At 60.9% G+C, this 54,260-nt stretch carries 59 protein-coding genes, 2 tRNA genes and 1 pseudogene (2 of these 62 only partly in view); 28 read left to right on the top strand and 34 right to left on the bottom strand.

All coding sequences use genetic code 11. The features are described 5' to 3' along the window. Positions 1-67: the start of an RrF2 family transcriptional regulator gene (locus BMZ91_RS06160; protein ID WP_092835804.1), read on the bottom strand. The gene continues 398 nt to the left of window position 1, outside the view; only the first 67 of its 465 coding nucleotides appear in the window; it begins with the start codon at positions 65-67; its stop codon lies off the left edge, out of view. A 69-nt stretch (positions 68-136) separates the two neighbouring features. On the opposite strand from BMZ91_RS06160, the pseudogene BMZ91_RS06155 reads away from it, so the two are divergent. The 4 genes and pseudogenes from BMZ91_RS06155 to BMZ91_RS06140 all read left to right on the top strand — a co-directional run. Continuing rightward, positions 137-1,063, top strand: a pseudogene (locus BMZ91_RS06155) (cytochrome ubiquinol oxidase subunit I); the annotation flags it as partial. A gap of 11 nt (positions 1,064-1,074) precedes the next feature. Further along, positions 1,075-2,076, top strand: coding sequence for a cytochrome d ubiquinol oxidase subunit II (cydB, locus tag BMZ91_RS06150; RefSeq protein WP_092835802.1), 1,002 nt, complete (start codon positions 1,075-1,077; stop codon positions 2,074-2,076). Continuing rightward, positions 2,024-2,185, top strand: a complete 162-nt coding sequence (locus tag BMZ91_RS21935) for a DUF2474 family protein (protein ID WP_092835800.1) — start codon at positions 2,024-2,026, stop codon at positions 2,183-2,185. The genes cydB and BMZ91_RS21935 overlap by 53 nt, the downstream gene beginning before the upstream one ends. Positions 2,186-2,303: 118 nt before the next feature. After that, positions 2,304-3,143, top strand: coding sequence for an isocitrate lyase/PEP mutase family protein (locus BMZ91_RS06140; RefSeq protein ID WP_092835933.1), 840 nt, complete (start codon positions 2,304-2,306; stop codon positions 3,141-3,143). A gap of 9 nt (positions 3,144-3,152) precedes the next feature. On the opposite strand, the gene BMZ91_RS06135 is transcribed toward BMZ91_RS06140, so the two are convergent. Together BMZ91_RS06135 and BMZ91_RS06130 are read right to left on the bottom strand one after the other, a co-directional pair. Further along, a complete protein-coding gene (locus BMZ91_RS06135; RefSeq protein ID WP_092835798.1) occupies positions 3,153-3,626 on the bottom strand; it encodes a CoA-binding protein in 474 nt (157 codons plus the stop codon). 211 nt (positions 3,627-3,837) lie between these two features. Next, complete coding sequence (locus tag BMZ91_RS06130) at positions 3,838-4,146, bottom strand: hypothetical protein (protein ID WP_092835931.1); 309 nt, start codon at positions 4,144-4,146, stop codon at positions 3,838-3,840. 114 nt (positions 4,147-4,260) lie between these two features. Here BMZ91_RS06130 and BMZ91_RS06125 point away from each other — a divergent pair, with 114 nt between their 5' ends. Continuing rightward, a complete protein-coding gene (locus tag BMZ91_RS06125) occupies positions 4,261-5,181 on the top strand; it encodes a hypothetical protein (protein WP_245736221.1) in 921 nt (306 codons plus the stop codon). Here the strand turns inward: BMZ91_RS06125 and rlmB are convergent. Continuing rightward, on the bottom strand, positions 5,163-5,939 hold the full coding sequence (gene rlmB, locus BMZ91_RS06120) for a 23S rRNA (guanosine(2251)-2'-O)-methyltransferase RlmB (RefSeq protein WP_092835796.1): 777 nt from the start codon (positions 5,937-5,939) through the stop codon (positions 5,163-5,165). The genes BMZ91_RS06125 and rlmB overlap by 19 nt on opposite strands. Positions 5,940-6,074: 135 nt before the next feature. On the opposite strand from rlmB, the gene BMZ91_RS21400 reads away from it, so the two are divergent. Both BMZ91_RS21400 and BMZ91_RS06115 read left to right on the top strand, forming a co-directional pair. Beyond that, positions 6,075-6,158, top strand: a tRNA-Tyr gene (locus tag BMZ91_RS21400). 271 nt (positions 6,159-6,429) lie between these two features. Continuing rightward, complete coding sequence (locus tag BMZ91_RS06115) at positions 6,430-7,863, top strand: site-specific integrase (protein WP_177193801.1); 1,434 nt, start codon at positions 6,430-6,432, stop codon at positions 7,861-7,863. Between the two features lie 541 nt (positions 7,864-8,404). Here the strand turns inward: BMZ91_RS06115 and BMZ91_RS06110 are convergent. The 5 genes from BMZ91_RS06110 to hisF form a co-directional block, all read right to left on the bottom strand. After that, the gene (locus BMZ91_RS06110) at positions 8,405-9,067 is read right to left on the bottom strand and encodes a recombinase family protein (RefSeq protein WP_092835792.1); all 663 of its coding nucleotides are present in this window, start codon (positions 9,065-9,067) and stop codon (positions 8,405-8,407) included. A 432-nt stretch (positions 9,068-9,499) separates the two neighbouring features. Continuing rightward, positions 9,500-10,831 carry a hypothetical protein gene (locus tag BMZ91_RS06105; RefSeq protein ID WP_092835790.1) on the bottom strand — a complete coding sequence of 444 codons (1,332 nt, stop codon included), beginning with the start codon at positions 10,829-10,831 and terminating at the stop codon, positions 9,500-9,502. A 656-nt stretch (positions 10,832-11,487) separates the two neighbouring features. After that, complete coding sequence (locus BMZ91_RS06100; RefSeq protein WP_092835788.1) at positions 11,488-11,778, bottom strand: Dabb family protein; 291 nt, start codon at positions 11,776-11,778, stop codon at positions 11,488-11,490. A 2-nt stretch (positions 11,779-11,780) separates the two neighbouring features. Continuing rightward, positions 11,781-12,095: a phosphoribosyl-ATP diphosphatase gene (locus BMZ91_RS06095; protein ID WP_092835786.1), complete on the bottom strand. Its 315-nt coding sequence runs from the start codon at positions 12,093-12,095 to the stop codon at positions 11,781-11,783. Further along, a complete protein-coding gene (hisF, locus tag BMZ91_RS06090) occupies positions 12,092-12,856 on the bottom strand; it encodes an imidazole glycerol phosphate synthase subunit HisF (RefSeq protein WP_092835784.1) in 765 nt (254 codons plus the stop codon). Before hisF ends, BMZ91_RS06095 begins: the two co-directional genes overlap by 4 nt. A gap of 100 nt (positions 12,857-12,956) precedes the next feature. Here hisF and BMZ91_RS06085 point away from each other — a divergent pair, with 100 nt between their 5' ends. Further along, complete coding sequence (locus tag BMZ91_RS06085; protein ID WP_092835782.1) at positions 12,957-13,412, top strand: DUF302 domain-containing protein; 456 nt, start codon at positions 12,957-12,959, stop codon at positions 13,410-13,412. A gap of 38 nt (positions 13,413-13,450) precedes the next feature. Here BMZ91_RS06085 and hisA read toward each other — a convergent pair whose 3' ends face one another. Continuing rightward, on the bottom strand, positions 13,451-14,170 hold the full coding sequence (hisA, locus tag BMZ91_RS06080; RefSeq protein ID WP_092835928.1) for a 1-(5-phosphoribosyl)-5-[(5-phosphoribosylamino)methylideneamino]imidazole-4-carboxamide isomerase: 720 nt from the start codon (positions 14,168-14,170) through the stop codon (positions 13,451-13,453). Positions 14,171-14,310: 140 nt separating this feature from the next. Between hisA and BMZ91_RS06075 the strand changes: the two genes are divergently transcribed. Next, positions 14,311-14,703 carry a DUF2147 domain-containing protein gene (locus BMZ91_RS06075; protein WP_092835780.1) on the top strand — a complete coding sequence of 131 codons (393 nt, stop codon included), beginning with the start codon at positions 14,311-14,313 and terminating at the stop codon, positions 14,701-14,703. A gap of 33 nt (positions 14,704-14,736) precedes the next feature. On the opposite strand, the gene BMZ91_RS06070 is transcribed toward BMZ91_RS06075, so the two are convergent. From BMZ91_RS06070 to BMZ91_RS06055, 4 genes are all read right to left on the bottom strand, one after another. Further along, on the bottom strand, positions 14,737-15,681 hold the full coding sequence (locus BMZ91_RS06070; RefSeq protein WP_092835778.1) for a glutaminase: 945 nt from the start codon (positions 15,679-15,681) through the stop codon (positions 14,737-14,739). Next, entirely contained in the window at positions 15,682-16,320 is a 639-nt protein-coding gene (gene hisH, locus BMZ91_RS06065) for an imidazole glycerol phosphate synthase subunit HisH (protein ID WP_092835776.1), read from the bottom strand. Between the two features lie 3 nt (positions 16,321-16,323). Then, complete coding sequence (gene hisB / locus BMZ91_RS06060) at positions 16,324-16,911, bottom strand: imidazoleglycerol-phosphate dehydratase HisB (RefSeq protein ID WP_092835774.1); 588 nt, start codon at positions 16,909-16,911, stop codon at positions 16,324-16,326. 184 nt (positions 16,912-17,095) lie between these two features. After that, a tRNA-Gly gene (locus BMZ91_RS06055) sits at positions 17,096-17,170 on the bottom strand. A gap of 234 nt (positions 17,171-17,404) precedes the next feature. On the opposite strand from BMZ91_RS06055, the gene BMZ91_RS06050 reads away from it, so the two are divergent. Continuing rightward, a complete protein-coding gene (locus tag BMZ91_RS06050) occupies positions 17,405-17,731 on the top strand; it encodes a DUF1330 domain-containing protein (protein WP_092835772.1) in 327 nt (108 codons plus the stop codon). A gap of 294 nt (positions 17,732-18,025) precedes the next feature. Here the strand turns inward: BMZ91_RS06050 and BMZ91_RS06045 are convergent, their stop codons facing one another. The 7 genes from BMZ91_RS06045 to BMZ91_RS06015 all read right to left on the bottom strand — a co-directional run bounded on the left by BMZ91_RS06045 (position 18,026) and on the right by BMZ91_RS06015 (position 26,758). Beyond that, positions 18,026-19,597 (bottom strand): GMC family oxidoreductase, encoded by a 1,572-nt coding sequence (locus tag BMZ91_RS06045; RefSeq protein WP_092835770.1) that lies wholly within the window; start codon positions 19,595-19,597, stop codon positions 18,026-18,028. A 27-nt stretch (positions 19,598-19,624) separates the two neighbouring features. Continuing rightward, complete coding sequence (locus BMZ91_RS06040; RefSeq protein WP_092835768.1) at positions 19,625-20,149, bottom strand: Twin-arginine translocation pathway signal; 525 nt, start codon at positions 20,147-20,149, stop codon at positions 19,625-19,627. Between the two features lie 50 nt (positions 20,150-20,199). Continuing rightward, positions 20,200-20,595, bottom strand: a complete 396-nt coding sequence (locus tag BMZ91_RS06035) for a VOC family protein (RefSeq protein ID WP_092835766.1) — start codon at positions 20,593-20,595, stop codon at positions 20,200-20,202. Between the two features lie 91 nt (positions 20,596-20,686). Further along, positions 20,687-20,980, bottom strand: a complete 294-nt coding sequence (locus BMZ91_RS06030) for a ribbon-helix-helix domain-containing protein (RefSeq protein WP_092835764.1) — start codon at positions 20,978-20,980, stop codon at positions 20,687-20,689. A 105-nt stretch (positions 20,981-21,085) separates the two neighbouring features. Then, positions 21,086-21,886, bottom strand: a complete 801-nt coding sequence (locus BMZ91_RS06025; RefSeq protein WP_092835762.1) for a phosphodiesterase — start codon at positions 21,884-21,886, stop codon at positions 21,086-21,088. A gap of 126 nt (positions 21,887-22,012) precedes the next feature. After that, positions 22,013-25,453, bottom strand: coding sequence for a pyruvate carboxylase (gene pyc, locus BMZ91_RS06020; protein WP_092835760.1), 3,441 nt, complete (start codon positions 25,451-25,453; stop codon positions 22,013-22,015). A gap of 156 nt (positions 25,454-25,609) precedes the next feature. Next, positions 25,610-26,758, bottom strand: coding sequence for an alpha-hydroxy acid oxidase (locus BMZ91_RS06015; RefSeq protein ID WP_092835758.1), 1,149 nt, complete (start codon positions 26,756-26,758; stop codon positions 25,610-25,612). A gap of 112 nt (positions 26,759-26,870) precedes the next feature. Here BMZ91_RS06015 and BMZ91_RS06010 point away from each other — a divergent pair, with 112 nt between their 5' ends. Then, positions 26,871-29,213, top strand: coding sequence for an ATP-dependent helicase (locus BMZ91_RS06010; protein WP_092835757.1), 2,343 nt, complete (start codon positions 26,871-26,873; stop codon positions 29,211-29,213). A gap of 158 nt (positions 29,214-29,371) precedes the next feature. Here the strand turns inward: BMZ91_RS06010 and BMZ91_RS06005 are convergent, their stop codons facing one another. After that, on the bottom strand, positions 29,372-32,299 hold the full coding sequence (locus BMZ91_RS06005) for a valine--tRNA ligase (RefSeq protein WP_092835755.1): 2,928 nt from the start codon (positions 32,297-32,299) through the stop codon (positions 29,372-29,374). 152 nt (positions 32,300-32,451) lie between these two features. Between BMZ91_RS06005 and BMZ91_RS06000 the strand changes: the two genes are divergently transcribed. Next, positions 32,452-33,423, top strand: coding sequence for a zinc transporter ZntB (locus tag BMZ91_RS06000; protein ID WP_092835926.1), 972 nt, complete (start codon positions 32,452-32,454; stop codon positions 33,421-33,423). 67 nt (positions 33,424-33,490) lie between these two features. Here the strand turns inward: BMZ91_RS06000 and BMZ91_RS05995 are convergent, their stop codons facing one another. After that, complete coding sequence (locus BMZ91_RS05995) at positions 33,491-33,925, bottom strand: Lrp/AsnC family transcriptional regulator (RefSeq protein ID WP_092835753.1); 435 nt, start codon at positions 33,923-33,925, stop codon at positions 33,491-33,493. A 111-nt stretch (positions 33,926-34,036) separates the two neighbouring features. On the opposite strand from BMZ91_RS05995, the gene BMZ91_RS05990 reads away from it, so the two are divergent. Both BMZ91_RS05990 and BMZ91_RS05985 read left to right on the top strand, forming a co-directional pair. Further along, the gene (locus tag BMZ91_RS05990; RefSeq protein ID WP_092835752.1) at positions 34,037-35,167 is read left to right on the top strand and encodes a type III PLP-dependent enzyme; all 1,131 of its coding nucleotides are present in this window, start codon (positions 34,037-34,039) and stop codon (positions 35,165-35,167) included. A gap of 264 nt (positions 35,168-35,431) precedes the next feature. Then, positions 35,432-36,520: a DUF2235 domain-containing protein gene (locus BMZ91_RS05985; RefSeq protein ID WP_092835750.1), complete on the top strand. Its 1,089-nt coding sequence runs from the start codon at positions 35,432-35,434 to the stop codon at positions 36,518-36,520. A gap of 62 nt (positions 36,521-36,582) precedes the next feature. Here the strand turns inward: BMZ91_RS05985 and BMZ91_RS05980 are convergent, their stop codons facing one another. Continuing rightward, positions 36,583-37,074, bottom strand: coding sequence for a PaaI family thioesterase (locus tag BMZ91_RS05980; protein WP_425441550.1), 492 nt, complete (start codon positions 37,072-37,074; stop codon positions 36,583-36,585). A 62-nt stretch (positions 37,075-37,136) separates the two neighbouring features. After that, the gene (gene metF, locus BMZ91_RS05975) at positions 37,137-38,003 is read right to left on the bottom strand and encodes a methylenetetrahydrofolate reductase [NAD(P)H] (RefSeq protein WP_092835747.1); all 867 of its coding nucleotides are present in this window, start codon (positions 38,001-38,003) and stop codon (positions 37,137-37,139) included. Positions 38,004-38,104: 101 nt separating this feature from the next. On the opposite strand from metF, the gene BMZ91_RS05970 reads away from it, so the two are divergent. Continuing rightward, positions 38,105-39,010, top strand: a complete 906-nt coding sequence (locus BMZ91_RS05970; RefSeq protein ID WP_092835745.1) for a LysR family transcriptional regulator — start codon at positions 38,105-38,107, stop codon at positions 39,008-39,010. On the opposite strand, the gene BMZ91_RS05965 is transcribed toward BMZ91_RS05970, so the two are convergent. Then, on the bottom strand, positions 39,007-39,867 hold the full coding sequence (locus tag BMZ91_RS05965; RefSeq protein WP_092835743.1) for a helix-turn-helix domain-containing protein: 861 nt from the start codon (positions 39,865-39,867) through the stop codon (positions 39,007-39,009). The two genes, BMZ91_RS05970 and BMZ91_RS05965, sit on opposite strands and share 4 nt — an antisense overlap. A gap of 111 nt (positions 39,868-39,978) precedes the next feature. On the opposite strand from BMZ91_RS05965, the gene BMZ91_RS05960 reads away from it, so the two are divergent. The 3 genes from BMZ91_RS05960 to BMZ91_RS05950 all read left to right on the top strand — a co-directional run bounded on the left by BMZ91_RS05960 (position 39,979) and on the right by BMZ91_RS05950 (position 42,086). Further along, the gene (locus BMZ91_RS05960; protein WP_092835741.1) at positions 39,979-40,185 is read left to right on the top strand and encodes a DUF2061 domain-containing protein; all 207 of its coding nucleotides are present in this window, start codon (positions 39,979-39,981) and stop codon (positions 40,183-40,185) included. Further along, positions 40,178-41,083, top strand: coding sequence for a fatty acid desaturase (locus BMZ91_RS05955; RefSeq protein ID WP_092835739.1), 906 nt, complete (start codon positions 40,178-40,180; stop codon positions 41,081-41,083). Before BMZ91_RS05960 ends, BMZ91_RS05955 begins: the two co-directional genes overlap by 8 nt. Positions 41,084-41,183: 100 nt before the next feature. Then, positions 41,184-42,086 carry a DMT family transporter gene (locus BMZ91_RS05950; protein WP_092835737.1) on the top strand — a complete coding sequence of 301 codons (903 nt, stop codon included), beginning with the start codon at positions 41,184-41,186 and terminating at the stop codon, positions 42,084-42,086. Here the strand turns inward: BMZ91_RS05950 and BMZ91_RS05945 are convergent. Further along, entirely contained in the window at positions 42,061-42,765 is a 705-nt protein-coding gene (locus tag BMZ91_RS05945; RefSeq protein WP_092835735.1) for an NUDIX hydrolase, read from the bottom strand. The genes BMZ91_RS05950 and BMZ91_RS05945 overlap by 26 nt on opposite strands. Positions 42,766-42,789: 24 nt before the next feature. Further along, complete coding sequence (locus BMZ91_RS05940; protein WP_092835734.1) at positions 42,790-43,179, bottom strand: DUF983 domain-containing protein; 390 nt, start codon at positions 43,177-43,179, stop codon at positions 42,790-42,792. Positions 43,180-43,425: 246 nt separating this feature from the next. Between BMZ91_RS05940 and BMZ91_RS05935 the strand changes: the two genes are divergently transcribed. The 4 genes from BMZ91_RS05935 (at position 43,426) to BMZ91_RS05920 (ending at position 45,462) form a co-directional block, all read left to right on the top strand. After that, positions 43,426-43,911 carry an EF-hand domain-containing protein gene (locus BMZ91_RS05935; protein WP_092835732.1) on the top strand — a complete coding sequence of 162 codons (486 nt, stop codon included), beginning with the start codon at positions 43,426-43,428 and terminating at the stop codon, positions 43,909-43,911. A gap of 96 nt (positions 43,912-44,007) precedes the next feature. Continuing rightward, the gene (locus BMZ91_RS05930) at positions 44,008-44,595 is read left to right on the top strand and encodes an RNA polymerase sigma factor (protein ID WP_092835730.1); all 588 of its coding nucleotides are present in this window, start codon (positions 44,008-44,010) and stop codon (positions 44,593-44,595) included. After that, complete coding sequence (locus BMZ91_RS05925) at positions 44,585-44,932, top strand: hypothetical protein (protein ID WP_092835924.1); 348 nt, start codon at positions 44,585-44,587, stop codon at positions 44,930-44,932. The genes BMZ91_RS05930 and BMZ91_RS05925 overlap by 11 nt, the downstream gene beginning before the upstream one ends. Then, on the top strand, positions 44,932-45,462 hold the full coding sequence (locus tag BMZ91_RS05920) for a periplasmic heavy metal sensor (protein ID WP_092835728.1): 531 nt from the start codon (positions 44,932-44,934) through the stop codon (positions 45,460-45,462). Before BMZ91_RS05925 ends, BMZ91_RS05920 begins: the two co-directional genes overlap by 1 nt. Before the next feature lie 18 nt (positions 45,463-45,480). On the opposite strand, the gene BMZ91_RS05915 is transcribed toward BMZ91_RS05920, so the two are convergent. The 4 genes from BMZ91_RS05915 to BMZ91_RS05900 are packed head-to-tail and all read right to left on the bottom strand — an operon-like array spanning position 45,481 to position 47,920. Continuing rightward, positions 45,481-45,960: a DUF6505 family protein gene (locus tag BMZ91_RS05915; RefSeq protein ID WP_092835726.1), complete on the bottom strand. Its 480-nt coding sequence runs from the start codon at positions 45,958-45,960 to the stop codon at positions 45,481-45,483. Beyond that, complete coding sequence (locus BMZ91_RS05910; RefSeq protein WP_092835724.1) at positions 45,957-46,664, bottom strand: biotin/lipoate--protein ligase family protein; 708 nt, start codon at positions 46,662-46,664, stop codon at positions 45,957-45,959. The genes BMZ91_RS05915 and BMZ91_RS05910 overlap by 4 nt, the downstream gene beginning before the upstream one ends. Continuing rightward, complete coding sequence (gene apbC / locus BMZ91_RS05905) at positions 46,661-47,725, bottom strand: iron-sulfur cluster carrier protein ApbC (RefSeq protein WP_092835722.1); 1,065 nt, start codon at positions 47,723-47,725, stop codon at positions 46,661-46,663. The genes BMZ91_RS05910 and apbC overlap by 4 nt, the downstream gene beginning before the upstream one ends. Beyond that, positions 47,726-47,920: a DUF6494 family protein gene (locus tag BMZ91_RS05900; protein ID WP_092835720.1), complete on the bottom strand. Its 195-nt coding sequence runs from the start codon at positions 47,918-47,920 to the stop codon at positions 47,726-47,728. 39 nt (positions 47,921-47,959) lie between these two features. Here BMZ91_RS05900 and BMZ91_RS05895 point away from each other — a divergent pair, with 39 nt between their 5' ends. After that, complete coding sequence (locus BMZ91_RS05895; protein ID WP_245736220.1) at positions 47,960-48,754, top strand: hypothetical protein; 795 nt, start codon at positions 47,960-47,962, stop codon at positions 48,752-48,754. Here BMZ91_RS05895 and BMZ91_RS05890 read toward each other — a convergent pair. Further along, on the bottom strand, positions 48,748-50,706 hold the full coding sequence (locus tag BMZ91_RS05890) for a 4Fe-4S binding protein (protein ID WP_092835718.1): 1,959 nt from the start codon (positions 50,704-50,706) through the stop codon (positions 48,748-48,750). The genes BMZ91_RS05895 and BMZ91_RS05890 overlap by 7 nt on opposite strands. After that, on the bottom strand, positions 50,691-50,987 hold the full coding sequence (locus BMZ91_RS21395; protein ID WP_177193800.1) for a hypothetical protein: 297 nt from the start codon (positions 50,985-50,987) through the stop codon (positions 50,691-50,693). The genes BMZ91_RS05890 and BMZ91_RS21395 overlap by 16 nt, the downstream gene beginning before the upstream one ends. A gap of 62 nt (positions 50,988-51,049) precedes the next feature. On the opposite strand from BMZ91_RS21395, the gene BMZ91_RS05885 reads away from it, so the two are divergent. The 5 genes from BMZ91_RS05885 to BMZ91_RS05865 form a co-directional block, all read left to right on the top strand. Beyond that, on the top strand, positions 51,050-51,637 hold the full coding sequence (locus BMZ91_RS05885) for a DUF3305 domain-containing protein (protein WP_425441549.1): 588 nt from the start codon (positions 51,050-51,052) through the stop codon (positions 51,635-51,637). Beyond that, on the top strand, positions 51,634-52,260 hold the full coding sequence (locus tag BMZ91_RS05880) for a DUF3306 domain-containing protein (protein WP_092835717.1): 627 nt from the start codon (positions 51,634-51,636) through the stop codon (positions 52,258-52,260). Before BMZ91_RS05885 ends, BMZ91_RS05880 begins: the two co-directional genes overlap by 4 nt. Further along, positions 52,257-52,886, top strand: coding sequence for a TorD/DmsD family molecular chaperone (locus tag BMZ91_RS05875; protein WP_092835715.1), 630 nt, complete (start codon positions 52,257-52,259; stop codon positions 52,884-52,886). The genes BMZ91_RS05880 and BMZ91_RS05875 overlap by 4 nt, the downstream gene beginning before the upstream one ends. A 51-nt stretch (positions 52,887-52,937) precedes the next feature. Further along, positions 52,938-53,129, top strand: coding sequence for a twin-arginine translocation signal domain-containing protein (locus BMZ91_RS05870; protein ID WP_092835713.1), 192 nt, complete (start codon positions 52,938-52,940; stop codon positions 53,127-53,129). A 112-nt stretch (positions 53,130-53,241) separates the two neighbouring features. Continuing rightward, positions 53,242-54,260, top strand: the start of a protein-coding gene (locus tag BMZ91_RS05865; RefSeq protein WP_092835711.1) for a formate dehydrogenase subunit alpha. Its footprint extends 1,876 nt past the window's final position; only the first 1,019 of its 2,895 coding nucleotides appear in the window; the start codon lies at positions 53,242-53,244; its stop codon lies beyond the right edge, outside the window.

Here is a 54,260-nt window from a genome sequence, read left to right as displayed (position 1 = left end):
CGGGCGCCTTGAGCGCCGCAAGCTGCAAGGAGCGCAGGGCATAATTGGTATAGCTGGTCAGTTTCATGCTGCGTCCCGATGTTTCAAATAAAGTTATATTGAAAATATTGCTTTTGTAAATGGGCGGGAACGGGTGGGCTATGGCATCAATGAGACTGGCCAATTCGTCCCCGAGGATTGGTGGCAAATCGTCTTTAATCCGTCCTTTCCCTATCGCCTTGTGCATATGGTGCTTGCCGCCTATCTGGCCACGGCGCTTGTGGTGGGCGGTGTCGGCGCATTGCATTTGCTGCGCGACAGGGCCGATGCGGTCGCGGGGCGGATGTTTTCCATGGCGATGTGGATGCTGATCGTGGTTGCGCCGCTGCAAATCGTTGCGGGCGATTTTCACGGGCTGAACACGCTGGAGCATCAACCGGCCAAGGTGATGGCGATGGAAGGCCATTACGACAGCCACCCCGACGGCGCGCCGCTTATTCTGTTTGGCATTCCCAATGCGCACGAAAAGCGGATCGACTATGCGGTGCAGATCCCCAAACTCTCCAGCCTGATCCTCAAGCATGACCTCAATGCGCCGCTGGCCGGGCTTGATACGATCCCGGACGCGGACGAGCCGCCGGTGACAATCGTGTTCTATAGCTTTCGCGTCATGATCGCCCTTGGTTTTGCCATGCTGGGCCTTGGGGGCTGGGCGCTCTGGTGTCGCTGGCGCGGGCGCATGTTGGCGGGCCGATGGCTTCACCGCGCGACGATTGTCATGGGGCCGATGGGCTTTGTCGCGGTGCTGGCCGGCTGGATCACAACCGAGGTCGGGCGCCAGCCCTTTACCGTCTATGGCCTGTTGCGCACCTCCGACAGCCTTGCGCCAGTGGCGGCCCCGGCGATGGCGGCCTCGCTGACGGCCTTTGTGCTGGTTTATTTCTTCATCTTCGGGGCAGGCACGTTTTACCTGTTGCGGATGATGAACATGCCCCCGGCGACCAGGCATCTTGGCCTCAAGGATGCGCCGAACCGCACCGCGCGCGCCGGCAAACCACCCGCCAAAGCCATCCCCGGTGAATAAGGAGCACTTCAATGTTTGATCTTTCTTTCATCTGGGCCGGGATCATCGCCTTTGCGGTGCTGACCTACGTGATCCTTGACGGGTTCGACCTTGGGGTTGGTATTCTGTTTCCCTTCGCGTCGGGCGAGCGCGACAAGGCGGTGATGATGAATTCCATCGCGCCGATCTGGGGCGGCAACGAAACCTGGCTGGTGCTGGGCGGCGGTGGCCTTTTCGCGGTGTTTCCGCTGGCCTATGCGGTGGTGATGCCGGCACTTTACATGCCGATCACGCTGATGCTTCTGGCGCTGATCTTTCGCGGCGTTGCCTTTGAGTACCGCTGGCGCACCAAGCGCTGGAAGCCGGTCTGGGATGCGGCGTTTTTCGGCGGCTCGCTTGTCGCGGCCTTCATGCAGGGCATCGCGCTTGGCGCGCTTGTGCAGGGCATCGAGGTGGCGGATCGCGCCTATGCGGGCGGCTGGTGGGATTGGCTCAGCCTGTTTTCCATTCTCACCGGGGTTGCGGTGGTGATCGGCTATGCCCTGCTTGGCGCGACCTGGCTTATCCTCAAGACCGAAGGCGCGCTTCAGCGCCAGATGCAGCGCTATGCCTGGTGGTGCGCCGCTGGCACGCTTGGATTTATCGGCGTGGTCAGCGTTTTGACCCCGTTTCAGGATCCGGTCTATTTCAACCGCTGGTTCAACCTTCCGGGCAGCATCCTCAGCCTTTTGATGCCCGGCGCGCTTGCCGCCGCCACTTGGGCATTGTTTGCGGGATTGAACGCGGGCAAGGACGGCCAGCCGTTCTTTGCCGCGCTGACGCTTTTCGTGCTTTGCTTTATCGGCATCGGAAGCAGCTTTTATCCCCATATCGTGCCGCCCGGCCTGACCATTGCAGAGGCGGCCGCGCCCGATGCAAGCCTCAAGTTCGCGCTTGTCGGCACGGTGGTTCTGGTGCCGCTGATCCTTGGCTATACCGCCTATGCCTATTGGGTGTTTCGCGGCAAGGTCGACCCCGAGGAGGGCTATCATTGAGGGGGGCAAGCAAACGAAACGGCTGCTTTGGTTCGCCGCCCTCTGGCTTGCCAGCGTGGTGGCGCTTGGTGTGATTGCCGCGCTGATCAAAATGGCGATCCCCTATTGAGTGAGCGTTGTCACAGCAGCGACGCGGGGCGGGGTTGCCTTGTGATGGCCTGAATGTGTTTCCATTTTGTTCCGTTTTCGTGGTAGGGTCGGCGAACCATATCCGAAAGGGGGACATGATGGACCGAAAGGACAAGTTCGAGCGCTTCAAGGCGCTGCATTTGCGCGACAAGGCCTTTGTCATGCCAAACCCCTGGGATGCAGGCTCGGCGCGGCTCTTGAGCAGCCTTGGATTCGAGGCCCTCGCGACGACAAGTGCGGGCTATGCCTTTTCGGTTGGCAAGCGGGATTCCTTTGCCGGGCTTGATCGCGACGAGATCCTTGAAAATGCCGCCCGGATCGTGGGCGCGACGGCGCTGCCGGTGTCTGGCGATCTTGAGGACGGCTTTGGACCCGACCCCGCAACCTGCGCCGAGACGGTCATCATGGCCTGTGACGCGGGCCTTGTCGGGGGCTCGATCGAGGATGCGACCGGCAATCCAGATGCCCCGATTTACGAGATGTCGCAGGCGATGGAGCGTATCCGCGCCACAGCAGAGGCGGCGCGGGGCCGTTCGTTTCTCCTGACGGCGCGGGCCGAAAACTTTCTCTGGGGGCGGCCCGATCTGGCCGATACGATCAAGCGGCTTCAGGCGTTTTCCGAGGCCGGTGCAGATGTGCTTTATGCGCCCGGACTGCCCGATATCGAGGCAATCAGAACCCTGTGTCGCGAGGTCGACAAGCCGGTGAATGTGGTCATGGGGCTATCGGGCAAGGCCTATAGCGTAGACGAACTGTCTAAGGTCGGGGTGCGGCGCGTCAGTGTCGGCGGCTCTTTCGCGCGCGCCGCCCTTGGCGCCCTGATGCGCGCCGCCGAAGAGGTCAGCAGATCGGGCACGTTTCGCTATGCCGACGAGGCCATGCCCGGCGCCGAAATCAGCCGGTTGATGTCGCAAGATCACCGCGACACCAGAGTGTAACCGCCCCTCTCAGAGCTTTGACGAAATCACGCCGGTATTGAAGCCACCCATGCGCAATTCACCGAAAAGCCGCTGGTACTCGATCTTGGGACAGCGGTCCATGATCACATCCACCCCGCGCGCCCGCGCCACTTTGGCCGCCTCGCCATGCTCGACACCAATCTGCATCCAGATCGTTTTAAGCCCCTTAAAAGCCACAAGCGCCTCATCCACGATCGGCGGCACATGTTCAGACCGGCGAAAGATATCGACCATGTCCACATCGCCCTCAATATCGGACAGCCGCGCCACAACGGTCTGACCGAACAGAACCTTGCCCGCATGGCCCGGATTAACCGGAACCACCTGGTACTTCTTGAGGGTCAGATAGCGCGCCACGTAATAGCTTGGGCGCACCGGGTTCATCGACACACCGACCACCGCCACGCGCCGCGTGCGGGTCAGGATCTCGCGCAGGTGGGAATCACTATAGGTCTCGCTCATGGGCATAGTGAACCATGAAACCGCGCCAGAAAAAAGCGCCCAAGCCAATGCCTGGGCGCCAGTCGCGGAACGAGGGACAGTGAAGAGAGGCGTCAAGGTTCCAGATCAACGCCTCTGTTATGATATTTAGGAACGAGTCCGAGAATAAAAAGGGTTTGTAATAAACCTGTGACTGTGAGTTTACCGGGCCTGCGCGCGAATAACTTGCGGATCAGTCAAAGATATCCTCGACCACATCCCAGATGTCTTCGAACATCCGCCGCCCGAAGGTCTTGCGCGGCTTGCGGGCTTTTCGCGCAGGTCTCTCATATCCGGGCCGCGGGCCATAGTCCTGGCGTGGCAGGGGCATCGGTCGTGTGCGCCCCGCAGCCGACCCGGATCGCGTGACCGGCTTGTGCAGGGCCTTCATATCGTGCAACGGCGCACCGCAACTGGAACAGATCAGCTCATGCCTGCCCCGATCAAGGACAAGCGCCGCGCGGGTGCCGCAATAGCTGCATGTGGCAATTTTTGGTGTCATGGCTTTGATATCGGGCAGGCGCGGATGATTTCCAACCCCAGGCGGGCAAAACTTTCGCGCCCGCGCGCGAGGCGTGCTATGACTGTGCCATTCAAAGCACAAGGATTTCAGCCAATGACCGACATGCCGGACAGCCCGCCACCGCCAAGCCTGCAACCCGGCCTTCGCGATCTGCCGTTTGACGTGGATTTGCGCAGGTTGAACCTCGGCGTGGGCTATGTCGCGCTGCTGCTTCCGGTGTCTCTGGTGCTCGTGACGGTCCTGACCAACACCTGTTTCAACGCCTCGATCAGCCACTATTATTATAGTCGGCTTGGGGGTGATATCCTTGTCGGCGCGCTTAGTTTCATCGGCTTGCTCTTGATGTTCTTTTACGGCTTTCGCACCACCAACCGGGTGGGCTGTCTTGGCTATGGCAAGCTTGATATCGTGCTGCTGAAACTTGCCGGCCTGGCCGGGGTTCTGGTGGCGTTTTCGCCCACCACCGGCTCGGGCTGTGCCTATGACGGCGCCGAGGTGGCGCGGCTGTTCCTGACCGGGGCACAGGGGTCTGAGGGGTTTCACCCGCCCGGCGGCACCGTGACCGGCACGATTTCCTATGATTTCTGGGCCAGCTTTCCGGCCTTCGCAAGCCCCGGGAACGTGCCGATGCTGCTCAAGGCGCTGCATTTTGGCGCCGCAGGGGTGATGTTCGCCATCCTTGGTTATTTCTCATATTTCGTTTTCACCCGCGTGAATTCGCCTGCTGCGCGCGCGCCCGGCAATCGCAAGGACCGCCGGAACCTGTGGTATCGCGCGCTTGGCCGGGTGATCTTTGCGGTTGTCGGCGTGCTGGCGATCAAAGGCGCGCTTTTGGGGCTTGTCCTGCCCACTGCGATGGCAGAAACCATCGCCGCCCTCTGGGACAGTCTACGCCTGACATTCATCTGCGAAAGCCTCGGGCTGATCAGCTTTGGCATCAGCTGGATGATCAAAGGCCGATTTATCTATGCCTTTGAGGATGCCGCCGCCATGCCTCAGGCACGCGCGGCATAAAGCGCCACCGCCGCCGCGTTTGACACATTGAGCGAGCCGAAATCGCTGGCAAAATCAATCCGCACAAGCGCGTCAACGCTTTCACGGGTCTTTTGGCGAAGCCCGGGCCCCTCGGCGCCAAGCACAAGCGCGACGGGGCGGTCGCGCCGCCCCTCCACGGCGGCCTCGATGGTGGTCTCGGCCTCGCCCGCCAGCCCGAGTACGATATAGCCCATACCCTGAAGCTCGGTGATCGCATCGGCAAGATTGCGCACCCGCAGATAGGGCTGGCGCTCAAGCGCGCCGCTGGCGGTCTTGGCCAGGGCACCGGTCTCGGGCGCGGCGTGATGGCGCGGCGCAATCACCGCGCGCGCGCCGAACACCTCGGCAGAGCGCAGGATCGCGCCGACGTTATGCGGATCGGTCACCCGGTCCAGAAGCACCACGCGCGGTGCGCTTACCCCGTCGCCAAGACAGACCTCTTGCAGACTGCCCCAGGCCAGCGGCTTGACCTCAAGTGCCGCGCCCTGATGCACCGATTGCGGGTCAAGCGGCGCGGTGAACTTGCGCGGATCGACGATTTCGGGCTCAACCCCCGAGGCGGCAATCGCCTCGGCCAACTTGTCGGCGGCGTTGCGCGTCACGATCAGCCGGAGCTTTTCGCGTGCCGGATTCTCAAGCGCGTCGCGCACCGCATGCAGCCCGAAAAGCCACACCGTCTCTGCGGCGGCGGCGCGTTTGGCCTGTTCCTTGTCGATCACCCAGCGGGGTTTTTTCATGGGTCTGCTGCCTCTTTTCTCAGGGCGGCGACAATGCGATGCCCCGCAGCCGCTTGCAAGGCATTTTCCGGTTGACGGGCCATTGCGGCGCTTGTAATCAGCCCCCCACGTCAGGCAGTTTTCTGCCGGACAAGTGGGCGACAGGCCGCAAGGTGTGGCAGGGGACTGTAACTCCCTCGCGGAGACGCACGCCTGGTTCGATTCCAGGGTCGCCCACCATTTTCTTTCATATCAACTACTTAGATCACGTTGTGCTTTGGTGTGCCATTATGGTGCGACATCAGACATGCGCAATGCATCCTATCTAAGCCTAAGCAGACACGGCATTTTTTACTTCCGATGGCCGATACCGAAGGGCTTCCACCCCAACGGGCGAGCATCCCATGTCCGGTTGTCACTGGAAACACGGTCGCCCAGCGCCGCTAAGCGAATGTCACATCTCCTGATAGCCACTGGACAAGCTGCGTTCACAGGGCCAAGGGTGCAGGCCATGAGATATGATGAAATGCGCCAGCACGTCGAAACTCACTTTCGCACTGCCCTGCAAAAACACAAAGAACGACTGCTTTCGGAAGGGGATGGTTCCGGTCAACGGGCAAATACCCTCAGAAGCTCAATTAGCCTCGTAGAGGACGACATCTGGCTGGAGTTGGCTGCACAGCCCGATGAGCAAGGCAGCGACCTCCTGAGCCAATTTAAGACGCGTGCAGGGGTCGGCAAGCTGACTGCTGAGCAGGATGAATTGCTATTGCAGGAATACCGGAAGGGCTACCGCAGTTTCTTGGCATTGGCGTTAGAGTACAATGCCAATTTGGACCAGTACGACCTCACCCAACCTTCCCATAGTACACGGCAATCAACTGATGCCGCACACCTTCAAGGCGCTGACAGACAGCCCGACGTAGTTGCTTACGCCACAACTGTGCATGAATATCTGACAGAGGGGCAAAGGGGTGCGCTATGGGCTGCAAAGACTATAAGCGAAAAACGTGATGCGCTAAAGCTACTTGGCGTGATCACTAATAGCAAACCTACCGCAAACTTAACCAAGGCCGATGCACGTAAGGTCAAGGATGTTGTCACTAGGCTGCCAAAGAATAGAAACAAGGATAGCCGCACACGTGACCTGTCACTCGCTGACATGTTGGATGTCAAGGGCGTAGACAAACTCTCAACAAGAACAGTCAACGTATACCTCAGTGCCTACCAATCGTTTGCAACTTGGGCCGTGAACAACGGACATGCAACTACGAATGTGTTCACAGGCACGAGGCTAGCAAACAAGACTAGGGACAAAACTGACCAACGGGATGCATTCACCCCCGCACAGTTGCGGTTGTTGTTTAGGCACCTCACCGTGAACCCGGACAATCTAGTAAGGAAAGATGACCATAAGTGGCCTACGCTTATTGCTATGTTTACAGGGGCTAGACTTAACGAGGTGGCGCAACTGCACATCCGCAACATTCAGCAATTGGATGGCATATGGTGCATCGACATTAACGATGATGCAGGAAAGTCACTCAAGAACGCATCAAGCCGAAGGCAAATACCCGTACACCAAGCGTTGCTTAAAGCTGGCTTCATAGAGTTCGTTGAAAAACGCAAGACTGGAGTGGCAGTCCGGCTATTCCCGGACTTATCCTACAGCACCCAAAATGGTTATGGCAGGAATGTCGGAACATGGTTCAATCAAACGCTCTTGCCTACGCTTGCACTGAAACAAAAAACGCTGGTCTTTCACAGCCTACGGCACTCAATGACAACATTGCTTAGCAGAGCCGATGTACCGGACATTATGGTTAAGGCTATACTGGGGCATACGCAGGTAGGTGTTACCCACACAAGCTATTTCAAGTCTGGGTTCACCGCTGAACAGTTGAAGCGTGAAATAGACAAGTTCGATTTTCGTGATACTGAATAAGGTCAAGCGTGGTCTTACCCGGCTACAAGGTCACTCCGCTAGTCTTGTGCATCTAACTGTATGTATGAACATGCTTAAACAGGTGTCGCCTATGGCTGTAAGCCTGTGTGGACCCGTATCCTAAAGCCGATTGTAGCTAAGGCTTGCCTGTCTTGTCGTTAGTGTTCTTGCATGGCTCTTTCCATGCTTCCACTAAGCCTTAACTGCATTTGTATGTATCAGTATGTTGTTTGTATCAGTATGTGAGGCTGTATTAATAACTGTATGTATGACTGACTATATGACTGTATGCCCGGATCATGTCATATGGATTAAATCGTTTGGGGAAGCATGTTTTAACATGCGGCAACAGATACAGCAAATTGCTCTGTCTTAGAACGCAGGGATTAGCTCGGATTTATATTCAAAGAATGAAATATCTTACCAGTCGGATTGATCCCGGCTCAAGCATTTTCAAAGGCAATAGATAGGGCCACGACCAAGCCCGGCCACCAGCATCCGAAACAGGGTCGGACAGCCCCGCATGGACCCGCCAGACACCTCACCTCGCGTTCAGCCGGTCCAGTACCCTTTTCACCTGCGATGCCTGCCAGCGCGCGCCCCTAGCGGTCTCAACCCCCGCCCGGTTCAAGTGCTCAGCGATCTCTCTCAGCGGCTTTCCCGTTTCCCGCATTGGTAAGATAATCCCAGATACCTTCTCTGCTCTTGCCGCTGCGTTAGCCTGCACGGCAGCATTGCGCTTCATGGTCTTGTCACGCAGCCCACCTAGCTTCGTGCCCCTGCGTCTGGCCTCCGCTAGCGCCGCCTTGGTCCGAGCGGATATGAACTCTCGCTCCTGCTCGGCTAAAGCCGCATATATGTGCAACTGGAAGTTATCGGCGTTCGGCATCTGTGCGACCCGGAATGTTACTTTCTTATCCTCCATGAGGGCCGCTACGGCAGAAACCTTGCGAGATAGCCTGTCCAACTTGCTGACTAGCAAAATCGCACCTGTCCTCCTAGCCAAAGCCAATGCAGCCGCTAGCTCAGGGCGCTCGTTGTCAGTGCCGCTCAGGATGTCCGTGAAGGTGGCTATCACCTCATAAGGCACCGGGCTGAACCGCTCCAAGTACAGGGCGACATCTCGCTCCTGCGCCTCAAGCCCTAACCCACTACGACCCTGCTCTTTCGTGCTGACGCGCTTGTAGACGATGTACTGCTGCATGTTCCCGGCCCTTATTCAAAGGTAGTTGAACCTGCTTAACGCCGCATGTTGCAAACGTCAACGTTGGTTGTGGTTGTTACAGTATGGTTTAGAACCCATCAATTTGCTTGATAGGGCCAAGCGGGAACTCTGCATCGGCATGTGTCTTAATAGACCTTGAGGCCATAGGGGGGGTGCTGCCTCAAACATCAACAGCAATGTGTGTGAGACAAAAGGGTGCATGATGTGAGACGCCTCACCACCCTTGCCCATGTGAGACAGCGTGCATGTCAACGACTTGTCCGGCATAACGTGCAACCTGCTCCGTTGCGGCTACATGCGACATCGGCACTCGGTCCTCGGTGTGTTGAGGGGTCATGGGGGAAACTGGTGTGCAGGGATGTATAGATACCCCCTCGAAAAAATGTGTCGGAAATTCCACGGCACAAATTGCTATAGGGGCACACATTCAGCTAGCGTTAGTGCCGAGAGGACACTTTGTATTGCTGACGGCAACAAGCAGTTTGAGCCGAAGTAGAAGAGCAGAAAGCAAAAGCCTACTACGACAGTAGATATACTTAATACATTTTTTGCCGCGTTGAGTTTGTACAGACACCAAAGCGTTCGTTGGCTAGGAAAGCGTCGCACTAGTCTGGCGCGGGATGAAATTTGCATTGCCCAAACGAATACCGCTAGCGATAGCAATGCACCGATCCCAGGTAGGAGATACCATATGTCTACCCTTGATGGATTGATACCTGCAGCAAGCAGGGGCCAGTATGCTGGAAAGTCATTGTCTTTCGCCCATGTAGCGGCAGTTTGGTAGGCGTTATAGTCCCACACTCGGAAGAAGAAGAAGAATGCTCCGACCAGAGCGACCAGTGCAGCAGCAATGTCTATAGGTGTTCGGGCTAGCGTTGGGTCCCATCGCAGCTTGCCATGTATATCGCGCTCAAGACCTCGTGGAGGCGCAGCCGCCCACATCAATGGAGCATAAAACCAGAAGCTCGACTTGAGCATAAGTCTGTAGAACATCGAGGGGATAAATACCGCTAAAGCAAGCAAACTTCCGTACCTGTCAGCTAAGTTTTTCTCGGCACGCCTATAGTCACGCAGCATCGTCGCAAAGCTGAACATATGATCGTCAGGAAGACCCGGTAGTAGTTCAGGCTCAGTTGCTATGTCAGTCTTCAACATAAGAGTGGCCCAATTTTGCAAGAAGCAACTTATTCCGTCTCTAAGGTGCATAAGTGTAGCAGTTGCTCTAATGATAACGAAACATCCGGTTACACCTGCTACCGCTCCCGGAAGCAATACTGTTGCAGCCATCATGATAATGACCATGGTACGTGTTCGCAGTGTATCGGGCGGTTTATCGTTGGGGGGGGGCACCGGTCGCATCTCAGTCAAAAAAACGAGGACCAATGACATCACGAGTACAACGGATGCAACGGTGATGTTCAGCGAAACAAAGCCAAGGAGTACGAACCTCAGATAGCTACCGATCCAACCAAAACCATCAAGGATCACAGGCACCAATAGAAATATCCACAACACTGCGATTGCAATAGCACTTGCAAGGGATACCAAAGCAAAACGTCGTGAAATGTCACTGTTACTTACTCTTGCCCACGATCGGTCAATGATAGCAACACCATCTTCGATGGATTTTTCACTACGCAGATGGACCAAAAAAGTTAAAAAAAGTGATGTCCAGAGGACCCAGTACACACCAGACCAAACCAGCATCAATCCGACAACGCTCCCAACGATGGCCTCAAGCATCGCAAGCACTGACAATGGTGATTTGTGACACACTTTGCCTGCGGAATAGAGAACCACCTGTCTTACTGTCCTCCGGACGTTTTGTTCTTATCAAAGTATAATAGAAGGCACGTATGGGAGTGACAACGTGCTAATACCAATCGCAGGCATTTCCGCCCCGTGCTTGCTACTGTTACAGTGAAGTGTATCATGAGGGCTGCGAAAAAGAGCGTAAGCCGCTGAAAAGCAAAGAAAATTTCTGCCGCTTCGCGCACGTCCTAGGCCCCACCTCTGGCTACACTGGTAACCTCCAGCGCAATCGAACTTTCCAGCATTATCGGTTCCAGCCTCGCCTAGTGCACATTGATTTTGTTGTGCCGAGAAACATGCCGCCTCTTGAATTGAATACCTAGGTGCGCCATCAAGGTGTGCCAATACAAGGAAACCGCGCCCCAAAGTCTAGCGTTTACAGTTGATTTTAGAAATGGTGGCCGTTCCAGGGTCGCCCACCATCTTCCGGTCATATATTGAAGTATCCGCTAACACCTTGAATGGACATAGGATTTAGGAGCTTTGGCAGCCCGTGATCCGGCAATGCCGCTTGGGCTCAGAAAGGGCCTATCGCCCAAGGAAGCGACTCGGGCTGAGTATTTTTGCCAAGAAGAATGCGGGTTTGATCAGCTTGCCTTGAAATCGGCCGCAATGCGCAACTCGCGCATGGGGCGGACGCGGGCGATGCAGGCGCTATAGATTGGATGCGCCTTGTAGGCAGCCAGTGCGGCGTCGTCGTCAAATTCGGCATAGACCACCAGATCGACGCGATCGCCCGCGATCGGATCGCTTTGCAGGTTGCGGCCCACTTCGAAGTGGCGGGAATGCGGGATTTCGGCCAGCATCATCAGGCCGTTCCTGATGTCGTCCACCTGATCAGGGTTGGCGGCGCTGAAGAAAACGATATGGCGGATCATGGTTATTCCTTGGGTCGGGAGGCTTTTTCGGCGAGGCCCGAGGTGCCCTGGCGGCGAGCAAGTTCGGCCATGACATCATCGAGGGCAACATCGCGCGATTGCAGCATCACCAGCAGGTGAAACAGAACATCGGCGGCCTCGGATGTGAGGGCGGCCCTGTCGCCCTTGACGGCCTCGATGATCGCCTCGACCGCCTCTTCGCCGAATTTCTCGGCGCATTTTTCCGGACCCTTGGCCAGAAGGCGCGCGGTCCAGCTTGTGTCTGGATCGGCGGCGGCACGCGCGGCGATGGTTTTGGCAAGCTCGTCGAGGGTCATGCGCCGATCCTGATCGGGATACCTGCGGCGGCCATATGCGCCTTGGCCTGCGCAACGGTGAAGGTGCCGAAGTGAAAGATCGAGGCCGCCAGCACAGCACTTGCGCCGCCGATTGTCACGCCTTCGACAAGGTGATCCAGCGTACCGACGCCGCCCGAGGCGATCACCGGGATATCGACCGCATCCGAAATCGCGCGGGTCAGGGCGAGGTTGAAGCCTTGCTTGGTGCCGTCGCGATCCATCGAGGTGAGCAGGATTTCTCCGGCGCCCCTGGCGGCCACAAGCCGGGCGAACTCGACCGCGTCAATGCCGGTGGGTTTGCGCCCGCCATGGGTGAAAATCTCCCATTTTCCGGGGGCGACGGTCTTGGCGTCAATGGCCACGACGATGCATTGGCTGCCGAATTGATCGGCGGCGCGCGCGACCACGTCCGGGTCGGCCACGGCGGCGGAATTGAAGCTTACCTTATCGGCCCCGGCGAGCAGAAGCGCGCGCACATCCTTTGCGCTGCGCACGCCGCCGCCGACGGTCAGCGGGATATAGCATTGCTCGGCGGTGCGGCGCACAACGTCAAACATCGTGCCTCGGTTTTCATGGGTCGCGTGAATATCGAGAAAGCAAAGCTCATCGGCGCCCGCCGCATCATAGGCGCGCGCGGCATCGACCGGATCGCCGGCATCGACCAGATCGACAAAGTTCACGCCTTTGACCACACGGCCATCGGCCACGTCGAGGCAGGGTATGATACGGGTTTTGAGCATATTGTCGCTGTTACAGTGTTTTCACGCCGATGTTTATGGGCAAATGTGGTTATATGCCAGAGGGTAAGACCGATAAGTTTTGGAATCAAAGGAGAATACCATGAAGCGCTTTATTGCCGCTGTTGCGGTCTGTGTTGCGGGTTTGCCGGCACTGGCCAGCAATGACGATATCGTCAAGGTCCGCTCGTCGGGCGATGTGGCGACGACCATGGACCGCCTTGAGGCCGCCGTGAACGGGGCCGGGGCGACGGTTTTTGCCCGCGTAGACCATGCGGCCGGCGCTGCCAAGGTCGATATGGAACTGGCCCCGGCGCAGGTGCTTCTTTTTGGCAACCCCAAGCTTGGCACGCCCGCGATGCAGGATGATCCGCTTGCGGGGCTGTTCCTGCCGCTCAAGGTTCTGGTTTATCAGGATGGCGCGGGGCAGACCTGGCTTGCCTATGAAGACCCCAAAGAGATGCTTGGCGATCTGGGCGGCATTTCCGAGGATGCGGGTTATGTCAAAACGATGACCGGCGCCTTGGGCAAGCTGACCGGCAAGGCGGCGGGCGAATAAACCCCATAGCCCCCGGCATTGCCGGGGGCGCAGTAACGCTAGCGCAGGGCGGCGAGCGCCTCTTTGAGGTCAAGCGCGCCGTCGTAAAGCGCGCGCCCTGAAATGGCCCCGTTGAGCGGCGCGCCACAGGTTTTGAGCGCCTTGAGATCGGCAAGCGAACTGACGCCGCCGCTTGCAATGACCGGGATCGAGACCGCATTGGCAAGCGCGGCGGTGGCCTCGATATTGGGGCCTTGCATCGCGCCGTCGCGATTGATGTCGGTATAGATGATCGCGGCCACACCGGCGTCCTCGAACGATTTCGCCAGATCGGTCACCATCACATCGGTCTCGGTGGCCCAGCCCTTGGTGGCGACGCGCCCGTTGCGCGCATCAATGCCGACGGCGACTTGGCCGGGAAAAGCGCGCGCGGCCTCGCGCACTAGGCTTGGGTTTTCCACCGCCACCGTGCCAAGGATCACCCGCGCCAGCCCCTTGGACAGCCAGCGTTCAATCGTGGCCATGTCGCGGATGCCACCGCCAAGTTGGGCGGGCGCGCGACAGCGCGCGAGGATCGCCTCGACCGGGGCGGCATTGACCGGCTCGCCGGCGAAGGCGCCGTTCAGATCGACGAGGTGAAGCCATTCGCAGCCCGCGGTCACAAATTCCATCGCCTGCGCGGCGGGATCATCATTGAACACGGTGGCGCGGTCCATTTCCCCCTTCACAAGGCGCACGGCCTTGCCGTCTTTGAGGTCGATGGCGGGATAAAGAATCATGATTTCGGCTTTCTGTCGTAACGTCACGGCCTTTTGCACAGCCCAAACCCGAAATGCAATGTGGACAGGGGCAGGGGGGATGGCAATTGTAATTATAGCGGGGCAACGCCCCGAGGGAGAAATCAGGGAGGATTTGAAAGATGAAGAAACTCGTACTCACCATCGCCGCGCTTATGGTCAGCGCCGGTATGGCCGCCGCCGCCGATCCGCTTGAGGGGACATGGCGCACAGCAGCCGACGATAATGGCCATTCGGGCCTGATCAAGGTTGCGCCCTGCGGCGGTGCCCTTTGCGGCAAGCTGGTGAAATCCTACGATTCGTCGGGCAAAGAGATGGCGAGCAAGAACATCGGCCGCAACATCATTTCCGAGACCAAGAACACGGGTGGCGGCGCCTATAAGGGCAAGGTCTATTCCCCGGACCGCGACAAGACCTATAACTCCAGGCTGAAACTCAGCGGCGATACGCTCAAGGTCAGTGGCTGTGTGTTCGGCATTTGCCGTGACGGCGGGACCTGGAAAAAGGTTAAATAATCTCTTGGGCGGGTGAGAGGCTCATCCGCCCTTTTACCTTGCGGCACGGGTCGGCCCGAACACCGACCAGCCGGTCATTTTGGCAAAGCGTTCCATCGCTTCGGTGCCAAGCTTGGAATTGCCATAATGGTTTAGCCCCGGCGACCAGACCGCGACCGAGGCAATCCCCGGTACGATGCTCAGAATGCCACCGCCGACGCCGCTTTTGCCCGGAAGACCGACGCGATAGGCATAATCGCCCGATCCGTCATAATGGCCGCAGGTCATCATCAATGCGTTGATCCGCCGGATCCGCTGCGCCGAGACAAGGCGCGGCGCATCCTTTCCACCGACCAGAAAAAGCCCCGCATTGGCCAGTTGCATCGGGGTCATTTCAACCGCGCATTGGTGAAAATACGTGCCAAGCGTCAGATCCGGCGTATTGGCAAGATTGCCATGCGACAACAGATAGTGCGCCAAGGCGAAATTGCGGTGGCCGGTGGCAATTTCGGATTGCGCCACGCGCTCGTTCATGTGGATGTCATCGTCATTCGCCGCCGCCCGGATAAAGCGCAGGAGCGAGCCGAGCGCCTCACGCGGGCTCGACCCTTCGAGCACCGCGTCGGTGGTCACAATCGCGCCGGCGTTGATAAAGGGGTTCCGGGGCCGGCCCCTTTCGGGCTCCAGAAGGAACAGCGAATCAAAGGCTTGCCCGGATGGCTCGCGGCCAACGCGAGACCAGAGGCGATCGCCAAGTTTGCCTAGCGCAAGCGCCAGCATGAACACCTTTGACACCGATTGAATCGAAAACGGCACCGAGGCATCGCCCGCCACAAGCGTCGGCTTGCCGGGGCGGGCAAGGGCGATGGCAAACTGGGCGGGGTCGATACAGGCCAGTTCGGGGATGTAATCGGCGACTTTCCCCCGGCTCTCGCTGGCGCGGGCGATATCTGTGATCTCGGTCAGGATCGCTTGCAGGCGGGCCGTGGACAGGGTCATTTACGGCGTCCAGCGCAGGAAATTCGCGATCATCCGAAGCCCGGTATCCTGGCTTTTCTCGGGGTGGAACTGGGTGCCGACCATGTTGTCGCGCCCGACCACCGCAGTGATCGCGCCGCCATACTCGACATGCGCCAAAAGATGCGCCGGATCGGCCACGCGGAAATGATAGGAATGCACGAAATAGGCGTGATTGCCGGTCTCGATGCCGTCAAACACCGGGTGGGCATGGTCGATCACCAGATCGTTCCAGCCCATGTGCGGCACTTTCAGGCTGTCATCGGTTGGCGCGATAGGCTCGACCGTGCCGCCGATCCAGTCAAAGCCGGGGGTTTCGTGATATTCAAGGCCGCGCGTCGCCATCATCTGCATGCCGATGCAGATGCCCATGAAGGGGCGGCCCCTGGTGATCACCGCCTCTTCAATCGCCTCGAACACGCCGCGATGGTCAAACAGCTCCTGGCGACAGGCCGGAAACGCCCCGTCACCGGGCAACACCACGCGCGAGGCTTTGCGGATCACCTCTGGGTCCGAGGTGACAAGAACCGTGCCGGTGCCGGTTTCGGACGCCATCCGCTGAAACGCCTTTTCGGCGGAATGCAGGTTGCCGGATTCGTAATCGACGATGACCGTTGTCATGGCTCAGAGCGCGCCTTTGGTCGAGGGAATGGCGTTTTCGGTACGCGGATCGGGCTCCACCGCCGCGCGCAACGCGCGTGCCACCGCTTTGAACGCGGCCTCGGCCATATGGTGGCTGTTGATCCCGTGCAGCGCATCGACATGCAGGGTGATACCGCCATGGGTGCTGAGCGCCTGAAAGAATTCGCGCACCAATTCGGTGTCGAATGTGCCGATCTTGGGCGTCGGCAGGTCCATGTTCCACACAAGGTAGGGCCGCCCCGACAGATCAAGCGCGGCGCGCACAAGCGCGTCATCCATCGGCAACAGGCAAGACCCGTAGCGCCGGATGCCCGTCTTGTCGCCAAGCGCATGGCTCAGGGCCTGTCCAAGGGCAATGCCGACATCCTCGACCGTGTGGTGATCGTCGATATGAAGATCCCCCTCACAGAGGATTTTCATATCAATCAGCGAGTGGCGCGCCAGTTGATCCAGCATGTGATCGAAAAAGCCAACGCCGGTCTGATTGTCGTAAGAACCGGTGCCATCAAGAGCGATGTTGACACTGATATTGGTCTCGGCGGTTTTCCGGGTGATCTGGGCGCTGCGCATGGGGCCTCCGCTGGTTGCTGGGCGGTGTATAATCCGTGCAGGGCCGCGCGCCAAGGCCCAAGCGGCGACAGTGGCCGATATGTCGGTGATTGAGGATATGGGCCGACCGGCGGCGAAGTAGACACCGGATAGATCGGCGGCAGACCCGTACTCGGGTCCGGTTTGTCCAATTTTATGGGAAAATTGGAGCGGGCGAAGAGATTCGAACTCTCGACATCAACCTTGGCAAGGTTGCGCTCTACCCCTGAGCTACGCCCGCGTCCTTGGGTGAGGCGTGATTTATAAATTATGGCGCTGATCCGCAAGAGGTAAATCACCCGCGAGGCCGATTTTTTTCGCAAAACCCAAATGGCCGACTCTGCGACCTAAGTCGGACGGCGTCTGACACGAACGTGTGCGCGCCTCTCCACCTACTATGCTAGGCTTGTCGCGCAAGAGCGGCGCGCCCAGTGGTGCGTCCAGTGGCGACGTCAGCAACGGAAGGAGAAATTATATGCCAGCCTATCTTATTGCACAGGTCAAGGTCACCGATGATGCCTGGGTGCCTGAATATGCGGCCAAGACCCATGAGATCGCGGAGCGCCATGGCGGAAAATACCTGTCACGCAGCGCTAATATCACCACGCTTGAGGGCGACGCGCCCGACACGTCTCTGATTGCGCTGGTGGAATTCCCAAGTGTCGATGCGGCAAAGGCCTTTGCCAATGACCCCGACTATGCCCCGCTTGCCAAGGCCCGTCAGGCGGGAAGCGAGGGGCATTTCTGGGTGATCGACGACACCGACGCGGCCGGTGGTATCCCCTATCTGCCCAAGGGCTAGCGGGCAGGGCGGGGTTGGTCCGAAGCGGGTAGTCGAGGTATCGCACCATCGCGCGGAATAGAGGCGCGGCACGCACCGCCGCGCAGCGCCCGACCGCCCCCCTCGGGCGGGCGCTTTTGTGACGTTTCAAGCTTATGATAACACAGACTTTGTGGCCGACATAAACTGCGATCCATAGGCGTTGCGGCGCCCACCCGGCGGTCGGGCACTGCGCGACACCTCACCCGATCGCTGAATTCAAAAGTCCCCCGGCGCCCTGGGGAGAGTGGAGACGCCGGGAGAGCGGACCCTGTGTTACAGGGCGCCGCGTGAGAGTTCACCTGCAATGTGCTCGGCCTGCCGGATGGCAAGCGCCACGATGGTCAGGGTCGGGTTTTCCGCCGCCCCGGTGGTGAATTGCGAGCCGTCCGAGATGAACAGGTTCTCGATATCGTGGGTCCGGCCATTGCGGTTGACCACACCGTCACGCGGGTTCTCGGACATCCGGTTGGTGCCAAGGTTATGCGTCGACGGATAGGGCGGCGTCGGAAAGCTCCGGGTGGCGCCGACGGCATCATAGATCGCCATGCCCTGTTTATAGGCGTGATCGCGCATCGCCCGGTCGTTGGGGTGATCGGAGTAATGCACATTCGCCACCGGCATGCCGAACTGATCCTTGACGTCATGGTTGAGGGTCACGCGGTTGGTTTCCTGCGGCATGTCTTCGCCAACAATCCACATCCCGGCCATGTTTTCGTAGGAATCAAGCGCGGTGGTGAATTCACGCCCCCAGCCACCCGGATCAAGGAAGGCTGCCATGAACGGCAGGCCAAGCGACAGGGTTTCAAGCTCGTAGCCGCCAACAAAGCCGCGCGATGGATCAAGGCGGGCCTCGTCCTGCATGATGCCGGCCATGGTGGTGCCGCGCCACATCTTCACCGGCTTGTCAAAGACGCCGTAGACCGAGCCGGTCAAGTGACGCATATAGTTGCGCCCGACCTGGCCCGAGCTATTGGCAAGCCCGTCGGGATACATCGACGTGGCCGAGTTGAGCAACAGGCGCGGGCTCTCGAACGAATTACCGGCCACACAGACGGCGCGCGCCATCTGTTTGTGCTCGACACCGTTTTCATCGACATAGATCACCGCGTTGACGCGGCCATCTGCGCCGTGCTCGATCCGCTGCACATGCGCCTTGGCCCGCACCTCAAGATTGCCGGTCGCCTCGCCGCGCGGGATGTCGGTATAGGCGGCGGACCATTTGGCGCCCCATTTACAGCCCTGAAAGCAAAATCCGGTCTGCTGACAGGCGCTGCGACCGTCATTTTCTTCACTGTTGATCGCCATGCGCCCGGTGTGGACCTCTTCATATCCAAGCGCCTTGGCGCCGGCCTCGAACACCTTGTAGTTGTTGCAGCCGGGCAGGCCGGGAATGCCGTTGGTGCGCGTCACGCCAAGCTTTTTCTCGGCCAGATCATACCAGGGCGCCATTTCCGCCCCGTCAATCGGCCAATCCAGCAGGTTCGCGCCCTGTACCGGGCCATAGTTCGTCTTGGCCTTCCACTCGTGGTCCTGAAAGCGCAGGCTCGCCCCCGCCCAATGGGTCGTTGTGCCGCCGACGGCCTTGACGATCCAGGCCGGTAGCCCGGAAAAATCCTTTGCCACGCGCCAGTCACCCGACGTGGTGCGCGCGTCAAGCCAGGCCAGCTGACCAAAGCTCTCCCACTCATCATTCACATAATCCTCGGGCAGGTAACGCCCGCCCGCTTCAAGTGCCACAACGCTCACGCCGCGTTGCGCCAGTTCGTTCGACAAAACGCCGCCGCCGGCGCCAGTGCCGATGACAACGATAACGCTGTCATCATTCAGATCAAAAGGTGCAGCCATAGGTAATCCTCCTCGTTTGGCTATGGCTCAGAGCCAGTTGATGTCGTCAAAACCGCGGTCGATGTAACCGCCCTTGGAAAAGGATTCGCCCTCATAGCCAAACAGCGGCCAGACCGCCTTTTGGTTATAAAGCCCGGTCACCAGACCGCCGCGCACCTGTTGGAAAAAGGCGCTGTCCTCAAGGCTGCGCAGGATATCGACACGGTCGCGTTCCCAGCCGATCGACAGGTAATCGGCATACCCCTTGCCCATCGCCGCCGCATTCAGCGCGGCGATGCCCACCTCAACCGCCGGGGCGGCCTCGGCGCTGTCATAGCCCTTGACGGCAATGGCGTAATATTCGTCCGCCACATGATCATGCGGATAGATATCGCGCGCCATCTGGATCAGCGTCGCCATGGTCTCGGGTTTGATCGCAGTTGTTTCAAGTGCCCATGCCGCATCGGTGCTGGCGACATAGCCCGCGCCGACAACGAATGTGGCCCCTGCGGCCACGGCGCGCGACAATAGCTCGCGCCGCGTCAGCCCCTTGCGGGTTTTCACGTCAGTCATTGGTTCTCCTCCCAATTGGTCAAAAAAACGGGCGCATAAGCGCCCGCAAATTATTTGAAACGCCCCCCCCGCTGGAGCACTTCGATTTCATAGCCATCCGGGTCGGCGACGAAAAAGAAGGTGCCGACAAGCTTGCCGTCGGGGGCGAACTCCACGATTTTTCTGGGCTCTAACCCCTCGGCGATAAAGCGGGCATGCTCGCTCGCAAGATCCTCGACCAGAACCGCAAGGTGGCCATAGCCATCGCCAAGGTCATAGGGCTCTGTGCGGCCCTTGTTGACGGTCAGTTCGACCTCGAAGGCGGTTTCGGAATTGGACATATAGACAAGGGTAAATTTCTCGAAATCAAGCCGGTCCGCCACCTCAAGCCCAAAGGCCTTGCGGTAAAACTCGACCGAGCGCGCCTCGTCGAGAACGCGGATCATGCTGTGAATGGCTTTGGCCATTTTCCCCTCCGGATCAGGTGTGTTGGTCCGGAAAGGTTACCAATGGTTGGGGCGGGCAGGTAGTAAACCGCTACTACATGCCCGTTTTTAGCTATTCCGCGGCAATCTGGCGGCTGTCGGCGTCAAGCGCTGTTTCGCGGTGAACAAGGCAAGTACAGCGCAGTAACGACGTGAAATTCTTGGGCTCGCCGCGCAATTCAAGCACTTCGGAGTGCAGCCTGGACACAAAGGCCGGGGTCGACAGGCCTTCGCTGGTGGCGATTTCATCCAGAATACCCCAGAAAGAATTTTCCAACCGGATACTGGTGCTTTGCCCGTTGAGCCGCATTCGGCGGGTCTCAAGCGCATAGCGATCCGGGTCTTGCCCGGCAAAAATTCGGCACATAAGTGGTTCCTCCCTTGGTCGCCGGGCCCGTGATCCGGCGCGGCCCCCCTCAGTACATGCCCCATCATTGCCGATTTTTCTGGCCGGGGGAAGCCTGCTGCGCGATCAGCCGTAGATCGCGGCCTTGACCGGCGGCAGGGTGAAATCCTCGGTATGCACGATCACCCCGTCATCATGCAAAAGCACGATCCCATAGGCGCCCGGCTCGTCGATTGACAGGCTCGGGTCCTGAAACCCAAGCGCCATCGGCATCTGGTGGCAGGGGCTTTTGAAGATGCTGACCGGGATGCCGCCCGCCGCGCCCTGGATGGTGCGGTGGATATGGCCGCTGATGATCTGCACCACACCGCCATGCGCCACCAGCCGCCCGATCAGCTCGGCGCGGTTGTGCAGCCCGATCCAGTCCATGCCGGAAAATCCGGTGATGATCGGCGGGTGATGGGTGAAGACCACCACCCGGCGCGCGCCCGCAGTGGCGAGGGCCTGATCGAGCCAGTCGAGGCGCTGCGCACACAGATGCCCCGAATGAGTGTCATCGGCCTCTTCATTCAGGGTATCAAGCAGGATCAGGCGATAGTCGCCAATATCCTGAAATTGCTGCACAAACCCAGAAACCGTAACCGGCACCTGCGTGAATTCCGCAAGGAATGGCGCGCGTCGGTCGTGGTTGCCAAGCATAAGGTCCACCGGCAAAGGACAGCCCGCAAGCGCTTGTTTCAGGCGGGCATATTCGGCCGGGGCGGCATTATGCGCAAGATCGCCACAGAGCACGATGCGCGCGGCATCGGGGTGGTGTTCGAGCGCATGGGCAAGCCCCTGGGTAAAGCGTGCCAACGGGTCAAGCCCGATAACTGTCTCGCCTTCGGGCAGGATATGGATGTCGGTGAAAACCAGAACTTTATGCATGTCGCGCGCGCCCCCGGATCAAAGCAAAGACGCGCGAACCATCCCCGGATTCGCGCGTCTTGAAAAGGCTCAATTTAGACACGTCCCCACGATGTCGCGAGGCCGCCTGTCAGGGCGGATGAGCCGCTATTCGAACTCGATCAACAGATCCTTGGCGTCGATCTGGTCACCGGGGGTGACATGCACGGCCTTGATGGTCGCGTCGCGCTCGGCGTGAATGCCGGTTTCCATTTTCATCGCCTCGATGGTCAGCAGCAAATCCCCCGCCTTGACCGCTTTGCCGGCCACGGCCGCCACGCTGGCCACCACGCCGGGCATTGGCGCGCCGACGTGATTGGCATTGCCAAGCTCGGCTTTGGGGCGCGCAACGGTCTGGGCCTTGGCAAGACGGTCTGGCACCCGGATCACGCGCGGCTGACCGTTGAGTTCAAAGAACACCTTGACCTGGCCGTCGGGCTGGGTCTCGCTCACCGCCTGAAGCCGGATTTCAAGAATCTTGCCGGGGTCGATCTCGACGCTGATTTCCTCGCCCGCTTGCATGCCGTAAAAGAACGTCCGTGTCGGCAGGGTGCGCACCGGGCCGTGGACCGCGTGGCGCTCAATGTAATCGGCAAAAACGCGTGGATACATCAGGCTGCCCATCAGATCCTCATTGTCCATGCTCTCGCCAAAGCGCTCCACCAGCTCGGCGCGGCGCGCGTCGAGATCCTCGGGCGGCAACAGCGTACCGGGGCGCACAGTGATCGGCTCTTCGCCCTTGAGCACCTTCTTGACGATGGCCTCGGGAAAACCGCCGGGTGCCTGGCCGACATAGCCTTTCATCAGTGTCACCACGCTGTCGGGAAAGCTGACCTCGGTTTCGGGGTTGAGCACATCCTCGCAGGTCAGGCCCTGGCTTACCATCATCAGCGCCAGATCGCCGACGGTCTTGGCGATCGGCGTCACCTTGATCACATCGCCGAACATCTGGTTCACATCGGCATAGGTGCGCGCGATGTCGTGCCAGCGGTCCTCCATCCCCATCGAGCGCGCCTGCGCCTTGAGGTTGGTGAACTGCCCGCCGGGCATCTCGTGCAGATAGACCTCGGAGGTCGGCGACTGCATGCCACTCTCGAAGGCAGCGTAGTGGTCGCGCACCGATTCCCAGTAATTCGAGATCTTCCGGATGGCGGTGATATCGAGCCCGGTGTCGCGCTCGGTATGGCGCAGCGCCTCGACAATCGTGCCAAGAGTCGCCTGCGAGGTATTGCCCGAGAGCGCGTCCATCGCGCAGTCGACCGCATCCACCCCGGCCTCGGAGGCGGCAAGGATCGTGGCCCCCGCGATACCGGCGGTGTCATGAGTGTGGAAGTGCAGCGGCAGACCCACCTCTTCCTTGAGCGCCTTGAAGAGCACGCTTGCCGTGGCCGGTTTCATCAGGCCGCCCATGTCCTTGAGGCACAGGATATGCGTGCCCGCCGCCTTTAGCTCCTTGGCCATGTCGAGATAGTATTTCAGATCGTATTTCGAACGGGCCGGATCGAGAATGTCCCCGGTATAGCAGATCGCCGCCTCAAGGATCTTGCCCGAGTCGAGCACCGCATCCATTGAAACGCGCATGTTTTCGGCCCAGTTCAGGGGGTCGAAGACGCGGAAGAGATCGACACCGCTTTCGGCCGCCTGCTTGACAAATGCCGCCACCACATTGTCGGGATAATTGGTGTAACCGACCCCGTTCGAGCCGCGCAGCAGCATCTGGGTAAGCAGGTTGGGCATGGCGGCGCGCAGGTCGCGCAACCGTTGCCAGGGGCATTCGCCGAGAAAGCGGTAGGCCACGTCGAAGGTCGCGCCGCCCCAGCATTCCATCGAGAAAAGCCCCGGCAGGTCATCGGCGTAATTGGGCGCGATGCCGATCATGTCGATCGAGCGCATTCGTGTGGCCAGGAGCGACTGATGACTGTCGCGCATCGTGGTGTCGGTGATCAGCAGCCGCTTTTGCGCCGCCATCCAGTCGGCCACGGCCTGCGGTCCCTCGCGGTCGAGGAGTTGCTTGGTCCCGTCGGCGACATCCGCCGTCTGCGGGCGTGGGGCGCGCGGCAGCTTGAGGTCGGCGGGCGGGCGCGTGCGCCCCTCCACCTCCGAATGCCCGTTTACCGTGATATCTGCGATATAGGTCAGCACCTTGGTGCCGCGATCCTGGCGCTTTTCGAAGGTGAACAGGTCTGGCGTGCTGTCGATGAACGTGGTCGAATATTCATTGCTCAGAAACGTCGGATGCTTGAGCAGGTTTTCGACAAAGGCAATATTGGTGCTGACCCCGCGAATGCGAAATTCGCGCAAGGCCCGGTCCATCCGGGCAATCGCCGCCTCGGGCGTTTGGGCATGCGCCGTCACCTTGACCAGAAGGCTGTCGTAAAACCGCGTGATCACCCCGCCCGAATAGGCGGTGCCGCCATCAAGGCGAATGCCCATGCCGGTCGCGCTGCGATAGGCGGAGATGCGGCCGTAATCGGGGATAAAGTTGTTTTGCGGGTCTTCGGTGGTGATCCGGGTCTGAAGCGCGTGGCCGTTCAGGGTGATGTCATACTGACTTGCCTTGCGGGTTGCCTCGGTCAGGGTCTTGCCCTCGGCGATCTTGATCTGGGCCTGGACGATGTCGACGCCGGTCACCTCTTCGGTGACGGTATGTTCGACCTGTACGCGCGGGTTCACCTCGATGAAAAAGAACGCGCCGGTGTCCATATCCATCAGGAATTCGACTGTGCCCGCGCATTCGTAATTCACATGCTTGCAGATGCGATAGCCAAGCTGACAGATCTCTTCGCGCTGTGCCTCGGAAAGGTACGGGGCAGGGGCACGCTCAACCACCTTCTGGTTGCGCCGCTGAACCGAACAATCCCGCTCAAAAAGGTGGTACAAATTGCCGTGCTTGTCGCCAAGGATCTGCACCTCGACGTGGCGCGCGCGCAGGATCATCTTTTCGAGATAGCCCTCGCCATTGCCAAAGGCCGCCTCGGCCTCGCGCCGCCCTTCAAGCACCTTTTCCTCAAGCTCGTCCGGGCCGTTGATCGGCCGCATCCCGCGCCCGCCGCCGCCCCAGCTTGCCTTGAGCATCAGCGGGTAACCGACCGCCTCGGCCTGCTCGCGGACCTTGGCCATATCGTCGCCAAGCACCTCGGTGGCCGGAATGACGGGCACGCCGGCCTCGATCGCCACGCGGCGCGCGCTTGCCTTGTCGCCCAACTGGCGCATGGTTTCGGCCTTGGGTCCGATAAAGGTGATGCCCGCCGCGTCACAGGCATCGACGAACTCGGGGTTTTCCGACAGAAGGCCATAACCGGGATGGATCGCATCGGCGCCGGATTGTTTGGCGACGCGAATGATCTCTTCAATCGACAGATAGGCGGCCACCGGGCCAAGCCCCTCACCGATGCGATAGGCCTCATCGGCCTTGAAGCGGTGCAGGCTTAGCTTGTCTTCTTCGGCAAAGATGGCGACGGTGCGTTTGCCCAGCTCATTGGCGGCGCGCAAGATGCGAATGGCGATTTCGCCCCGGTTCGCAATCAGGATCTTCTTGAATTCGGCCATGGCCTATCCCCCCGGTTTTTGTCTCTTGGCGCTGCCATGGGCGATATGCCGCGATGCAGCGCTGTAAACTTGTAGGATTTGTGAAAGCATTGCGCAATCCGCCATATTGCGTATTTCCCGGCCGGGGAAAATTCATGACCGGGCGGGTAGGGGGGCTTACCCGGTCGGGATCAGGCGCTCGCGCACGTCAAACAGGGTCTTTGTGCCAAGCTGTCCCATGTTCGCCACAAGATCGGCGGCCAGAATATCCGCCAGATGCGCCGGCCCCCCGGCCCCAAGCGCGCCAAGGGCGAAATGCCAGCCGCGCCCCATCATCACGAAATCCGCCCCAAGGGCGATGGCGCGCAGCACGTCCAGCCCGCCTTCGATTCCGCCATCCATGATCACCGGAAGACGGGTTGCGGCGCGCACCTCAGGCAGCGCCTCGATGGTGGCGGGGGCGGCGTCAAACTGACGACCGGCATGGTTCGAGACCCAGATCGCATCAACGCCCTCGCCCTCAAGCGCGTGCGCATCGTCGCCATTCAGCACGCCCTTGACCACAATCGGCCCCTCCCAGGCGTCGCGCAGCCAGCGCAGATAATCCCAATCCGGCGAGGTGCGCAAAAGATAACCGGCGTGTTTGTTTGACGGCAAGCCCTTGGTCTCGCCCGCATAATCATCAATCAACCGCATCCGCGGCATGCCCATGCTTGCCATGCCAAGCGCCCAGGTCGGGCACCGCGCCACCTGCGCCATCAGGCGCGGCGTCAGTCTAGGGGGCTGTGTCAGGCCCGAGCGCGCCTGACGTTCGCGGCGGCTTCCGACCGGCACATCGACGGTGAGCACCAGCACGCCAAACCCGGCGGCGCGCGCACGGTTGAGCATACCGGTGCGAATCTCCGGATCGCGCGGCGGATAAAGCTGAAACCAGCCTTGGCCATTGAGGTGCGGGCCGACATCCTCGGGCTTTTGGCTGGCCACGGTCGACAGCGCATAGGGAATGCCCGCCTGCGTCGCGGCGCGCGCAAGGTGGCGCTCGGCATCCGGCCAGATCAGCCCCGACATCCCCACCGGCGCAATCCCCACCGGGAGCGCATGCATCTGCCCAAACAGCGGCGCGCTGATATCGGGCGTGAACTCACCGTGCAGGATCGACGGCATCAGCCGCACCCGATCCAGCCTCTCGCGATTGCGCGCCTTGGTGGCCTCGACCCCGGTGCCGCTATCGAGATAGTCCCAGACGAAACGCGGAATGCGGGCGCGCGCACGGGCGCGCAGATCAGACAGGGCGGGGTATTTTGCATGCAGGTCCATGCCGCGCATTTGTGCGGGTTTTCAGGGCGTTGTCCAGCACGTCATGCGGGGTCGGGACGCTGCGGGAACAATCCCCGAACATCTCTTTATCTTGGCGTACGCCCGCGCTATTGTGACGCCCATGAGCACCTATGACGAATCCGACGCCTTTGAAGGCGCCTCCCTCTCGGCCCGCGCCATGGCGGCGCGGCCTTCGCCCTATCTTGACGGGCTCAACCCCGAACAGCGCAAGGCGGTCGAAACCATCGAAGGCCCGGTTCTGATGCTGGCCGGGGCCGGCACCGGCAAGACCAAGGCGCTGACCACGCGGATCGTACATATGCTCAATAGCGGCAAGGCGCGGCCCAACGAAATTCTGGCGGTGACCTTTACCAACAAGGCGGCGCGCGAGATGAAAAACCGGGTCGGGCAGATGTTGGGCCAACCCGCCGAGGGCATGCCCTGGCTTGGCACCTTCCATTCGATCTGCGTCAAGCTGCTGCGTCGCCACGCCGAGCTTGTTGGCCTCAAGTCCAGCTTTACGATTCTCGACAGTGACGACCAGCTTCGGCTTTTGAAACAACTGGTGCAGGCGGCGGGCATTGACGACAAACGCTGGCCTGCCCGCGCGCTTGCCGGGGTTATCGACAACTGGAAAAACCGCGCCTGGACGCCCGATAACCTGCCCGCCGCCGAGGCGGGCGCCTATGACGGCAAGGCCCCCGCGCTCTATCGCCAGTATCAGGCCCGTTTGATCGAGTTGAACGCCGTCGATTTCGGCGACCTTCTGTTGCATGTGGTCAGCATTTTCCAGACCCACGACGATATCCTGGCGCAATACCAACGCTGGTTCCGCTTTATCATGGTGGACGAATACCAGGATACCAACGTCGCCCAATACCTGTGGCTGCGCCTTCTGGCGGCGGGTCACAAGAATATCTGCTGCGTCGGCGATGACGATCAGTCGATCTATGGCTGGCGCGGCGCCGAGGTGGGCAATATCCTGCGGTTCGAGGCGGATTTTCCCGGCGCGGCGGTGATCCGTCTGGAGCAGAATTACCGCTCGACCCCACATATTCTTGCCGCCGCCAGCGGCATCATCGCGGGCAACAAGGGGCGGCTTGGCAAGGAGCTTTGGACCGAGGCGGAGGAGGGCGAAAAGGTGCGCCTGATCGGCCATTGGGACGGCGAGGAAGAGGCCCGCTGGATCGGCGAAGAGGTCGAGGCGATGCAGGGTGGCACCCGCGGGTTGCGCGCCTTTTCCCTTGATGACATGGCCATCCTCGTGCGCGCCTCCCACCAGATGCGCGCCTTCGAGGATCGCTTTCTGACCATCGGCATGCCCTACCGCGTCATCGGCGGCCCGCGCTTTTACGAGCGCATGGAAATCCGCGACGCCATGGCCTATTTCCGCCTTGTCACCTCGCCCGCCGACGATCTCGCGTTCGAGCGGATCGTGAATACCCCAAAACGCGGCCTTGGCGACAAGGCCCAGCAGAAAATCCAGATAACCGCGCGGGCCAACGGCGTGCCGCTGATCGAAGGCGCGCGCCTTTTGCTGGAGGAAAAAGGGCTGGGCGGCAAGGGCGCTGTCGAGCTTGGCAAATTGCTCGACGGGTTGGATCGCTGGGGCCGCATGACCGGCGACAAGGACATAAGCCATATCGAGTTGGCCGAGATGATTTTGGATGAATCGGGCTACACGGAAATGTGGCAGAACGACAAGACACCCGAGGCGCCGGGACGGCTTGAGAACCTCAAGGAGTTGGTCAAGGCGCTGGAGCAATTCGAGAACCTTCAGGGCTTTCTCGAACACGTCAGCCTGATCATGGACAATGAGGCAGGCGAAGACGGCGAAAAAATCTCGATCATGACGCTGCATGCCGCCAAGGGCCTTGAATTTCCGGTGGTGTTCCTGCCGGGCTGGGAAGACGGGCTTTTCCCCTCGCAACGCTCGATGGATGAAAGCGGGCAGCGCGGCGTAGAGGAAGAGCGGCGACTTGCCTATGTGGGCGTCACCCGCGCAGAGGAGGTCTGTACGATCTCCTTTGCCGGAAACCGCCGGGTTTATGGCCAATGGCAAAGCCAGATGCCCTCGCGCTTTATTGATGAGCTGCCCGAGGATCACGTCGAAGTGCTTACCCCGCCGGGACTATATGGTGGGGGCTATGGCGCGGTCGGCATGAACAGCACGATCGAGACCCGCGCCGCCGAGGCCAATGTCTATAACTCCCCCGGTTGGCGCCGCCTCCAGAGCCGCAGCGCCGAGCGCCCGACACACCAGCCGCGCGAGGCCAGCAATACGGTGATCGACCTGCACGCCGTCAGCGCCCATTCCATGGGCGAGCGGGTGTTTCATCAGAAATTCGGCTATGGCGCGATCATCGGGATTGAGGGTGACAAACTCGAAATCGAATTTGACAAGGCCGGCATCAAAAAGGTTGTGGCGCGCTTCATCACCGGCACGGATGATGTGCCTTTCTGACCTCAGCCGCCTGCCGATCTGTTTTTGAGTATTTAGAGAAAGATGAAAGTCAGCCTTGTTTCTTCTGGCTCCAAATATCCCCGCCGGAGGCCCAAATCTCTGTTGGTTCGACCTCGCATAAAGGCGCGCCCCTCCAGATAAAGGGGGGGGCGCTGATGTTAACCGAGTTCCGCCAGACGGGCGAGGGCGGCGCGCAGTTTGCCCTCTTCCTCTTCGCGCAGGGCGAGGTTTTCGCGCGCCTCATCGACCACCTCATCGGGGGCGGAGGCGACGAATTTTGGGTTGTTGAGGCGTCCGCGCAGGCCGCCAAGCTCTTTTTCAAGCTTGCCAAGCGTCTTTTCAAGCCGCGCCTTTTCTTCGCCCACGTCGATGATATCCGCCAGTGGCAGGCCAAAGCTGCCACCCTCAACGGCGATGGTGACACAGCCTTTTGGGAAGGCCTCGGTGTCGGTCAGGCTATCAATGCGCGCAAGGCGCTTGATCATGACCTCGTTGCGCTCCCATGCCATGCGCCCGGCCTCTGAAAGCTCGGTCACCAGCACGGGAATATAAAGCCCGGCGGGCACATGCATCTGCGCGCGCGCCGAGCGGACCTGTTCGATCAGCCCGATCACCCAGTTCATTTCGCGGTCGGCCTCGGGGTTGATCAATTCGCTGCCATAGGTCGGCCAATCGGCATGCACCAGCATCTTGTCGCGGGTCGCCAGCGTGTCCCAAAGCTCTTCGGTCACGAAGGGCATGATCGGGTGCAAAAGGATCAGGCATTGGTCAATCACCCAGGCCATGGTCGCCTGTGTTTCGGCCTTAGTGGCGGCGTCGCCATCCATCAAAAGCGGCTTGGAAAACTCCACATACCAGTCACAGACCGTGCCCCAGACAAAGGCATAAAGCGCATTGGCTGCGTCGTTGAAGCGAAAGTTTTCCAGCGCGTCGTCAACGGCGATGCGGGCCTTAGCGACCTCGCCCACGATCCAGCGGTTGACGGTGGCCTCGGGGGTCGGCACCTGACCGTCGCTGCCCACGGCCTCGTTCATCTCGGCAAAGCGCGCCGCATTCCAGAGCTTGGTGCCAAAGTTGCGATAGCCCGCAACGCGTTGGGTTGAGAGCTTGAGATCGCGGCCCATGGCGGCCATCGCCGTTAGCGTAAAGCGCACCGCATCGGCGCCGTATTCGTCGATAAGGTCAAGCGGGTCGATCACATTGCCAAGCGATTTCGACATCTTCTTGCCCTTCTCGTCGCGCACGAGAGCATGGACATAAACATGGCTGAACGGCTTTTGCCCGACCACGGCATATTGCATCATCATCATCCGGGCGACCCAGAAAAAGATGATGTCAAAGCCGGTGATCAGCACCGAGGTCGGGAAGTATTTCTTGAGTTCATCGGTCTCCTCGGGCCAGCCGAGGGTGCCGATGGGCCAGAGACCGGAAGAGAACCAGGTGTCGAGGACATCCTCATCACGCGTCAACGGCTTGCCGTCAGCCATTTCACGGGCTTCATCCTCGGAGGCAGCGCAATATTGCGTGCCTTCGGCATCATACCAAACCGGAATCTGGTGCCCCCACCAGAGCTGGCGCGAGATGCACCAGGGCTCGATATTCTCAAGCCAGTGGAAATAGACCTTGCGGTCGCTCTCGGGCATGATCGTGACCTCGCCCGAGCGCACGGCGTCGATGGCGGGTTGGACGATCTTGGCGGTGTCGACGAACCACTGGTCGGTCAGCATCGGCTCGATCACCACTTTTGAGCGGTCGCCAAAGGGCTGCATGATCGGTTTGGATTCGACGAAAGAAATGAGAGTGTCCGCGTCTTTGTCCTCGGGCTCGACCCGAGGATCTGTTGTCTCCTGAGGTCCTCGGGTCGAGCCCGAGGATGACGGTGCAACCATGACGGCCAATCCCTCGGAGGTGATTTGCTCAATCACCTTGTCACGCGCCTCAAACCGGTCCAACCCGCGCAGATCGTCGGGGATCAGGTTGAGCGTGTCGACCTCGGCACCGTCAAAGGCGGCGCCACCGGCAATCTCTTGTGCACGAGCGGCGCAGGTGGCGTAATCGGCACCATCGTCACGCATATGCGCGCGGGTATCCATCAGGCGATACATCGGGATACCGCCCCGCTTGGCGACCTCATAGTCGTTAAAGTCATGCGCCCCGGTGATCTTGACCGCACCAGAGCCAAAGGTCGGGTCGGGATACTCATCGGTGATGATCGGGATCAGGCGACGGTGCTCTTTCGGGCCAACCGGAATTTCACATAGCTTTCCGATGATTGGCGCGTAACGCTCATCCGATGGGTGCACCGCGACCGCGCCATCGCCGAGCATGGTTTCAGGGCGGGTCGTCGCGATGGCAATATAATCGCGCTCTTCCCGAAAAATCACATTCCCGTCTTCATCTTTCTCCAAATACTCATATGTCTCGCCCCCCGCGAGCGGGTATTTGAAGTGCCACATATGGCCCGGCACTTCGGTGTTTTCGACCTCGAGATCGGAAATCGCGGTTTCAAAATGCGGGTCCCAGTTGACCAATCGCTTGCCGCGATAGATCAGGCCCTTGTTGTACATATCGACAAAGACCTTGATCACCGCATCGTGAAAATTGCCCTCTTCGCCCGCAGGCGCGCCTGGGGCGCCGGACATGGTAAAGGCATTGCGCGACCAGTCGCAGGAGGCACCAAGGCGCTTGAGCTGATTGACGATAGTGCCGCCGGATTCGGTTTTCCATTCCCAGACCTTGTCAAGGAAGGCCTCGCGGCCAAGGTCGCGGCGGCCCGGCTGGCCCTCGGCGGCAAGTTTGCGCTCGACCACCATTTGCGTCGCGATGCCGGCGTGATCCTGCCCGGGCTGCCAGAGGGTGTCATGACCGCGCATCCGGTGCCAGCGCACGAGGATATCCTGAAGCGTGTTGTTGAACGCGTGCCCCATATGAAGGCTGCCGGTCACATTGGGCGGGGGGATCATGATGCTAAAGGGTTCGGCCCCCGGTTTGGCATTGGCCCCGGCCTTGAACGCCCCGGCCGTTTCCCATGCTTGATAGAGGCGGTTTTCGGCCTCGGTCGCGTTGAATGTCTTTTCCATCGCCATGACGTTGTTTCCTGCGCATTTGCGGTTTGCCAGACGTCTAGCGAATGCCGCGCCCGAGTGAAAGGCTAGAGCGGCACTTTGTTGGGCTTTGGGTGGGTGACACGGGCAGCAATCGCGCGCAATGTGTGCCAGGGACAGTTGAAGGGCAGGGCATGGACGGGATACGGCAATGGCGGATTGCGCCGGGCGGCGCAGCAGAGAGCGTGACGACCGAAAGCGGTACATTGGCGCGCCCAGAGGCGGGCGGCTTTATCTGGGTGCATGTGAACTGCGCCCAACCCGGTGCGCGAGACTGGCTTGAGGCTGCCCCGATTGAGCCGCTGGTGCTTCGCGCGCTTCTGGCGCCAGAGACGCGGCCGCGCTGTACCACGCATGGCGATGGGGTGTTGCTCAACCTGCGCGGTGTGAACCTTAACCCCGGCGACGAAGTCGAGGATATGGTGTCGCTTCGGATGTGGGTGACCGAACGCCTTGTGGTGACGGTTCAGCTGCGCCGCCTGATGGCGGTCGGCGATGTGCATGAGAGTGTCGAGCGCGGGCAAGGCCCCGATGGCGCGGGTGAACTGGTGGCGCGGCTGGCGTTGCGGCTGGCGGATCGGGTCGAGCCGGTGGTGGCGGGGCTGAATGAGAGGGTCGATGTGCTAGAGGATCAGGTGATCGAGGGGCTGAGTACGCTTAGTCGTCGCGATCTTGGCGATATCCGCCGCGTGGCCATCGTGCTGCGTCGCCATATGGCGCCACAGCGCGACGCGCTGAGCACGTTTGAGATCGAGGATATGGCCTGGCTGCGCGCCCATGACCGCAGCCGGTTGCGCGAGGCGACAGAACGGATGACCCGGCTTGCGGAAGAGCTTGATGCGATCCGGGATCGCGCGCAGGTGGTGCATGATCAGATCATGGATGCCCGCGCCGAGGCGATGAACAAGCAGATGCTGTTGCTCTCGGTGGTGGCGGCGATTTTCCTGCCGCTCGGGCTTTTGACTGGGCTATTGGGGATCAATGTCGGCGGCGTACCGGGGGTGGATGATCCGAATGCGTTCTGGATCGTTTGCGCATGCCTGCTTGGAATCGGGTTTGTCCTGATGCTGGTTTTCTGGCGGGCGGGGCTTTTGGGGCGGCGGTAGCGGCGATTTTTCTGCGAAAAATCTTCGGCCAAGAAAATTTGCCGAATTTTCTTGGAGGCCTGACGGATCAGGCGCCGCGATCCAGTTTTGTGGACAGGTGAATAAGGCTTTCCGAGCTGCGCACGCCCTTGGCTTCGCCGATGCGGTCAAGGGTGTCGTCAAGCTCTTGGGTGGTTGTGGCCTCAAGCGTGACAATCAGATCGAACCGCCCCGAGGTGGTATGAACGCGGCGCACCTGTGGCAAGGATTTGAGCCGCGCCAGAACCGCCGGGCCAGAACGCGGTTCGATGCTGACAAGGGCAGTCGCGCGCAGGCCAGGACGTGCTTCCTGTCCTAGGCGCAAGCTATAGCCCGCGATCACGCCACTTGTCTCAAGCCGGTCAAGCCGGGCCTGAACCGTGGTGCGCGCAAGGCCGAGTTTGCGCGCCAATGTGGCCACGGGCAGCCGCGCATTTTGCCCCAGGAGCGCCAGAAGCGCGCGATCTGTTTCGTCAATTTGCATGGCTTGTCCTGCTATCTGACGGAATTCTACGTCATTTCATACGAAACGCCACGATGAATCGACGTAAATTTACCGCACACTCATGGAAAAAGAGCAGCAAAAGGTCCCCCCATGCGTAATTCCCCCAATTGGCCCGACCCTCGCGCGCATATCCTGCGCCATGTGCCCGACGCGGCGGTGCTTTATTTCAGCCCCGACATCCTTCAGGCCACGGTGCGGCGGTTTCAATCGGGGTTTGACGGTTTGGTGACCTATGCGGTCAAGGCCAATCCGGGCGAAGAGATTCTGGCCAATCTGGTGGCGGCGGGGATCGGCGCGTTTGATGTGGCAAGCCCCGAGGAAATGCGCGCCGTGCGCCGGGTCTGTCCGACGGCGGTCTTGCATTACAACAATCCTGTCCGCTCGCCTGCCGAGGTGGCTGTGGCCGCCGACATGGGGGTGCGCTCGTTTTCCATAGATTGCCTGAGCGAGCTTGACAAGCTGAGCGGCACTGTCGCCCCGGATGCAGAGATAAGCGTGCGCCTGGCCCTGCCGGTAGGTGGCGCGGCCTATGATTTCGGGGCGAAATTCGGCGCCGGACCCGAGCGCGCAACAGAGCTTTTGCAAGCCGTCGCGGCGCGCGGGTTTACCCCGTCAATGACCTTTCATCCCGGCACCCAATGCGCCGATCCGGCGGCCTGGGGGGCCTATATCGGCACTGTCGCACAGGTAGCAGAGGCAGCGGGCGTGCGTCTGAGCCGTCTGAATGTGGGGGGGGGCTTTGCTGCGCACCGGGTTGGACCGGCGCCTGATCTTGAGGCGATATTTTCCCATATCCGTGCTGAGGTGACCCGTGTTTTCGGGGCAGAGGCGCCGGATCTGGTGTGCGAGCCGGGCCGCGCGATGGTGGCCGAGGCGCTGACCATGGCGGTGCGGGTCAAGGCGCTGCGCGCGTGTGGCGCGGTGTTTCTGAATGACGGGGTTTATGGCGGGCTCACCGAGATCCGCGATATCGGCGCGCCGGACCGGATTGCGGTGATGGCGCCCGATGGCACGCCGCGCACCGCCGCGCCGTGCGCCCGTGTCGTCTTTGGTCCGACCTGTGACAGCATTGACCGCCTGCCTGACCCGCTGGCCTTGCCCGGGGATATTCAAGAGGGCGATTACCTGCTGATTTCGGGCATGGGGGCCTATACCCAAAGTCTGAGCACCGGTTTTAATGGCTATGGATTAAGCGATGTAGTGACCGTGGCCAGGGTTTAGACGCGCCCGCGCCCGCTCTGGCTATGCTGTGAGTGACGATATTCAGGGCCCTATCAGCCCTTTACGGGGTGAAGCGCCGGTGCATGACGGCGGCGATCGGCGTCTCACGGCAAGTTTCATGGACTATGCGATGCCAAGGGCCGATGATAGGCCTATGATTGGTCTTGCCGCAGAAGCAGTGCCCGCAAGGGCGATGCGGTGGTCGACGCACTATGGCAGGCGGGGGGGTGCCGTTCGCGCCGCACAGAGTATGGAAGATGACAGATGACGGTATGGCGCAAGTGGACCAAAGCCCTCTATGAGCTTCTCCGGCCGGGGCAGCATAGCGGGCACACCGCCTTTGCCCACCGGCGCGGCCCGGTCACCCATGTTCTTATTCTGGATGGCACCATGTCGTCGCTCTCGGAGGGCTGTGAAAGCAATGCGGGGCTGACCTATAAGCTTTTGAGCGAGACCGCTGGCAGCGCCGTCTCGCTGTATTACGAGGCCGGGTTGCAATGGTATGACTGGCGCGCGACGCCCGATGTGCTGTTGGGGCGCGGGCTCAACCGGCAGATCCGGCGCGCCTATGGCTATCTTGCCAGCCGCTATCGCCCCGGCGACCGGATTTTCCTGTTTGGCTATTCGCGCGGCGCCTATGCGGTCCGCTCGCTGGCGGGGGTGATTGACAAGATCGGCCTTTTGCGTGCCGAAGAGGCGACCGAGCGCAATGTCAAAACCGCCTATCGCCACTATCAGTGCGGCCCCGATAGTGAGGCCAGCCAGAGCTTTAGGCGCCTGCATTGCCACGCCTCGGTCGCGGTCGAGATGGTCGGCGTCTGGGATACGGTCAAGGCCCTCGGCATGCGCATACCGATCCTCTGGCGGTTTCGGGCGGATGCGCATGGCTTTCATAATCACCACCTCGGCCCGACGACCAAGCACGGGTTTCACGCGCTCGCGCTGGATGAAACCCGCACGGCCTATGCGCCGGTCATGTGGATCTGTCCGCCCGGGTTTGAGGGGCATGTCGAACAGGTCTGGTTCCGCGGCACCCATGGCGATGTCGGCGGTCAGCTTGACGGGTTTCACGCGGCGCGCCCGCTGTCGAATATCCCGCTGGTCTGGATGCTGGAACAGGCGATTGGTTGCGGGCTTCACCTGCCCGAGGGCTGGCGCGGGCGATTCAAGGTGGATATCGCGGCGCCCTCGGTGGGGGCCTGGCATGGCTGGGGCAAGATTTTCCTGTTGCGCCGTGCCCGGGTTGTCGGGCGGGATCCCTCAGAGCGGCTTCACGAAAGTGTCGAGGGGCGCAAGATGGGCGGGCGCAGCGGCGCGGGCGCGATGATCGGGCTGAAAGAACCGGGCGTCTGACGGCCCCCTTTTCGGCAGGCCCACCCACCCACCCCCTCCCGAAAAGGGGGCAGGCTGGCCGGTTACCCCGGTTCGGGGCGCATGATGATGCAGGTGGTCGATCCGGTGGCATAAAGCCGGTCGTCTTTCACCCCGCGCAATTCGCCGGTGGCGACACCGGTCGAGCGGCCCGAATGCGACACTGTTCCAATCGCGCGCACCGTTGTGCCAAGCGGCAGGGCGCGGGTGATATTCACCTTGTATTCCAATGTGGTATAAACTTCGCCGCGCGCCAGTCTGGTCATCACCGCGCAGGCCATACAGCTATCGAGGATCGCCCCGAACCATCCACCATGCACCCCGCGCATTGGGTTGGTGACGTCAAAGCCCGCCGCACCCTCGAACACCACCTGACCGTCCTCGGCCAGCACCGGCCAGAAGCCAAGCGTCGCCCCGATCGGTGGCCCGGCAAGCCGCCCTGCGATCATGTCCTGCATGAACTCAAGCCCCGACCGCGACAGAAGGTCGGACCGGTCGGGCAGATCGTCAAGTGATGTGGCGCGTCGCATTGCCATTTTCGGCCCCTCCTATCCTTGGTGGCCAAGGTAGGCGGGGCCGATAGATCTCTGCAAGCGGCTTATGCGACGTGGCGCAGTTCGACCTTGGGCGTCACGCCAAGCGCGTGGCACACATCGCGCGTCAACTCGGGGCGGTTGAGCGTGTAAAAATGCAAATCCTCTGCGCCGCCTTCGATCAGATCGCTGCAAAGCTCGGTCGCAAGCGCCGTCGCCAGAAGGTCGTGGCGATTGTCGCGAATGGCCTTATCAAAGGCATCATCCAGCCATGCCGGCACCTGCGTGCCGCAGGCGAGGGCAAATTTGCGCGTCCCGGTCCAGTTTTCAATCGGCAAGATGCCGGGAATGATCGGCGCGTCGATGCCCGCCTTGGCACAGGCGTCGCGAAAGCGGAAAAACGTGTCGGCCTCAAAGAAGAACTGGGTGATTGCCTCGCTGGCGCCGGCGTCGATCTTGCGTTTGAGCCAATCGATATCGGCCTGTTGGCTGGTGGCCTCGGGGTGTTTCTCGGGGTAGGCACCAACGCGGATGTTGAATTTTCCGGTCTCGGCCAATGCCGAAATCAGTTCGCAGCTATTGCCAAAGCCTTGCGGATGCGCGGCAAAGCCGTCCGAGCCCTTGGGCGGATCGCCCCGCAGGGCAACAATCTCGGTCACGCCAGCGGCCGCGAATTGATCCGCGATTTCAAGAGTTTCTTCGCGGCTTGCGTCAACACAGGTCAGATGCGCCGCCACGTTAAGGCCGGTCGCCTTGTGGAGCGTGCCAACCGCGTCGCGGGTCAGCTCGCGGGTGGTGCCACCGGCGCCATAGGTGACCGAAACAAAGCGCGGCTCAAGCGGGGCCAACGTCTGAACCGTATCCCACAGGCGAAAAGAAGCCTCGAGCGACTTGGGCGGGAAAAATTCGAACGAAATCCGGGGCGTTTTCATTGTGGCAATCCTACTCGGGGGGCGTGTTGTCCTCTTGTTGCAGGATGCGCTTTGTGAGACAACTTCATAAAATTCATGGTTTGAATGAGGTTCGCTAATATATGCATATCGAGTTTCGGCATCTCAAAACCATCCGCGCCATTCACCGGGCCGGGGGCTTGGCCAAGGCGGCGGATTTGCTGCACATCACCCAATCGGCGCTGAGCCATCAGATCAAGGGCCTTGAGGATCAGGCCGGGGTCGAGCTTTTTGTGCGTCGCTCCAAGCCGTTACGCCTATCGGCGGCGGGGCATCGCCTGTTGCGGGTGGCCGAAAATATCCTGCCCGAGATCGAGGCGCTTGAGGCCGAATTTGACGGTCTGCGCGAAGGCAGCGCCGGGCGGCTTCATATCGCGATTGAATGTCATGCCTGTTTTGAATGGCTGTTTCCGGTGCTTGAGGCGTTTCGCAAGACATGGGGCGAGGTCGATGTCGATATCCGCCCCGGCCTTGCGTTTGACGCGTTGCCCGCGCTGCAAAAAGAGGATGTCGATCTTGTGATCTCATCCGATCCCGAGGATCTGCCGGGGATCATCTTCAAGCCGCTGTTTGATTACGAGCCGGTTTTCGTGGCCGCAAGCCAGCACCCTCTGGCGCAAAAAACCTATGTCGAGGCCGAGGATTTTCGCGACGAAATATTGATCACCTATCCGGTGGATCGCTCGCGTCTTGATGTGTTCACAGAGCTTCTTACCCCCGCTAAGGTCGAACCGCGCAGCATCCGTCAGGTCGAGCTGACGGCGGTGATCCTGCTCTTGGTGGCCTCTAATCGCGGGGTTGCGGTTCTGCCCGATTGGGTGGTGCGCGAGGTCAAGACAAGCACTGATTACGTGACCCGCCCGCTGACAAAATCTGGCGTGACCAAACGCCTTTACGCCGCGATCCGCGAAGATGATGCCGACAAGCCCTATATGGCGCATCTGTTGCGTTTGGCGCGCGAAATTCCGGTGCGGTTGCAGCGCGGTTAGCCAAGCCCGGCGCGCAAGGCCGCAAGCCGCTCGGGCAGGGCGCGGGCGGTGATATCGGCCTCGCGCAGCAGATGATCGAAATGCAGCGTCAGCGCCTGCACCCGTTCGGTATCGCGAAACACCATGTAATTGCGCCCGATATAGAGCACCGCCAGAAGCGGGCCCAGAATGGTGACCGGCGCCGAATAGACCCGACGCGCGTCAAACAGGTAAAGCCGCAGGCTGGGATATAGCTGGGCCGTGACCGTGATCAGGTGATCAAGCTGGTCGCGGCGTAGATCGAGCGGCAGATCGCGGTAATAGCCTTCGGCGCGCGCGAAGCTCTCAAGCTCATGGATCGGCAGGGCAATCTCGTAATCCGAGCGCGCGGCGCGCATCCAGGCCATTCGGTCCTCTGAGGCGCCAATCGCCTGACCGGTGCTACGCCCCAGATGCGGGGCATATTCCCATTCCAGCATGGCGCGGGTCTTGAGCATATCGGGCAGGCCGGCGGGCACATGGCGGATCTTGTAGCCGGCGGCCTCTTTGTGCCACTGAAATATCTGCTCATCCACAAGCGCGCGCGGCGCCTCGGTCAGCGACAGCGTATTGGCCAGCATGTCGGCTGTGGTTTCGGGCCGGTCGGTCAGCCCCAAAAGCCAATCCGCCGAAATCCCGAGCGCGCTTGCGCATTCGCCAACCACCTGCGCATTGGGAAGCCGCGCCGAGGGCCCCTTGAGCAATTGCGAAATTGTCGAGCGATCGACCCCGATAGCGCGGGCAAGCACGCTCTGGTTGGTCTGGCGCAGGCGCATCGCCTCGCCCAGACGGGTGCGAAACAGGTCGGCGCGCAAACGCTTGTCGATTTTTTCATTCATGTGGTGACTTAAATCACAGATGCAGAGATTTGTTAACCATATTCGAAATGGTCAACTTTACGAAATAGGAACAGTTTCGGCGCAATATTTGGAAAATGGAAAGGGCCCCTTATGGAGACGCGAATGCGCACGGTTGTAAAGGCAGTCATCTGGAACCTGATCGGCCTGGCCGTGATGGCGCTGGTCGGGGTGATCTTCACAGGCTCGTTCAAAGCCGGGGGCATGATGGCCGTGATCAATGCGGCAATCGGGCTAAGCAGCTATTTCCTTTACGAGCGTATCTGGACCCGTATCAACTGGGGCCGCTGTTTTGGATAAGGCGCGACGCAATGCGGTGGAATGGCCGACACTGGCCTTGCTGGTACTGTGCTACGCGGGCTGGGCCATCGGCACCACCTGGGCGGCGGCGTTTTGGCTGCCGTTCGGGGTGGCGCTAAGCGGGCTTTGCATCGCGCTTCAATCCTCGCTGAGCCATGAGGTTCTGCATGGCCATCCGTTTCGCGCGCGCCGCCTGAATGAGGCGCTTGTTTTTCCGGCGCTGAGTCTGTTCATCCCCTATCAGAGGTTTCGCGATACCCACCTGGCGCATCACCGGGATGCGGCGCTGACCGATCCTTATGACGATCCGGAAACCAATTATCTTGATCCGGCTCTGTGGCAAAGGTTGCCGCGATGGATGCAGGCGGTGTTGCGGGCCAACAACACGCTGGCGGGGCGCATGATTATCGGCCCTTTGCTCGGGCAGCTGTCGTTCATGGCCTCCGATTGGCGCGCGATCCGGGCCGGAGAGGGGGCGGTTCTGCGCGGTTGGCTCTGGCATGTTCCGGCGGTGGCCCTTGTCGTGGCATGGGTGAGCCTGTCGGCCATGCCGCTCTGGGCCTATCTGATTGCCGCCTATCTGGGCCTGTCGATCCTGAAGATCCGCACCTTTCTCGAACATCGTGCGGTAGAGCGCGCGCCCGCGCGTACGGTGATTGTCGAGGATCGCGGGCCTCTGGCGTGGATATTTTTGAACAATAACCTGCATGTGGTGCATCACACGCATCCATCTGTCGCCTGGTATAAGTTACCGGGTCTTTATGCGCAGAACCGGGCGCAATATTGCGCGCGCAATGACGGATATGTCTATCGCTCCTACGCGCAGATTTTCCGCCACCATTTCTGGCGCGCCAAAGATCCTGTTGCCCATCCGCACTGGCCATGGCATCGCGGGTAACGCTGGACAAAAATATTTGCAGAATATTTTTAACCTAAGATTTTTCTGCAAAAAATCTTAGGCGCTGGTCATTGCGGAGAATCCGGGGCAAGACAAGCTGATGGAAGCCTGGATCCTCCTTTCCGTAGCGGCGGCGGCGTTTCAGACGTTGCGCTTCATGCTGCAAAAGCGCCTAAGCATGGGCGCGCTTACGGCGGGCGGCGCGACGCTGGCGCGATTTTTCTATTCGGCGCCTTTGGTTGTGGTCCTGACCCTTGGCTATCTTGCGCTGACCGGTGCGCAATTGCCGGGGTTTTCACCGCTGTTCTGGCTTTATGCGATGACCGGCGGATTGACGCAGATCCTGGCCACTTGGTGCGTTGTGGCGCTGTTTGCAGAGCGTAACTTTGCGGTCGGGATCACCTTCAAGAAAACCGAAGTGGTTCAGACCGCAATCGTCGGCCTGGTCGTACTCGGCGATCACATCTCGGCGCTTGGCCTTGGCGCGATCATTTTGGGGCTTGTCGGCGTTTTGATCCTGTCGGATACGCCGGGCCTTGAGGGCCGCTGGCTGCGCCGGATCGCCAACCGGGCGGCGTTTCTGGGGGTGGCCTCGGGGGCGTTTTTCGCCATTTCCGCCGTCGGCTATCGCGGCGCCACGCTTGAGATCGCAAGCCAGGACCCGCTGTTGCGTGCCGCTGTTACCCTGGCGGTCGTCACCCTGGCACAGAGCCTTGCGCTTGGCGCCTGGTTGATCTGGCGTGAACCGGGGCAGGTCACGCGCGTGGCGGCGGCCTGGCGCAGCGCGGTCTGGATCGGCCTTGCGGGCATGATGGGCAGCCTGTTGTGGTTCACCGCCTTCACCCTTGAAAACGCGGCTTACGTCTTTGCCGTGGGTCAGGTCGAGGTGATCTTTTCGCTCGCGGCCTCGGTGCTGTTCTTTGGTGAGAAAACCACCCGGCGTGAAGCGCTCGGCATCGCCTTGGTAACCCTGTCGGTTATCGCAGTGGTTGCGTTCCGTTAAGCCGCAGGAACAGGCTTTCTTCGTCGTCATTGCGAAAGAACGGCACCGACTTGGGCGGTGCGGGATCGTGCGCGCGGGCAGAAACCTCGGCCAGAACCACCTCGGTAATAAACGGCAGGTCGAACTTGCGCGCATCGCGCAGCGGCACCCATTGCAGATGCGAAAGCTCGTCGCAGGCCTCGGAGAAATCATCAAGGTCGCCTGCAATTTCACCGGCATCGACCAGAAAGAACCGCGCATCAAACCGGCGCGGGCGCCCCGGCGGGGTGATGGCGCGAAACACGAATTGCAACGGATGGGCCACCGGCACATGACCGCGCGCCGCAAACCCGGCCCAGTCGGCGGGTACCGCGCCCGGCCAGTCGCCGGGTTGCCCGAGGATCAAGCCGGTTTCCTCCCAAAGCTCGCGGATGGCGGCGGCGGCAAGAGCATGCGCAAGGTTCTCCTTGCTGTCCTCCAGCAGACGCTCGGCGCAGATTTCGGGCAGGGCGCGCGCCAGCGGCACGGCGGCATCCGCCGCATCGACCGCGCCGCCGGGAAAGACGAACTTGTTGGGCATGAACGCCGCCTGCGCGCCGCGCTGTCCCATGAGGACATGCGGATCGCTCGTGCGATCACGCAGGGCAATCACAGTCGCGGCGTTGCGAACGGCGGATTTATCCGGGATCTGGCTGGTCATGCTGGCCCTTTCAGCGGCAAAGGGTCAGTCGCCCCCTCCGAACCCGTGCATCTGGCGGGCCCATTGGAACGCGACAATCGCCCCTTTCAGTCGTGGCAAAAGGTAAAGTGACAGGGTGACCGTGCCAATAGCGAAAATGGTGAACAGCACCAGCGGCTCGGGGCGAAATTGCACGAAGGTAATGTGCAAAAGCGGTGCCATCAGATGACCCACGATCAGGATCGTAAGATAGGCAGGCCCGTCATCGGCGCGATTGGGGGTAAAGTCTTCGCGACAGACCGTGCAGGTGTCACGCACCTTGAGATAGCTTTTCAGCAACGGACCATTGCCGCAATTGGGGCATTTCCGGCGAAATCCTCTGCGAAGTGCGGGCCAGAGGGCGCGGTCTGTGCTGATGGCTGTCTGATAGGTCATGATTTTTCCCAAAGCTGATCGGCATAAACTGGGCTAATTCAGGCGCAGAATAAAGAGGGTAGAACGCCCTTGCGGCGCCATGTCGCAAAACCCTCGGGCGACTTTTGGGGCTGGGCAGTGGCATGCCGACAAAAAAAGATCGCAATGGCGCGACGGAAAGCGGGATGCCCCGCGTATTACACTTCAGGAACGGCCAGAACGGTTGCTTTCGCAGATAAACCAAACGACTCTTGAGGAGAGACCAAAATGAAAAAGACACTTTTGATCGCCGGGCTTGCAGGTGCAATTATCGCTGGTGGCATCGGTCAGGGTATCGCCAAGGAACACAAGGGCAAGATGGGTCAGGGTCAGCGCCCGAGCTTTGAAGAGCTGGACGCCAACAGCGATGGCAAGATCACGGCCGAGGAAATGACGGCCCATATGCAGGCACGCTTTGACGGGGCCGATACCGATGGTGATGGGGCTGTGTCACGCGACGAGCTTATTGCGCGGATGACGGCGAAACATGCCGAGCGTATCGCACGCCGCGCAGATCACATGATCGAGCGCCACGATGCCAACAAGGACGGCAAGTTGGATGTCACCGAGATGCAGCAGCGCAAGAAGGGTGGCATGATCAAGCGCATGGACACCGATGGTGATGGGGCCATCTCGAAGGAAGAGTTTGACGCAATGCATGCGAAACATGGCAAGCATCACGACAAGAAGAAACGTAACAAGAACAACGACTAGGGTCGGCTAGTTCTTGGGCGGTGCGCGTGGGAAATATGCGCACCGCCCGGCAACCGCACTGGTCAGCGGTCGGGGTAAGGGATACGCTTGGGGGTGATGGATATGCCATTTGACGCCATGGCCGAGATGTCAGACGAGACCCTGCTTGTGCTGTTTGCCAATGGCGACGGTGCGGCGGCGCGTGCCCTCAATCTGCGTCTAACGCCGCGCGTCATGGGCCATGCCTATCGCCTGCTTGGCAACCACGCCGAGGCCGAGGATGTCACCCAGGAGGCCATGCTGCGCCTCTGGAAGATTGCGCCCGAGTGGCGCCAGGATGAGGCCAAGGTCACGACTTGGCTTTACCGGGTGGTGGCAAACCTTTGCATTGATCTGCGGCGGCGCGCGCGCGGCGTCGCATTGGAGAGTATCCCCGAGCCCGAGGACGGGCGCGCGACGGCGGCCGAGATACTGCAGGATGCCGCCCGTGCAGAGGCCTTGCAAGAGGCCCTTGACCAGCTGCCGGACCGGCAGCGACAGGCGGTCGTGCTGCGACATATCGAAGGGCTGGCGAACCCCGAGATTGCCGAGATCATGGAAATCACCACCGAAGCGGTGGAAAGCCTGACGGCGCGTGGCAAACGCGCGTTGACGGCGGCCCTTTCAGGGCGACAAGAGGAGCTTGGATATGGCGATGAGCGATAGAGACGATATGTCAGGGCTTGAGGTGTTCTTTGACGCCGCGCGCGCGCATGCCGCAGAGCCTTCGGTGGCCCTCATGGCCCGGATCGAGGCGGATGCGCAGGCCGTTGCGGCCCAAACGTCCGCGCCGCCCCGGCCCCGACGCGCCAGCCTCTCGAGCCAGCTTTATCGCCTGCTTGGGGGTTGGCCTGCGGTGACCGGGCTTGCGACGGCGGCGATGGCCGGGGTCTGGCTTGGCATCAGCCTGCCTGAGGGGATGCTGGATGGTGCAAACGAAAGCGCCTATCTTATTGATGTCGCGCCGGAATTGGCGTTTGACCTGGCCGGGGGGAATTTCTGATGGCGGCGGCAACGGATAAACACGGGGGCGACAGGCCCGCAACAGGGCTAAGCCCTTGGGTGCGGGGCCTTTTGGTCGTGTCGCTGGCGCTTAACCTTCTGGTGATCGGCGTGATCGGCAGTTGGGCCTTGCGCTATGGCGGCACGCATGGCGGGCATCACCCCTCGCGGCTTGACATGGCGGGCGGGCCTCTGACCCGCGCGCTAAGTCACGAGGAGCGCCGCGAGATTGGCCAAAAAATGCGCGATGCCTACCGCGATGGCGGTCGCACCCGCGCGGCGCAAAATGCCGGGTTTGACGCGCTTGTGGCGGATCTGCGCGCGGTGCCATTTGACGCCGCCGCCGTGGCCGCGCGCATGAGCCAACAGCGCGAGGGCTTTCGTGAGCGCTTTGAGCTGGGGCAGCGCCTGTTGCTAGAGCATCTTTCGGCGATGAGCGATGCCGACCGCGCCGCCTATGCCGATCGCCTTGAGGCGCGGATTGACGATTATCGCGCGAAGCGGGCCGAGAGGAAGAACGACCGGGACTGACCGGCGCCGGTCCCCGACCTATTCGTCAAGCGCGCCGTGGATTGCGAACTGCTCGATCCCGGCATCCTGCGGCTCGATCACGCGAAAGCTTTCGCGTACCCCCGCGTCCGTAAGATCGCGCGCCACCGTCAACAGCGTGTTGGCAGCGTGATCCTCGCATAGCTCGACCATCTGCATGATCTCCTCGACGGCCACGGGCAGGGCGGCCTCGGTGTCGGGCGCGCCGTAGACATCGACGAAATGCTGCGCAAGCGCACGCGCCAGTGCGTCAATCTCGGCCTGCTCGATCTGAGTCACCGCGACAAATGTCACCCGGCCAAAGGTTTCCACCCCAAGCCAGCCATTGGCAAAGGCCTGTCGGGCCTTGCCGGTCAGGTCGGCCTCGCTCCAGTTGGAAAACTCGAAGCCGCCGGACACAGACCATTCGCCGGTGCGCGCCGGGCTGTGATAGACGCGTTGATCGCTTTCGTCGAAATGGATGGCACGGGCAAGCTTCATTGCGGTGTCTCCAACAGGCTGCTGAGGGGGATAAGATGGGTGGTTTCAGTGTCGCGCAGCAGCATGCCAAAGCGTTCGTCCACGCCAAGGAATTTGCCCGCGATACCGTTCTGGCGCACATCCTCGCCCATGTCATGGGCGAGCGGGCGCCACTCGGAATGCAGATCCTTGCCGCCGTCTTCTTCCCAGCGGGTGATCCAGACAAGGGTGTGACGTGCCCAGCTTTCCAGCAGGGTGACAGGATCGACCTCGGCACAGCCCTCGTCATATAGCGCGGTCTGGTCGGGGCGATCACCCGGCCGCTCGGTGATCTGCATCAGCGGCAGGTCGATCCCGACCACAAGCCAGCCGGGCAGGGCGTCCGGATCAGAGCCTCCCGCCGCGACGCGCATATGCCCGCAGGCGGCGCCGTTGATGCGCAGTCCGCCCGCCCATTCCAGGTGCACGGCAACCTCTGGCGGGGCCAGAGCGCCAAGCGCGTTTTGAAAGCCCACGCCACAGGCCGGCAGCATCGCCATCGCCTCTTCAAGGGGCACCTCGGGGGCCATGACCAGTGCCGCCATAAGCCGGTTGGCGGTGATGTTATGCACGATCACCCCCGCGTCACAACCAAGGCTGGCCATGGCGCAGGCCTTCTCGAACGGGTCAATGGCCCCGGTCACCGCCAACCCTGACATGAGCGGGGGGAACGCGGGCGTGTTCATGCGACGCCTGTCTCGATCATCTGGCGGGCAATGGTGCGGAACGCCTGTGCCTGCGGGCTATCGGGTTTTGAGACCACAATCGGCGCGCCCCCGTCCGCCGCCATCCGGATATCCAGATGCAGCGGAATTTCCGCCAGGAGCGGCACGCCCAGCTTTTCGGCCTCGGCCGCAACGCCGCCATGGCCGAATACATGCTCTTCATGCCCGCAATTGGAGCAGATATGCGTGCTCATGTTTTCGATCATGCCCAGAACCGGCACGTTGAGCTGATTGAACATGTCGATGCCCTTGCGCGCATCCAGAAGGGCGATGTCCTGCGGGGTCGAGACGATGATCGCGCCGTCGACCTGGGCCTTTTGCGCCAGGGTCATCTGCACATCGCCGGTGCCGGGCGGCAGATCGACCAAGAGGCAATCGAGCGCGCCCCATTGCACCTGCATCAGCATCTGTTGCAGCGCGCCCATCAGCATCGGACCGCGCCAGACGACCGCCTGACCCTCGTTGGTCATCAGGCCAATCGACATCATGGTGACCCCGTGATTGCGCATCGGCAGGATGGTCTTGCCATCCGGGCTTGCGGGGCGCCCTGAGACGCCAAGCATGCGCGGCTGGCTTGGCCCGTACACATCCGCATCCAGCAGGCCAACGCGGCGCCCCTCGGCCGCCAGGGCACAGGCGAGGTTGGCCGCAACGGTGGACTTGCCAACCCCGCCCTTGCCGCTTGCAATGGCGATCAGGTGGTTGACGCCGGGCACCTTTTCGGGGCCCTTGGGTTCGGCCTTGCGGCCGGGTTTTAGGTCGGGCGGTGCCTTGGCGGAATGCCCGGTCAGAACGACAGATACCTCATTCACCCCGTCAAGCGCGCGCACGGCGGCCTCGGCGGCGTCGCGTACCGGGCCATAGGCTTCGGCCTTGGCGGGATCAATTTCCAGAACAAACCGCACCGTGCCGCCCTCGACATTCAACCCACGGGTAACCCCTGCCGAGACGATATCAGAGCCGCTGACCGGATCGGTGATTTGTTTCAATGCGTTCAGAACGCTGTCGCGGGTAAGGGCCACTTAGTTTTGCCCCTTGATCGTGCCGGTCACCACATGCTCGATATCGAGCCCGTCAACCGTGAGCACGACTTTGGCGCTGAACTCGCGCCCCGCCGTATCGCCCGCGTTGCGCATGCCTTCTTCGATGGCTTGCTGCGAGGTCACGCCGACCTGTTTGAGGAATTTGCGCATCGACATGTTGAAATCTTCGCTCATGGCTCTCTCCGTTTCATGTTCAAGGTGGTTGACGCAGACATGCGGCTGTTTCTAACGTGGGACATGCAAGGATGGAACCCAAGCCCCAAACGCGTGCTGCGGATGATCGTTTTCTGTCTGATGGCGCTCTTGCCCGTCAGTGCGATGGCCGACGAGCGGCTGTTTCGCCTGAGCGCGCCGGAGGCGCTGATTGCCAGCGGGGTGCTCGATTACCTGCGCCCGCGCTTTTCGCTCAAGACCGGCGTGCGGATCGAGATCGTGGCACCGGGCGCCGAGGCCGAAATTGCCCTTGGTAACGCCGAGGGGCGCGCGGTCTTTATCGGGGAGGGCGCAACATGGCGGATGCAGCTGCGCAGCACGCATGCCGGGGCGGCGCGGTTTGCCGATTGGCTGACTTCCGAGATCGGACAGCGCACCCTGACCAGCTATGAGGTCGAAGGACGCGCGCCGTTTTCCCTGCCAGAGGCCAAAGATGAGGCCGAAGTCGCGCTTGTGTTCGAGGGCAATGCCGTGCAGGGCAAGGCCCTGTCGCTGCGTCATTGCGGGCGCTGTCATGTGGTGTCGCACGAAAATCGGATGAACGCCATCGGTTCGACGCCCTCTTTTGCGGTGCTGCGCGCATTGCCCAACTGGGCTGCCCGGTTTCAGGGGTTCTTTGCGCTCAACCCGCATCCGGCGTTTACCCAGGTCGCCGATATAACAGAGCCCTTTGCCGCACATCGACCGCCGCCCATTGTGCCGGTCGAGATCACGGTTGATGATCTTGAGGCCATCCTGGCCTATGTCTCGGGGGTTGTCCCCGCCGACCTTGGCGCACCGATCGAACATCAGTGATCCTTGCGCTTGCTGAGGTAATCCTCGGTGGTGCGCACAGCCGGGCGTTCGGCCCCGGCGAAGGGGTTGTTTTTTGAGTGATACTGCGCGTTTATCCGGCATTTATCGCACATCTGGATCATCTTGGCGGTGTCCGAGGTGGCGAACATCGCATGCTTGCCCGCCAGCTTTTCCACCACTTTTTCGACGGTCGATTTCACCCCGAACAAGGCGCCGCATTCGATGCAGGCGAACGGCTCTTCCTCGTTCAGCACGACCTGTGTCAGGGCTGAATCGGCAAGGTTCATGCGCGGCTCAAGCGTGATCGCCTGTTCGGGACAGATCGTGGCGCAGATCCCGCATTGCAGACAGGCATCTTCCTGAAAGCGCAGCTGCGGCATGTCGGGATTGTCAAGTAGCGCGCCCGACGGGCAGAGCGATACACAGCTCAGGCAGAGCGTACAGCTCTCGGTATTGACCAGAACCGCGCCATAGGGGGCGGCCTCGGGCAGTGGCAGGATCGCGTCATCGGGGCTCAGCGTCTTGGCGGCAAGGCGCGCCACCTGACGGCGGCTTCCCATCGGCAAAACCGGATCGGCGCAGGGCGCGGGGATATCGGTGGCGCCGTAAAGCGCGTCGCACAAAGCATCGGGATCGCTGAGGTCGAGCAGGGTTACACGACCCGCACCCGCCATGGCCTGCGCCAGCGGAATCTCCTGATCAAGCGCGTCGCGCTCGGTGCGCGGCGACACAAGGATCGACACCTCGGCAAAGCCCGAGGCCAGAGCCGCAAGGATTTCCGCATGCCCAAAGCCCGACTGGGCCGTGACCTCAAGCGGGATCACATCGGCGGGCAATCCGCGCCCGTGGCGGGCCGCAAGGCTGATCATCTGACTGCCGTGATCGTGGTCACAAACCAGCAGGCGCGGCGCAGTGCCCCCCGCCTTGCGATAGGCCGAGGCCAGAGTCTGAATGCGGCGAAAGGTGACATCGGGCGTGGGCGCGTCATAGGTGATCGCGCCCGACGGACAGCGCGCCGCACAGGCGCCACAGCCGGCACAGATCATCGGGTCAATGCTCACATGCTCGCCGTCCGGGGTAATCGCGCCGGTGGGACAGATATCAAGGCATTTGCTGCATCCGGTCTGTTCGGCGCGGCTATGGGCGCAGATCAGCGGCTCAAGCGCGACGTAAAGCGGTTTTTCAAAGGTGCCGATCATCTGCGCGGCCTCGAACACCGCGTCTGACACGGCATTCAGGCTACCGGGATCGGCGCGCAGATAGCCTTCGCGCTTTTGCGGGGCCGGGAACATCGGGGTGGCCCCTGACAGGTCAAGAATGACGTCGCAGGCGGTCTGTCCGCCGTCGCGCGGCGCCCCCCATCCAAGCGCACCGCGCCCCGCCGGGTTGACCTGTTGCAACGCGTCGATGGTAAGCTCGAACTGGCCAAGCGCGCCCTTGGCGCCGGCAATACGACCCCGTATGGCATCAAAATCGCGGGTCTCGGGCGGGGTGCACTCATCGGTCAAAAGTACCGTGACGCCCAGAATGGGCGCCAGCTTTTCAGCCGCCGGAAGCACTACGTCAGAGGCCCCGATGATCAGGCAAAGCCCTTCAGAAATCACATCCAAAGCCTTTTCACGCGGCGCGGGCAGGCTCGCCTCGGCCAGAAGAGCGGCCATTTTGGGTAGTTTCGAGGCGCTGTCATCGCTCCAGCCGGCCCGGTCGCGCAGGTCGGTAAAGGCGGGCTCTGCGGCCCCGAGATCGGCGGCCAGTTCTTCGAAAGCACGCTGTTCCTGACGACAACAAATAATTGCCTCGCCGGTCTCGATTGCCCTGGCGGCCAGCCCGATTTCATCGGTGCAAAGCGCCGAATGCACCCGCGAACAGCTTAGACCGCTCGCCGTTTCAAGGGCGTCACGGTCCAGCCTTTGCGTGCCGGAACAGTCACACAAAATCAATTGCTTAGGCATTTTAACCCCAATGTTTCCGCGATGTTGAGAAAAGCGTTGCTCGCGTCGATGCGGGCTAAGAGTAGGCACGATTCGATCCGGTCGTAAACAGCAATTCTGAGAGTGCCGCCGCCCTGCCACGATCCGCAAGCGGGACGGGTGATTCGATTTCGAGAGGCCCGCTGCGGCAATTGCTGCAAAGCGGCGAAAGCGGCGTTCGGGTCAATCTGACCGCGCTCGACCCTAAGGTGCAGGAATTCGGTCCAAAATGTCCTGTCTTTTTGCTTGGTGGACCGTTGCACACAAAAAACGCTTTGAGTGGTCAGGAATCTGTACCAATCTAGGGGCGTGCAGCCGGGGAAGAATGCCAAGCGTGATCTACAATCCCAAAACCTATGCGACGATCCCTGTCGGGGTCGTTGTGCGACGGGCGCCCGGAGTGACCCGTTGGGCGGCATGGTCGTGGCGTGCGGTGTCTGTCCTGCCAGGTGCCGGGTCGGCGGATTGGCGAGAGTTGCGCCGCGATGGCGACACGGTGGATTATCACGCCGCGACGGCGGTGATGGAATTGCACGGCGCGGAAACCGAAAGCTACCTTCAGGGGATTTCGGCGCGGGTGCCTTCGGTCTATGTGGTGATGCGCGCGCGCATCGCCGAGGATGCGGCGAGCAGACCGTTCGAGGTGGTGCTTGTGACCGCCTCGCCGTTTGAGGCCCAGGATTATGCCGATACCGGCGAAGAGATCGTCGAGAAGGTTGCCATGCCCGAGGGGCTTGTCGCCTGGGTGCGCGAGTTCGTCGAAGAACATCACCAGGAAGAAGAATTCAAAAAGCGCCGCCGCGACAAGACCGACGTTAATGGCGTAGAGGATGGCATAGGCGATCCGCGCATTCACCAGATCAGCGATGTCTACCGCGCGCCCGACGCCAGCCGGAAGGGGAGGGTGCATTGAGCCGGGGGGATTTCTGGTCGCGCCGCAAGGCGCAGGTCGAGGCAGAGGCCGAGGCCGAGGCGCGCGCCAGCGAGGCCGAGACGATTGCGGCGCGTGATGCAGAACTTGCCGAAAAAACCGATGCCGAAATTCTGGAGGAGCTTGATCTGCCCGATCCAGATACCTTGGGGCCGGGCGATGATTTCCGCGCCTTCATGGCCAGGGCGGTGCCGGACCGGATCAGGCGCCGCGCGCTGCGTCGGCTTTGGGCGTCAAATCCGGCGCTCGCCAACCTTGACGGATTGCTCGATTACGGCGAAGATTTTACTGACAAGGCCAAGGTGCTTGAGCACATGCAGACCGCCTATCAGGTGGGCAAGGGCATGACCGCCCATGTCAACGAAATGGCCCGCCAGGCCGAGCTTGAGGCGAACCCGCCCGACGAGGACGCGCCGCTTGTGGAAGAACAGCCCGAGGCGAGTGTCGCCCTGGCCGAGGATGAGACCGAAGAAACCGCCGCGACAGGCGACGAGGATGACGCGACCACGCCGCCGACCGAGGCGGTCACGCAAGAGGCCGACGAGGCCCCGCCGCGCCGCCGCATGAGTTTCGTATTTCAAGATCAGACCGGAGCATCGGTATGACCAACCAAGAGGCCCTGATGGAAAACCCAAGTCCTGCGCATGAGATCACCGAAGAGGATCGCCTGCGCGCCGATCTTTACGACTATCTTGGTGTGATCCTGGCCCGCCCGCCGACGCAGAAAATACTCGACCAGACGGCGGCGCTAAGCGGCGGTGAAACCGACCTTGGCACGGCGATTGGCGCGCTCGCGCGGATCGCCGGGCTAAGCAAGGCGCGTGCGGTGGAAAGCGAGTTCAACGCGCTGTTCATCGGTCTTGGCCGGGGTGAATTGCTGCCCTATGCCAGCTATTATCTGACCGGCTTTCTCAATGAAAAGCCGCTGGCGGGGCTGCGCCGGGACATGGCCGCGCGCAGCATGACCCGCGCCGAAACGGTTTATGAGCCGGAAGACAACATCGCCTCGCTGATGGAGATGATGGCCGGGATGATCACCGGGCGCTATGGCAAGGCCGCCAGCCTTGCAGATCAGAAACAGTTTTTCGGCAAGCACATCGGCCCCTGGGCTGGTCACTTTTTTACGGATTTGGAAGCCGCAACCAACTCGGTTTTCTATGCTTCGGTCGGCGCTGTCGGTCGGGTATTCATGGAGATCGAGGCGCAGGGCTTTCGGATGAGCGCGGGCTAGCCCGCATAACCGGCGGGGCAACCCGCCATCACCCAAGGGAGGAACACCCTTATGACCAAGAAGACCGAAGGCGACACCAGCCGCCGCGATTTTCTGAAACTGGCCGGCACTGCTGCGCCTGCTGCGGCGGCTCTGGCTGTTGCGGGCGGGACCGCTGCCGAGGCGGCCGAGCCTGATCTGTCATCCGACAGAATGCAGGACACTGCGCATACTCGCGCCTATCTCGACAGCGCCCGGTTCTAAACCGCCGGACGACGTCAAAAACCGCTGACGACTGGTTGCGTTAGGCCCGACTGTCAGAGGAAACATCAGTACCCAGCATGCCCTGCGAGGGATGCCAAGGGAGGAGAGAAACATGCTTAGGAAAAAGACCAACGGGGTTGCGAGACGCCCCCAGCGGACCAGTATCCTGTCCGAGGTCGCCGAAAAGTCGGTCGACCGCCGCGCGTTCCTGCGCGGGTCCGGTCTGGCCATTGGTGGCCTGGCCGCAATTGGCGCCATGGGCGGCACAGTCACGCGGGCAAACGCGCAGAGTGCAGCCAATGAAGCCGTCGAGACGATTAAATCCGTCTGCACCCACTGCTCGGTCGGCTGTACGGTCGTCGCCGAAGTTCAGAACGGTGTATGGGTCGGGCAAGAGCCCGGCTGGGACAGCCCGTTCAATCTTGGTGCGCATTGCGCCAAAGGCGCTTCGGTGCGTGAACACGCCCACGGCGAACGCCGCCTCAAGTACCCGATGAAAAAAGAGGGTGGTGAATGGAAGCGCATCAGCTGGGAACAGGCGATCGACGAGATCGGCGACGGCATGATGAAGATCCGCGAAGAAAGCGGACCTGACAGCGTCTATTGGCTCGGCTCTGCCAAGCACAACAACGAACAGGCCTATCTGTTCCGCAAGTTCGCCGCTTATTGGGGCACGAATAACGTGGACCACCAGGCCCGGATTTGTCACTCGACCACGGTTGCCGGTGTTGCAAACACCTGGGGCTATGGCGCGATGACCAACAGCTACAACGATATTCACAATTCGCAAGCGATGTTCTTGATCGGGTCGAACCCGGCCGAGGCGCATCCGGTATCGTTGCTGCACCTGCTGAAAGCCAAAGAGCAAAATAACGCCCCCCTCATCGTGTGCGATCCACGTTTTACCCGCACCGCCGCGCATGCGGATGAATATGTGCGGTTCCGTCCCGGCACCGACGTGGCGCTGATTTGGGGCATTCTGTGGCACATCTTCGAGAACGGTTGGGAGGATAAGGAATACATCCGCACCCGTGTCTGGGGCATGGATCAGATCCGAGATGAGGTGAGCAAGTGGAACCCTGAAGAAGTTGAGCGCGTTACCGGCACCCCCGGTTCGCAACTGCGTCGGGT

Origin of the sequence: Roseovarius lutimaris (assembly GCF_900115165.1) — a bacterium.
Classification (GTDB): Bacteria; Pseudomonadota; Alphaproteobacteria; order Rhodobacterales; family Rhodobacteraceae; genus Roseovarius; species Roseovarius lutimaris.
The sequence above is the reverse complement of the archived record's forward strand: the minus strand, read 5'-3'. Positions and strand labels throughout refer to the sequence as shown.

Coding starts and splice junctions, on each gene's coding strand:
- cydB (WP_092835802.1), top strand. CDS start 1,075: ATGTTTGATCTTTCTTTCATCTGGGCCGGGATCATCGCCTTTGCGGTG.
- BMZ91_RS21935 (WP_092835800.1), top strand. CDS start 2,024: ATGCCTATTGGGTGTTTCGCGGCAAGGTCGACCCCGAGGAGGGCTATC.
- BMZ91_RS06140 (WP_092835933.1), top strand. CDS start 2,304: ATGGACCGAAAGGACAAGTTCGAGCGCTTCAAGGCGCTGCATTTGCGC.
- BMZ91_RS06135 (WP_092835798.1), bottom strand. CDS start 3,626: ATGAGCGAGACCTATAGTGATTCCCACCTGCGCGAGATCCTGACCCGC.
- BMZ91_RS06130 (WP_092835931.1), bottom strand. CDS start 4,146: ATGACACCAAAAATTGCCACATGCAGCTATTGCGGCACCCGCGCGGCG.
- BMZ91_RS06125 (WP_245736221.1), top strand. CDS start 4,261: ATGACCGACATGCCGGACAGCCCGCCACCGCCAAGCCTGCAACCCGGC.
- rlmB (WP_092835796.1), bottom strand. CDS start 5,939: ATGAAAAAACCCCGCTGGGTGATCGACAAGGAACAGGCCAAACGCGCC.
- BMZ91_RS06115 (WP_177193801.1), top strand. CDS start 6,430: ATGAGATATGATGAAATGCGCCAGCACGTCGAAACTCACTTTCGCACT.
- BMZ91_RS06110 (WP_092835792.1), bottom strand. CDS start 9,067: ATGCAGCAGTACATCGTCTACAAGCGCGTCAGCACGAAAGAGCAGGGT.
- BMZ91_RS06105 (WP_092835790.1), bottom strand. CDS start 10,831: ATGCTTGAGGCCATCGTTGGGAGCGTTGTCGGATTGATGCTGGTTTGG.
- BMZ91_RS06100 (WP_092835788.1), bottom strand. CDS start 11,778: ATGATCCGCCATATCGTTTTCTTCAGCGCCGCCAACCCTGATCAGGTG.
- BMZ91_RS06095 (WP_092835786.1), bottom strand. CDS start 12,095: ATGACCCTCGACGAGCTTGCCAAAACCATCGCCGCGCGTGCCGCCGCC.
- hisF (WP_092835784.1), bottom strand. CDS start 12,856: ATGCTCAAAACCCGTATCATACCCTGCCTCGACGTGGCCGATGGCCGT.
- BMZ91_RS06085 (WP_092835782.1), top strand. CDS start 12,957: ATGAAGCGCTTTATTGCCGCTGTTGCGGTCTGTGTTGCGGGTTTGCCG.
- hisA (WP_092835928.1), bottom strand. CDS start 14,170: ATGATTCTTTATCCCGCCATCGACCTCAAAGACGGCAAGGCCGTGCGC.
- BMZ91_RS06075 (WP_092835780.1), top strand. CDS start 14,311: ATGAAGAAACTCGTACTCACCATCGCCGCGCTTATGGTCAGCGCCGGT.
- BMZ91_RS06070 (WP_092835778.1), bottom strand. CDS start 15,681: ATGACCCTGTCCACGGCCCGCCTGCAAGCGATCCTGACCGAGATCACA.
- hisH (WP_092835776.1), bottom strand. CDS start 16,320: ATGACAACGGTCATCGTCGATTACGAATCCGGCAACCTGCATTCCGCC.
- hisB (WP_092835774.1), bottom strand. CDS start 16,911: ATGCGCAGCGCCCAGATCACCCGGAAAACCGCCGAGACCAATATCAGT.
- BMZ91_RS06050 (WP_092835772.1), top strand. CDS start 17,405: ATGCCAGCCTATCTTATTGCACAGGTCAAGGTCACCGATGATGCCTGG.
- BMZ91_RS06045 (WP_092835770.1), bottom strand. CDS start 19,597: ATGGCTGCACCTTTTGATCTGAATGATGACAGCGTTATCGTTGTCATC.
- BMZ91_RS06040 (WP_092835768.1), bottom strand. CDS start 20,149: ATGACTGACGTGAAAACCCGCAAGGGGCTGACGCGGCGCGAGCTATTG.
- BMZ91_RS06035 (WP_092835766.1), bottom strand. CDS start 20,595: ATGGCCAAAGCCATTCACAGCATGATCCGCGTTCTCGACGAGGCGCGC.
- BMZ91_RS06030 (WP_092835764.1), bottom strand. CDS start 20,980: ATGTGCCGAATTTTTGCCGGGCAAGACCCGGATCGCTATGCGCTTGAG.
- BMZ91_RS06025 (WP_092835762.1), bottom strand. CDS start 21,886: ATGCATAAAGTTCTGGTTTTCACCGACATCCATATCCTGCCCGAAGGC.
- pyc (WP_092835760.1), bottom strand. CDS start 25,453: ATGGCCGAATTCAAGAAGATCCTGATTGCGAACCGGGGCGAAATCGCC.
- BMZ91_RS06015 (WP_092835758.1), bottom strand. CDS start 26,758: ATGCGCGGCATGGACCTGCATGCAAAATACCCCGCCCTGTCTGATCTG.
- BMZ91_RS06010 (WP_092835757.1), top strand. CDS start 26,871: ATGAGCACCTATGACGAATCCGACGCCTTTGAAGGCGCCTCCCTCTCG.
- BMZ91_RS06005 (WP_092835755.1), bottom strand. CDS start 32,299: ATGGCGATGGAAAAGACATTCAACGCGACCGAGGCCGAAAACCGCCTC.
- BMZ91_RS06000 (WP_092835926.1), top strand. CDS start 32,452: ATGGACGGGATACGGCAATGGCGGATTGCGCCGGGCGGCGCAGCAGAG.
- BMZ91_RS05995 (WP_092835753.1), bottom strand. CDS start 33,925: ATGCAAATTGACGAAACAGATCGCGCGCTTCTGGCGCTCCTGGGGCAA.
- BMZ91_RS05990 (WP_092835752.1), top strand. CDS start 34,037: ATGCGTAATTCCCCCAATTGGCCCGACCCTCGCGCGCATATCCTGCGC.
- BMZ91_RS05985 (WP_092835750.1), top strand. CDS start 35,432: ATGACGGTATGGCGCAAGTGGACCAAAGCCCTCTATGAGCTTCTCCGG.
- BMZ91_RS05980 (WP_425441550.1), bottom strand. CDS start 37,074: ATGGCAATGCGACGCGCCACATCACTTGACGATCTGCCCGACCGGTCC.
- metF (WP_092835747.1), bottom strand. CDS start 38,003: ATGAAAACGCCCCGGATTTCGTTCGAATTTTTCCCGCCCAAGTCGCTC.
- BMZ91_RS05970 (WP_092835745.1), top strand. CDS start 38,105: ATGCATATCGAGTTTCGGCATCTCAAAACCATCCGCGCCATTCACCGG.
- BMZ91_RS05965 (WP_092835743.1), bottom strand. CDS start 39,867: ATGAATGAAAAAATCGACAAGCGTTTGCGCGCCGACCTGTTTCGCACC.
- BMZ91_RS05960 (WP_092835741.1), top strand. CDS start 39,979: ATGGAGACGCGAATGCGCACGGTTGTAAAGGCAGTCATCTGGAACCTG.
- BMZ91_RS05950 (WP_092835737.1), top strand. CDS start 41,184: ATGGAAGCCTGGATCCTCCTTTCCGTAGCGGCGGCGGCGTTTCAGACG.
- BMZ91_RS05945 (WP_092835735.1), bottom strand. CDS start 42,765: ATGACCAGCCAGATCCCGGATAAATCCGCCGTTCGCAACGCCGCGACT.
- BMZ91_RS05940 (WP_092835734.1), bottom strand. CDS start 43,179: ATGACCTATCAGACAGCCATCAGCACAGACCGCGCCCTCTGGCCCGCA.
- BMZ91_RS05935 (WP_092835732.1), top strand. CDS start 43,426: ATGAAAAAGACACTTTTGATCGCCGGGCTTGCAGGTGCAATTATCGCT.
- BMZ91_RS05930 (WP_092835730.1), top strand. CDS start 44,008: ATGGATATGCCATTTGACGCCATGGCCGAGATGTCAGACGAGACCCTG.
- BMZ91_RS05925 (WP_092835924.1), top strand. CDS start 44,585: ATGAGCGATAGAGACGATATGTCAGGGCTTGAGGTGTTCTTTGACGCC.
- BMZ91_RS05920 (WP_092835728.1), top strand. CDS start 44,932: ATGGCGGCGGCAACGGATAAACACGGGGGCGACAGGCCCGCAACAGGG.
- BMZ91_RS05915 (WP_092835726.1), bottom strand. CDS start 45,960: ATGAAGCTTGCCCGTGCCATCCATTTCGACGAAAGCGATCAACGCGTC.
- BMZ91_RS05910 (WP_092835724.1), bottom strand. CDS start 46,664: ATGAACACGCCCGCGTTCCCCCCGCTCATGTCAGGGTTGGCGGTGACC.
- BMZ91_RS05900 (WP_092835720.1), bottom strand. CDS start 47,920: ATGAGCGAAGATTTCAACATGTCGATGCGCAAATTCCTCAAACAGGTC.
- BMZ91_RS05895 (WP_245736220.1), top strand. CDS start 47,960: ATGCGGCTGTTTCTAACGTGGGACATGCAAGGATGGAACCCAAGCCCC.
- BMZ91_RS05890 (WP_092835718.1), bottom strand. CDS start 50,706: ATGCCTAAGCAATTGATTTTGTGTGACTGTTCCGGCACGCAAAGGCTG.
- BMZ91_RS05885 (WP_425441549.1), top strand. CDS start 51,050: ATGCCAAGCGTGATCTACAATCCCAAAACCTATGCGACGATCCCTGTC.
- BMZ91_RS05875 (WP_092835715.1), top strand. CDS start 52,257: ATGACCAACCAAGAGGCCCTGATGGAAAACCCAAGTCCTGCGCATGAG.
- BMZ91_RS05870 (WP_092835713.1), top strand. CDS start 52,938: ATGACCAAGAAGACCGAAGGCGACACCAGCCGCCGCGATTTTCTGAAA.